Consider the following 57671-nt stretch of genomic DNA (forward strand, 5'->3'; position numbering starts at 1 on the left):
ACGAGCGCCAGCGCCATGGCTTCATTAGTGAAGCCTTCGTAAATGTTAATGTATGGATAGAGAACATACGGTAAATGAGCAGCGCCGTAACCATAGAAGGCGAACGCATACTGCAGCATCACCAGCATGAAAGCCCATCCGAAATACCGTCGTTTCCAAATAAAGTACACTGCAGTCAAGAAGCACAGGAAAGAAAGGATAAACATCCAGTACAGATTCAGCATGCCTTGATAATGCTCCGGATTCTGTCTGCTGATGCCAAGAAAGACGAGGACGCTCGAAAGAATAGTAGGTCCGCTCCAGAGCAGGGCGTAGCCGCGGACGACCTCAAGCGCGGTATGGTCTTTGGCTTTGGCTGCGTAATAAGTCAAGAACATCGCTGAAATATAAAGGACGCTGACAATGGCCAGCAGCACGACGCTCCATGAGTAGGGGCTGGAGAGCAGCTTGTTCCACAAAAAAATGACCTCCCCGTTTTGCTCCGCAATATATCCTCCCTCGGATATGGTAAGCACGGTGGATAGTGAAGCCGGAATGAGCAGGCCTGTGGCTCCGTACAGCAGCATATAGCCGTTGTTTTCCTTACTGCCGTATGTGCTGAAAGCATAATAGGAACCGCGGATACAGAGCAAAATGACGGCTATGCTGCCCGGAATCAGTAGAGCGGTTCCGTAATAATAGGCCGTTTCCGGAAAAAAGCCCACGATGCCGACGACAAAAAAGATGAGGAACACATTGGTCACTTCCCACACGGGGGACAAGTAGCGCTGGATGATTTTATGAATTTTGTTTTGCTGGCCGCTCAGCATGCTGTAATAGCTGAAGAAACCGGCGCCGAAATCGACAGAGGCTACAATCAGGTAGCCGTACAGGAACGTCCACAGGACGGTAATGCCCAGCAGCTCATAGCTCATGGACGGCGGCCTCCTTTCTCAATGCCGAGGCTGACCATTTCCTCGATGACGTCATAGTTGCGGAACAGCTTGCCCAGTACCCGGACAATCGTGAATCCGAGAACAACGTAAAGTAAACAAAATAAGATCAGCATGATATCTACATTCGCCGCGGTGGTAGCCGCTTCGGACACTTTCATATATCCCCGTAAAATCCAGGGCTGTCTGCCGAGCTCGGCGAAAAACCAACCCACCTCGATGCCGATCATGGCCAGCGGACCGGCAATCACTATCAGGAGCAGAAGCCATCGGGGCATATCAAGTCTTCGGGTACGCCATTTGCGGAATATATAGAGAAACCCGACCAGTGCAAGAAACATGCCGATAAGAATCTTGATATTAAACAAGTAATGAATAAGCAGCGGAGGTCTTTCGTCCTCAGGGAACTCATTCAAGCCGGTCACCTCGCCGCCTGGATGGCTGTGCGCCAGAATGCTCAGCCCATACGGAATGGAAAGGCCGTATTTCACTTCATTGTTCTCATCCAGTATTCCTCCCAAAATGAGCGGCGCGTGCGTTTCGGTCTCGAAGTGCCATTCGGCCGCGGCCAGCTTCTCGGGCTGGTACTTGGCGAGAAACTTACCGGACAAGTCGCCGATAGCGGCGGTGCTGAGCGCGAAGACGAAGGCGGACACCATGGTCAGCTTCAGCGCTTTTTTATAGTAGACATGATCCTGCCCCTTCAGCAGCTTGTAAGCGGCGATGGCCGCCAGAATCAATGCGCTGGCCGTATAGGAGGATGCCAGCACATGAGAAACCTTCGTGGGGGTAGCCGGGTTGAACATCGCTGCGAGCGGCTGCAGGTTTTTGATGACGCCGTCCTCCAGCGTGAAGCCCCGCGGCGTGTTCATAAAGGCATTTAATGTAGTGATGAAAAAGGCGGAGCCGGACGAGCCGATAATAATCGGGATCATGAGCAGCAGATGCGTCGTTTGCTTTTTGAACCGGTCCCAGGTGTACAAGTAAATTCCAAGAAAAATCGCCTCGACGAAGAAAGCGAACGTCTCCAGAAACAGAGGCAGCGCGATGGCCTGCCCGGCGATTTTCATGAAGCTCGGCCACAGCAGGCTAAGCTGCATACCAATGGCCGTTCCGGTGACGACCCCGACGGCCACGGTAATGACGAACCCGCGCGTCCAGCGCCGGGCGAGCAGAGTATAATGCGGATCGTTAAGCCGGATGCCGCGCCATTCCGCCAGCGCAATCATGACCGGCACGCCGACGCCGATGGTCGCGAAAATAATATGGAACGCCAGCGTCAGCTCCGTCAGCACGCGGCTGTAAAAGACCGGATCATAATTCATGAAGGTCATCTCCTTTAATATTAACCTGCACTATTTATTAAGACATGCAGGAATAACGGCATTTATGATTTAAGACCATGCTTTTCTGAGCAATGCCGCAAGCATCATTGCGCCAACAGCCAGCATCAGGATCATGAGAAGCATTTCTTGTTTTTTATGGGGCTGCATCCATTATCACCTCTGAGGAACATTAACCTTGCGGTGTGCAATTTAATCTTCACTACGCCGAAGTTTTTTCACCCGCTATGATGGAGGCGGTAACAGCCAGTCCTTGGAACGATGTAAGCTATTCAACGGAACAGGGAGGCCCGTTTTATGATAAAATGGTTGAAAGTCCTTATCGAAGGTGATTACCGCATGCCAATTATAAGAACGGAACTTCTTATTAACGCCCCGGTCGAGGTTTGCTTTGATCTGGCCAGGAGCATTGACATCCATGCCCAATCGACGGCACAAACGAAGGAGAGAGCTGTGGGCGGTGTGACCGGCGGCTTGATTGAGCTTGGACAATCCGTTACATGGGAAGCCGTCCATTTCGGGATTAAACAGAGGCTTACCGCAAAAATTACGGAAATGCAGAAGCCTCGCTATTTCGTCGATGAAATGGTGAGCGGTGCTTTTAAGCGGTTTAGACATGTCCATGAATTTATTCCAACGGATGATAAAACAAGAATGATCGATATTTTTGACTATACTTCTCCATTAGGCGTATTGGGGAAATTAGCCGACCGGCTGTTTTTGGAAAGGTATATGACAAGCTTCCTGACGAAAAGAAATAAATACATCAAGCAGCGGGCAGAACAAATGACGGACGCCGCCGGACGGCAGCGTTTATTTGTCAGTATATGATAGCGATAGAAACCGCCGGGAATACTATATATATTTGCGGTACTATTCATGCTAGAATGCTTGTATGATTACATTATGAATGCGCTTTAATTTTGTATCCATATTACCTCGCAAGTCCCTCCCGAACGAAATTATGCAAATGGGGTGAGAAGCTTGTCCATGAAAGCCCATCGTTTGCTTTTCGAGAATCTCATTGATATTAATCCGAGAACCGGAACGATCAAACTGAATGACAAAAGAATGGCGCTGGTTTCCGTTGAAGCCTTAGGGATTTTACGCCGGGACTTGATCAACACATTAAGCATGGAGCGGGCGAAAGGGTTCCTGATGCGGTATGGCTGGGCCTGCGGCTACAGGGACGGAGCGTCCATGGAGCAAATGTACGAATGGGAGTCGAAAAAAGAACTGATGCTTTCGGGTCCTGCCCTTCATACCCTGGAAGGCATCGTTACGGTGGAGCCCGATACGATTGAGCTGGATGATGACAGGCTTTATTTTACGGGGTATTGGAAAAACTCCTTTGAAGCGGACGAACATATCAGTCATTATGGACACAGCGATGAAACGGTATGCTGGATGCTGGTCGGTTATGCAAGCGGTTTCTTGACCAAAACGTTTGGTAAAGAAGTGGTAGTGCATGAAAAGCATTGCCGCGGAAAAAAGGATCCCCATTGCTATTTTGTAGCGCAAACCGTGGAGCATTGCGATGCCAAGCAGAAGGAGGACCTTCGTTATTATCATGCCGAATCGCTCTTATCGGAGCTGGATAAGGTCCATCAGGAGGTTAAACAATTAAACGAAAACATTATCCAATCGGAACAGGTCCAAAACCAGCTGACCGATCTGCTGCTTGAAGATAAGGAACTGACCGATGCGATCGAGCTTCTCGCTCATCATCTGGGCCGCAGCATTGTCATCGACCGCCACGACGAGCCGGTGGACTCGACTTTTCTGATTCCAGCACATAAGGAGGCATATCATTTATGGGTTAAGCACGGCTCTGTCGGTGAAAAGATACGCGAAACGTATCTTCACGCGTTTCCGATTCAGGCCAACAGCCTTGTTCTGGGCCGTATGGCGGTGATCGGCGACCGCAAGCTGGATAACAAAGAGCAGATGATCATTAAACGCTCGTTGATGATATGCGCTATTCTGATGTTCCACCAGCGAAAGCTGACGCAGTCCCTTTGGAAGCGCAAGGAAGACTTTTTTGAGGAAATCATCAATAACACGTACGATGAGGAAACGCTAAAACGGCGAGCCCACATTTTTGATTTCAATCCGAACGAGTCCAACCGGATCATTACCATAAAGCTCACCTCCAAGGAACAAACCGCAGATATTTTAAACTTTATTTCCTCGAAGTTTCCGAAGCTGGATATGTTTATAAAAAAGGGCTATATCATTATCATCATGCCCGAACAGGGTGCCAAATCGGTTGAACCCTTTTTAAATCGCCTCTTAAGAATCATTCATAGCAAATTTCCGGATGTCAAGACCTATATCGGTTCGGGACGTGCAGCCGAGTCGCTGAGCAAGCTGGGCAAAAGCTTCCATGACGCATGCCGTATTTGCGATTTTGTCCAGCTCTCCTATCCCATGGACAGCCGGTCCGCTACCTTTGAAGAGCTGGAGCCGATCATTTTGTTCCTCAAAGGAGCCGATCAGGAGGAGCTGCTGCTTTTTTGCCAGCAAACGATCGGCAAGCTGGTGAAGTACGATGAGGAAAATCAGGGTAACCTCGTCATGACCCTGCAATCTTACCTCGATAATAACGGAAACCTGCAGCAGACGGCCAGCGACCTTCATTTGTCGATTGCCGGTCTGCGATACCGGCTTGAGCGGATCGAATCGTTATGCGATATCGATTTGAAAACCGGCTCGGGACGGTTCCGGTGCCAGCTGTCCATTCGAATCTATTTTTCGCTGCAAATGATTAATAAGCGTTACTACGCTCATCTTACCGTGTAATATCTTTACTCCGTTAAAGCCTTTTACGAGTATGGTAAAGGGCTTTTTGGCGTGTAATTCCGCTGTTAAGCCAACTTCTGTTTTGTGCTGGTTCGAACGGAATTCTCTCTATTTTTGTGCAGTTACGAAAATTCGGGAAATCATCTACACTGAGTTTGAAGTTATTTGATGGCCATTCAAATAATCGCAGCAAGCCAATTTAGAGGAGGGTTTGGTCATGGCAATCAATCAGCAGCAGCTTACGAAGAGACCGTTTACCGGCAAAGAATACCTGGATAGCTTAAGGGATGGACGTGAAATTTGGCTTCATGGCGAGCGTGTGAAAGATGTAACTACGCATCCGGCATTCCGCAACTCCGCCCGCTCTATTGCGCGATTGTATGACGCGTTGCATGACCCGAAGCTTGCGCCTGTATTAACTACGGCAACCGATACGGGCAACGGCGGATTTACTCAGCGCTTTTTCCGTAATGACAGCACCCCCGAAGAACTGTTGGCTACCCGAAACGCCATTGCGCAATGGGCAAAGCTGACTTACGGACAAATGGGACGCTCCCCGGACTACAAAGCTGCATTTCTCGCGACGCTCGGCGCCAATCCGGATTATTATGCGCCTTATGCGGATAATGCAAGACGGTGGTATAAGGAAGCCCAAGAAAGAAACTGGTTCTTTAACCATGCGATTATCAATCCTCCGGTAGACCGGAACAAGCCGATTGATCAGGTTGGAGACGTATTTGTTCACGCGGTAGGGGAAACGGATAAGGGCATTATTGTAAGCGGTGCCAAGATGGTCGCTACCGGCTCTGCTCTGACGCATTATAACTTCGTAGCCCATTATGGCCCGGTTCCGATTCAGAAAGAAGAATTCGCGCTCGTGTTCGTCGCTCCCATGGATACGCCGGGGGTTAAGCTGATCAGCCGTTCTTCCTACGAAATGAATGCGGCGGTGATGGGCAGCCCATTCGATTATCCGTTAAGCAGCCGTTTTGACGAAAATGATTCCGTCCTTGTATTCGATAATGCCTTGATTCCATGGGAGAACGTGCTCATCTACAAAGACATCGAGAAGGCCAACAGCTTCTTCCCCGAAAGCGGCTTCCTGCACCGTTTTACGTTCCATGGGGTGACCCGTTTGGCGGTCAAGCTTGACTTTATTTCCGGTCTGCTGCTGAAGGCGGTCAAGGTCAACGGAAGCGATACATTCCGTGGCGTCCAGGCGAATGTAGGGGAAGTGCTCGCATGGCGCAGCATGTTCTGGTCGTTGAGCGATGCGATGGCGCTGAATCCTAATCCGGGTCCCAATGGTACGGTGCTGCCGAATTTGAACTATGGTTTGGCTTATCGGGTGTTTATGGCCGAAGGCTGGCCGAAAGTGAAGGGGATTATTGAGAACGTTGTGGCCGGCAGCCTGATTGTGCAGCCATCCAGTGTTCGGGATTTTAATAATCCGGAAGTCAGAAAATATATCGATCAGTTTTATCGCGGCTCCAATGATATAGACGCTGTAGAGAAAATGAAGGTGATTAAGCTGCTGTGGGACGCCATCGGAACGGAGTACGGGGGCAGGCACGAGCTGTACGAACGCAACTACTCCGGCAACCATGAGAACATTCGTCTTGAAAATTACATTGTGGCGGGAATGTCGGGACAAGCGCAGCAATTCGAAAGCTTCGTACAGCAGTGTATGGACGACTACGATTTGAACGGCTGGACGAATCCGACTTGGGTTAATCCGGACGATGTCAGCTATTTCAAAAACTAAAATCGTTAATCTTAGGAGGAATGTGTCATGGCCAAAAACGAGCGCGTGGTTCAAATCTTCGAAGCGTTGTTGGAGAAAACCAAAGAGCTGATCGCAGAGCAGCAAATTACGCACGATGAGTACCGTGAGTTTGCAGGATGGTTTGACCGTTTGGGGCGTTCGGGTGAAATTCCGCTCTTCTTGGACGTGTTTTTTGAAACCCACGTGCTAAGAGGAATGTACGGGGACCTCCCGGGAACCGAGCCTTCCTTGCTGGGACCGTACTATATCGATAATCCGCCGATGCTGCAAAAGCCTTATGTGTTAACACAACGGGAGGACGAGAAGGGAGAGGTGCTGTATTTCTCCGGCACCGTGAAGTCGACTGACGGCAATCCGATTCCCAATACCCTTGTCGATTTGTGGCAGGCGGATGCGAATGGAGACTACTCTCACTTTGCCGAAGGCATACCGGAGTACAACCTGCGCGGCCAGTTTTATACGGATGAGCAGGGCCGCTTTGAAATCCAAACGGTGCTTCCCGCTCCCTATCAAATCCCTACGGGAGGACCGACGGGCGAGTTCTTGGGGATGATCGATTCCCATCCGTACCGGCCGGCGCACCTTCACTTCAAAATTGCGCCTGAAGGGTACGACAAGCTGATCACGCAGGTGTTTTTCGAAGGAGATCCCTGGATCGAAACCGATGTGGCGGACGGAGTCCGTTCCTCGCTGGTGACCAAGCTGACCCAGCATGACGATTCGGCCGATCTGCAGCAAAAAGGGCTGACCCAGCCTTATTTGAGGGGATCGCTCGATTTTGAACTGAGACCGGTGTAGAGGGCAAAGAGGGATGAGGCTTGTTCTGTCGTGAAGTCAACAAGCCTGAGCAGGCTTCATCCCCCGGTTTTACCGATCCTACTCAGGCCATTAATCCTATAGATGATAGGTGGTAAAACAATATGGCACAAATCACGACGTTACGGGAAGCGGTACAGAATTTGGTGCAGGACGGAGAAGCCGTTGCGCTCGAAGGCTTTACTCATTTAATCCCGCATGCGGCAGGGCACGAGCTGATTCGGCAGGGGAAGACGGATCTGACATTAATTCGCCTGACTCCCGATATCGTCTATGACCAGCTCATCGGCATGGGGCTGGCCCAAAGGCTGGTGTTTTCATGGGGCGGCAATCCGGGCGTAGGCTCTCTTCACCGGTTCCGGGATGCGGTCGAGAACCAATGGCCGCGCCCCTTGGACGTCGAGGAGCATACCCACGCCGGCATGGCCGCCCGTTATACGGCCGGAGCCTCAGGGCTGCCGTTTGGGATATTGAAGGGCTATCAAGGCACGGACCTTCTGCCTTATACCAGGAATGTTTCTCTTATTTCCTGCCCGTTCACAGGACAAAAGGTGGCGGCGGTTGCTGCGATCCGGCCGGATACGACCATCGTCCATGCGCAGCAGGCCGACCGCAGCGGGAATGTGCAGATATGGGGAATTGTCGGGATCCAGAAAGAAGCCATGTTCGCGGCGAAGAAGGTGATCGTGACTGTTGAGGAGATCGTGGACAAGATTGAACCGAGGCCGAACTCTGCGTTCATTCCTGCATCCGCCATTGATGCGGTATGCGAGGTGCCGGGCGGCTCTTACCCCTCCTATGCCTTGGGCTATACGAACCGGGACAATGACTTTTATAAAATGTGGGATGACATCAGCAAGGACCGCGGGCGGTTTTTGCATTGGGTGAACAGGCATATTCTCGGCACGAACGATTTTGAGGAATTTCTGATAAGCATGAAGGGGGAGGAAGCCTGATGGAAAATTATACGCCCGACGAAATGATGACCATCGCGGCCGCCCGCCAGCTTCGCAATGGGATTGCTTGTTTTGTCGGCATCGGGCTGCCCAGCGCGGCGGCGAATCTGGCCCGTCATATGCACGCCCCGCAATGTATGCTGATCTATGAATCCGGTACGATTGGCGCCAAGCCCCGAGTGCTTCCGCTCTCCATCGGCGACGACGAGCTGGCTGAAACGGCCGATACGGTAGTCCCTTTGCCGGAAATTTTTCAATATTGGCTGCAGGGAGGACGGGTCGATGTCGGATTTTTGGGCGGAGCGCAAATTGATAGGTACGCCAACTTGAATTCAACCGTCATCGGACCCTACGGTGAGCCTCAAGTTCGTCTGCCGGGTGCGGGCGGGGCTCCCGAAATCGCATCGATGGCCAAGGAAGTATACATCGTGATGCCGCACAAAAAGCGCGCCTTTGTGGAAAACATCGAATTCATTACATCGGCCGGTTATTTGGATGGACGTACCCCCAGGGAGGCGCTCGGCTTTTCGGGCAAGGGTCCTACCGTGGTCATCACCGACTTGTGCTTGCTTCGGCCGGATTCCATGACCAAAGAATTGACGCTGACCGAAATTTATCCCGGCGTGACGGTGGAGCAGGTACAAAACCAAACCGGATGGCAGCTCAAGGTCGCTGAGGAAATTCGGATGGTCGATCCTCCAAGCGCGGAGGAATTATCGGTGCTGCGGGAGCTGAAGGGGCGCAAGCGGGAGGCCAAGTGACGGCGCTGCGGCCTGCGGCCGGCAGCCATAGGTGAAGGAGAGATATGGCTTGAGTACAAAAATCACATCCATGACAACGGAAATCATCGATATTCCGATCAAGCGCCCGCATCAATTTTCGGCAGCGAAAATGGTGGTGAAAAGCTTTCTACTGCTGCGTGTGAATACGAATGAAGGCGTGACCGGCATCGGAGAAGGGACGACTCCGGGAATCTGGTGGAACGGGGAAAGCGTGGAGACGATGAAAACGGTCATCGATCACTACTTTGCCCCTCTGCTTGTCGGAGAAGATCCGTGCCGGATTGAGGCGCTGCTGGCCAGAATGGATAAGCAGGTGCGCGAGAACCTGTTTGCCAAGGCCACGGTGGAAATGGCTCTCTACGACATTGCCGGAAAGCTGGCGAATGTCCCTGTTTATCAGCTGCTCGGGGGATTGGTTCAAGAATCGATTCCTACACGCTGGGCCTTGGCCACAGGCCATGTGGACGAGGATGCGGAAGAAGCGGTGCAGAAAATGGATGCGGGTATCCATCAGGTATTTAAAATCAAGGCCGGTTCCATCCCGCCGGAACAGGATGCGGCCAGGACGGCGGCGGTGGCGGAAAGGCTGAAGGGAAGAACGACGGTCGGCGTCGATCCGAACGGCTGCTGGGATGAAAGAACAATCCTCAAGTGGATGGACCGGTTTCAGGAGGCTCAGCTTGATTTCCTGGAGCAGCCGCTGCCCAAATGGGATTTCGACGGGCTTGCCCGCCTGAAGGCGCTGTCGAAGGTGCCGATCATGGCCGACGAAAGCGCCGGCAGCGTGCAGGACGCTTATCAGCTGGCCAAACGCCATGCAGTCGATATTTTTTCTTTGAAAATTCATAAATCCGGCGGGATGAGCCGGGTAAAGAAAATAGCGGCCATTGCGGAAGCGGCCGGTATCCCGTGCTTTGGCGGGACCTCCCTGGAAAGCTCGATCGGTACGGCGGCGTGCTTGCAGGTGTACTGCACCCTGCCGATTTTGACGGCCGGCTGCGAGCTGTTCGGCCCTGTATGGCTGGCCGATGATATCGCAGCGGAGCCCATTGCCTACCGGGGGGACCGTATCTATGTTCCGCATAAGCCGGGTTTAGGGGTGACATTGGACGAAAACAAGGTTGCCCGTTACCGCCGAGCCGCTGGAGGTCCCTCATGAGAAAAGCCGTAATCATTTCCGCGGTTCGCACGCCTATCGGACGCCATGGGGGCATGCTGGCCTCCGTCCGTCCTGACGATTTGGCGGCTATCGCCATCCGCGCAGCGGTGGAAAAGGCGCAAATCGAACCGGACCGGATAGAAGATGTGATCATGGGCTGCGCCAACCAAGCGGGGGAGGATAATCGCAATGTGGCCCGTATGGGCCTGCTGCTCGCCGGCCTGCCGGTGACGGTTGCAGGGGCGACGGTGAACCGGCTTTGCGGTTCAGGTCTGGAGGCGATCCTGCAGGCGGCCCGAGCGATTAAAGCCGGCGAGGGCGATATCTTTGTTGCGGGCGGCGTGGAAAGCATGAGCCGGGCCCCCTGGGTTGTCCCCAAGCCGGAAACCGCCTACCCGCGGGGAAATATGGACATGTACGATACCACGCTGGGATGGAGATTGATGAACCCCCGGATGGCCGAATTGTTCCCTTTGGAAACGCTGGGGGAAACCGCTGAGAACGTGGCGCAAAGGTATGGCGTGGATCGGCAGGCGCAGGACCGTTTTGCTTACGAGAGCCAGCAAAAGTGGGCGGCAGCCCATGACAAAGGAATCTGGAAGCAGGAAATCGTCGGCGTGGAAGTGGAAGGGAAGAATGGACAAAAGACCGTAATGACCGAGGATGAGCATCCGCGTCCGGGCACGACCCTCGAGAAGCTGTCCGCGTTAAAGCCGGCGTTCCGCCAAGGAGGCACGGTCACCGCCGGCAACTCCTCCGGAATTAATGATGGAGCGGCGGCGCTGGTGATGATGTCGGAAGAGCGGGCGAAGCAGCTGGGCCTTACGCCCATAGCGGAGGTCGTTACGGGAGCGGTTGCGGGTGTAGAGCCGGGTTATATGGGAATCGGACCGGTTCCTGCCACGCGTAAAGCGCTTCAGCGTGCAGGCTGGGCAGCGGAGCAATTGGAGCTGGCGGAGATCAATGAAGCGTTCGCCTCTCAAGCCATCGCATCGGTCCGTGAGCTGGGCCTGGAGCCTTCCATTGTTAATGTGAACGGAGGGGCGATTGCTCTTGGCCACCCGCTCGGCTGCAGCGGAGCGCGGATCGTAACTACGCTGGTCCACGAAATGAGAAGGCGCGGAGCGCGTAAGGGGCTGGCCGCCATGTGTATTGGAGTGGGCCAAGGCATTGCGGCCTGCATCGAAGCAAGATAAGGGGTGGATGGGATGAGCTTGGAGCATATGCACGCTCCGCCGCTGGAGTTTCTGTTCGACCTGAGCGTTGAAGTCGAGGCTCCCTATTTTCCGGGGACAACGCCTTTGGGCACGCGCAGAATTATCCGGGTGTCGGGCGGAAGCTTCGAGGGGCCGCAGCTGAAAGGAGACGTCGTTGCCGGCGGGGACGATTGGATCACCGTTCGGCCGGACGGCTCGATTGTTCAAGACGTGCGGATCCTGCTGCGCACGATGGAAGGTGAACTGATACTCATGACTTATCGGGGGCTGCGCAACGGTCCAAGTTCCGTATTGGAACGGCTGGACCGAAACGAGCCGGTCGATCCTTCGGAATATTATTTTCGGACGGCGCCGGTGTTTGAGACGGCTTCCACAACCTATGATTGGCTCAATCGCAGGATCGCAGTGTCCACCGGCAAGCGTGTTCCTGGCAAAGCGCTGTATTCCGTATATGTGGTCTGTTGACTGGAGGAATGGCCATGAAACGCTACTCTCTAACGATAGGAAGAAAAACCTTCGAAATCGAGGATATCCCCGGGGAAAAAGGAACGATTATCGCTCTTCACGGGCTCACGGGCAATTACAAAAATATGCGTCACTATGCCAACGCTTTGTCCGGAGAGTACCGTTTTATTTCCTACGATCTGCGCGGAAGAGGGAACAGCTCGCCGGCGGATCAGGACACTTCGATCTTTAAACATGCGGACGATCTGCTGGAATTGATAGAAGCCCTGCGTATTGAACAACCGATACTGATGGGCTATTCCATGGGCGGGTACATTTCTGCGATTGCTGCCAGTCAATGCAGGCGGGTAAAAGCTCTCGTCCTGCTGGACGGCGCCGGGAATGCAGGAGTGGAACAGCGTGAGCTGATTGGTCCGTCCTTTAACAGGCTGCGTAAACGATACGCTTCCCGGCAGGCCTACGGCGAGGAGCTGCAGTCGATTTACGGCAGCCTGGGCATTGAATGGAATGCGGCGCTTGCAGAGATTGCCGAGTACGAAACCAAAGAAGAAGCGGGTGCGTATCGGCACAAATCCGAGGCGGAGCAGCTCGCCAAGGATTTCGAAAGCTTTTATTTATTCGATCCGAAAGCCGTTGGCTCCGCCATTGATTGCGATGCCTTCCTGGTCATGGCCAAAGGAAGGCTTGGAGCAAAGTCCCCTCTCTTTGGGGAGGAGGCCTACGACGAAATAAGAGAGCATATTCGGAGTATACAAACGATGACATCGGATTCCAATCATTATACGCTGGTGTTTCAAGAGCAGCCGGACGTCGTGCAGGGCATACGAAGCTTTCTTTCCCGGGCGGCGGCACAAGGGTAACGGAGGGTCCCCATGAACGTATTCCGTAATGATCAGCTTCAACTTAACGGATCTGTTGTCACCATAGGGGCGTTTGATGGGATTCATCGGGGACATCAGGCTTTAATCTCCAAGGCGATGGAGCGGTCCCGCTATCATCGTGTTCCTTGTGTCGTATACACCTTTGATCCGCCTCCCCGGGCCTTTTTTCAGAATCATATGGTATTAACGCCTTGGCCGGAGAAAGCCCGGTTCTTGGATGAGCTTGGAGTGGACTACGCCATCGTGGCGGGCTTTGATGAGTATTACGCCTCGAGGAGTACGGATGCTTTTATTCATGAGCTTAAAGAGCTGCAGCCTTTAGAGATATGGGTCGGACCCGATTTTCAATTCGGCAGGGCCAAAAGCGGCAGCACAGCGGATTTGTCGCGTCATTTTGCAACCTTTGAAGAGCCCTTCTTGCGCTGCGAAGAAGGCGAAATTATCTCCTCCAGCCGCATTCGCCGCTTGCTGCATCTTCAGCAAACGGAAGAAGCCTATTCCCTGTTAGGCAGAAAATTATAGGAAGGGCCGACACGGCATGGCGGAACCTCAAAAGAGCAGCACCTTGATCAACGGCACATGGATGCCGGTTTAACAATAATCCCAGGTAAATGGAAGAACGGTCTTGTCCCAAGAATAAATCGGACAAGGGCCGTTTTTTTGTGTGGTTATAAATAGGCATTTGAAGCAGTAACAAGAGCGGATGATTCAACATAAATTATTTTGTCAAGGGAGAACGGCCTAAGGCATGAAGGATGTTCTCATCCCGGCCGCCGTATTCCTGTAGAAATGATCTAACGGAGGGTGTAAATATGGATGAGTTTAAAAAGGATATTCAACATTTGCAGGTTGCCGAATTCAAGGCCGGTGAGGTAACGCCCTGGGACCAGCAGGCACAGTACGAGAGTGCCCGCTTGTGTATCGGCTTCGGAGTCTGCGGCGGGTTTGGCCGCTGCTTCGGACCTTGTGCCGGATTCTGTGGAGGGTTTTGTGCTGGGGTCTGCGGCGGATTTTGCGGTGGGTTTCGCTGTGGAGGATTTTGTGGAGGCTGTGCTCGCTGCGGAGGCTGCGCCCGCTGCTTCTAGCTTCCTCTTGGAAGGCGATGGTGGAAAAGAAGATGAGGCAGCGAGCCCCTGCAGCCGTATCCCGGCTGGCAGGGGCTTTTTCGACAGCATCAGGCATGAGGGACAAATAGCCGTACATAAGATGAGAGTGAAAGTGAGGGCTTTAAAAGCTGTTCGCGGTAAGGAGGAGTGAAATGACAAAGCTGAATCCTTCTATGCGTCTGAAGGTAAAAGGGGATACTTTTTTCATCCCCGATTCAAACGGCGGCGTGTATTTCCGCAATAATTCAGGCTCGTTTCGAATGGAAGGCACTGGGGTTGACCAATGGGTTTCCAAGCTGCTCCCGGTTTTGGACGGCCGGCACTCTCTGGAGGAGCTGACCGATGGATTGCCGGACGAATACCGAAACCGGGTGGTTGAAATCGCAGAAAAGCTGTATACCAACGGTTTCGTACGCGTTATGGAAGACCTTCCGCATCAATTGCCGGATCCGATTCTTCAAAAATATGCCTCTCAAATTGAATTTTTGAACAGCTTTGGCGGCTCGGGGGCGTACCGTTTTCAGACCTGCCGTCAGGCCAACGTGTTGGCGGTCGGCTCGGGCCCATGGCTGGTTTCGTTGGCGTCGGCCTTGCTCGAATCCGGGCTGCCCAGATTCCAAGTCCTGATCACGGACACGGTTCCCACCAACCGGCAGCGGTTGGCGGAGCTTGCGGCCCATGCTTGCAAAACAGATCCTGAGGTGACGGTAGAGGAGCTTTCCCTGCCGAAGGAGGGAGTAAGCTCTTGGCGGGAGATTGTGGGGCTGTTTGATTCGGTGTTGTATGTCTCTCAGGAGGGTGATCTGAAGGAGCTTCGTGCGCTTCATGCGGCATGCAGAGAGGAAAAGAAAAGATTTCTCCCTGCTGTTGGCCTGCAGCAGATGGGGCTGGCCGGTCCGCTGGTACATCCGGACTCTAATGCCTGCTGGGAATCGGCTTGGCGCCGCATCCACCAATCGGCTTTGGATAAAGCTCGGTCGCTGCCTTCCGTTTCTTCTACAGCGGGAGCGATGCTTGCCAATGTCATCGTATTTGAGTGGTTCAAAAAGGCGGCGGGCTTGGGGGAATCGGACCAAAGCAATAAAGTTTTCCTGCTGGATCAGGACACATTAGAAGGCTGCTGGCATTCGTTCATCCCCCATCCGCTGGTGGCCGGACATGCAGGGGTCCGAAGCATCAACGCTCATGAGCTGCGTTTGGACGAGAGTCCGGAAGGAGGGGATTCGAACGAGCTGCTGACTTACTTCAGCTTGTTAACCTCGGCGGAATCGGGGATTTTTCATTTGTGGGAGGAAGGGGATTTGAAGCAGCTTCCGCTTGCCCAATGCCGGGTTCAAGCCGTCGACCCGCTGTCGGAAGGACCGGCCGGGCTGCTGCCGGATCAGATATGCACGGGGCTGACACATGTAGAGGCAAGGCGGGAAGCGGGCTTGGCCGGAATGGAGGCCTATGTGTCATCCATGGCAGACGTGCTCGTACCGCATGAATGGATCGGTATCGGAGCGGGGGAAACGGTCGCGGAGGGCGTTTGCCGCGGACTGCACCGATGCTTGACCGAGGAGCTGGGGAAGCGTCAAGGGAAACAGAAACAGCCGCCTTCGGTTCGCCGGGTCATGTTGAATGCGGTGGAGGATGAACGCTGCCGATTTTACCTGCAGGCACTGACCACGATGCAGGGTGTGCCCCTGATCGGTTGGGGAGAGGAGGTATCCGGCTTCCCCGTGGCTTGGGTCGGTACAAACGGCCGCTGGTATGGCAGTGCAGGCTTGAACATGACCCTGGCGCTCAGGCAGGCGCTTCAACAGGCGCTGCTGAAAGCCCAGAACCCCAAGGCCTGCTTTACGACGCAGCCGCTGGAAGCTCCGTCCGTGCATTGGACGGATGCACAAACGCAAAGTCTTGACATCCCAGCATGTGAGGGGAGGATGCAGAGGGAGACGCTCGAGTCCGCCCTGCAAATCTTAGCCCGCAACCGCAGGCGGCCTGTCATTTTTGATCTCGCGGTGGAGCCGTTTATGAAAGAAAAATTGGCGGGCGTGTTCGGCGTGGCTTTACGAGAGGAGGAATCCCGGTGAGCGGCGCTGTCGTAATGATTGTGGGAGAAGGGCTGTTGGCGGATATGGTTTACTTTGAGCTGTCCGCTCAATACGAGGTCGTTCGTCGGGCCGATGTCAAAACGGGAATACCGAAAGCGGCGGATTTGGTTCTGGTGCTGCACGACGGATGGCATCCGCTGGCTCATTACGAAGCGGAAGAGGTGCTGCAAGAGACAGGCATCCCTTGGCTGCGCGGCTTCGTTTCCTTTGGCGAGGCCATCATTGGACCGTTGGTTCGGCCAGGCGAGCCGGGATGCTCCCAGTGTGCCGATTTTCGGTATCTGATGGCAGGGCGCGACCGCAAGGAGATGTGGGGACTGCGGCAAATGCTGGCCGGGCAAGGGGGGATGCCGCGTGATGCATGGTCGTCGCGTTCGGGGCTTTTGCAGGCGGCGTACCTGCTTGCGGCGGAGGCGGACCGGGTGCTGCAGGGCATCCGCTGCGGCTTGGAGGAAAGAGTGGCGCTGATCAATCTTCAAACGCTGAAGAGCTCACGTCACTTGTTTTTGCCTGACCCGCAGTGCGCGGTTTGCGCCCGATGGTCCGACGATTCGCCGGAAGCGGCCCGAATATCGCTTGGGCCCAGTCCTAAAATCGACGCCGACAGCTACCGCTGCCGTCCGATCGAAGACTTGAGGACATTTTTGGTCAAGGACTATTTGGATTACCGTACCGGCTTGATGAACGGGAAAATGCATGATTTGGTGTCGCCGTTTGCCGATGTGAGCGTAAATCTGCCGTTGTTCTCGCAGGACGAGGCATGCGGAGGCAGGACTCACTCCTATGCCGGCAGCGAACTGACCGGCCTGATGGAGGGCTTGGAGCGGTACTGCGGCGTGGCGCCCCGCGGTAAACGGACGGTAGTCCGCGACAGCCTCCGCCGTCTCGGGGATCAAGCGATGGATCCCGTCAAGGTCGGAGTTCACGATAAGGAGCAGTATGCGCGGCCCGGATTTCCTTTCAAGCCGTTTGATCCCGACCGGCCCATCGATTGGGTATGGGGCTATTCCTTCGGGCGAGAACGGCCGATTCTGGTTCCGGAGCTGCTTGCTTATTACAGCCTGGGGTGCGGGGAAAAATTTGTTCATGAAACGTCCAACGGATGCGCATTGGGAGGAAGTCTGGAGGAAGCCATTTTCTACGGGATCATGGAAGTGGTGGAGCGCGATTCGTTTCTTTTGACCTGGTATGCGCAGCTGCGTCTTCCCCGGCTTGATCTGTCTTCGGCCGCCGACGGGGAACTGCAGCTGATGATCGAACGTTTGCGGGCGGTAGCGGGATTTGACGTCGCTGTATTTAACGCTACGATGGAAAACGGAATCCCAAGCGTATGGGCGCTTGCGAAGAATAGAAAACCTAACGGAGTGAATCTGATCTGTGCGGCCGGGGCTCATCCGGATCCGATACGGGCGGTGAAAGGAGCGGTTCATGAGCTGTCGGGCATGATGATGACGCTGGATGAGAAATTTGAAGCGAATCGGCGGGAGACTGAGCAGATGCTCCTCGATCCGTTTCGGGTACGGCATATGGAGGACCATTCTATGCTGTACAGCCTGCCTCAAGCGGAAGAACGCCTGCGGTTTTTGCTGGATGAGGATCGTCCGCTGCGGACCTTTGAGGAAGAGTTCAAGCCGAAGGCGGGGCATGCGGATTTGACCGATGAGCTGAGGGACATTCTCCAGATCTTTCGCGGCTTGAATCTGGATGTGATCGTGGTGGATCAGACGGCGCCGGAGTTACGGCGAAACGGATTGTACTGTGTGAAGGTATTGATTCCAGGCATGCTGCCTATGACTTTCGGTCATCATCTTTCCCGTTTGACCGGGCTGGAACGGGTATTCACCGTGCCTGCGGAGCTGGGCTATGCCAAGCAGCCTCTGACGCCGGAACTGCTCAATACGCATCCGCATCCGTTTCCATAACCCGCAGCGAGGAGTGAAGAGGATGAATCTGGATGCCTTTATACACCATCTGCACTATGACACGGATCAGGCAAGACCCCCGGATTGGGAAGTGGATTGGGAGGATGCGCCGCTTCCCTATAAGCTCTACCGCGGTTTGCCTGCCGTTTGCTTATCGCCGGAAGTACCGTTGACGCTCGAAGTCAAGCAAAAGAATGTGAAGCCTGCCCTGCGTGAAATCGGTCATTTTCTTTGGTATGTATTTGGACTCACGCAGGTGTGCCAGTCCATACTGCCTTTGGATTCAACGCAGCAGATGAGCTCCATGCCGTATAAGCGCCGTTATATTCCCTCCGGCGGGGGGCTTTACCCCAATGAATTGTACGTGTATCTGAAGCTGGAGGAGCTGCCTGCCGGGGTATATCACTATGACGCGGCCCATCACCGCTTGGTGCTTCTGCGCGAAGGAGAGTTTGATTCCTATCTGGACAGAGCCTTGGGGGGCCGCTGCGATGTACCGGCATGCTTTGGTGCGGTGTTTGTTACCACCGTCTTTTGGAAGAACTTCTTTAAATACCATAACTTTGGCTACAGGCTGCAAGGGCTGGATGCGGGCGTGCTGATCGGACAGCTGCTGGAAGCGGCCAAACGCTTTGGGATTTCCACGGGGGTCTATTTCCAGTTTCTTGATCGGGCGCTCAATCATCTGCTTGGGCTGACCCAACAGGAGGAAAGCGTGATTGCAGCGATTCCTCTATCGTCTTTCCCCGAGATGGCCTGGTTTGAAAACCGCAAAAATGGCATCGTCTCCGCGGTTGAACTGTGCCGGGAGCTGCCGGTTGTTTCACATCGGCATGTTGTCAGGTCGCGGAGAGTTAGGGAATACCCGCTGCTGATCCGAATGAATGAGGCGTCCCTGCTGGAGTCGTCTCTCTCGTTTCGGCGGATCGCGGGGAAGAAGAAAGCGGCCGATGCAGGCCCGATTCGGGGGGTGATTCTCTCTTCGGCCAACCGGCTCTCGTATGACCTGGCGGCGGTGTCCAGAAAGCGCTATTCGCCGGAAATGGATTTCGTGAAGGGCATGGTACGCGAGTCCGTCTTGGCGGCGCTGCTGCAGGAGGCGGCGGAATCGTTCCTGTACCGGAACGATTTGGATGAGGACGACAAGAAATCCGAGCCCCGCGTCTGCCTGTATTGTTGTTTATCCGGTGCTGAGGGCATACCGGACGGTGCTTACCGCTATGACAGTGCCCAGCATGTGCTCAGGCAGGTGCGGCCCGGTGACCATCGGCTTCGGCTGCAGCAGGGAATGTCACTGGACAATGTGAATCTGTACCAGGTTCCGCTCTGCCTGCATGTGGCAGGGGATAGGGATCATCTTCGTACGGTATTGGGGTACAGAGGCTATCGGATTCAACAAATGGAAGCGGGCATGCTTGTCCAGCGTCTGCTGCTGGCGGCGTTCGCCTTGGGGATGGGGGGGCATCCGCTTCTCGGATATGATGCAGGATTGTGTGATGGGATCTACCGACTAGCCGGGTATGGACAAACGAGCCTGATTCAAGTCCCGGTCGGCCCTTATCGCGATCGTCCCCGATTATCGGGAGGCTTGCACGGTTAGAAGCGGCTGCAAGTACAAGGCCGCTCGAATGAAGTCTGCATTCGAGCTGCCCGTTTTTTTTGATTATGATCTCAAGCTATTAAAAGTGGACAGGCCACGGGTGATGACAGTGATGGTGATGCACCCAAGGGTGATGATGGAACCACGGATAATGATGATCGTGATGATGCCATGGATCTATCCAGGCCGGATGGCAGCCATCAAAATAGGCGTGATGATAATGAACGTAATGGGGCTGGACGTGATGGTAATAGCCGTATTGAGGTGCTTGGTAAGCATTCGCCTGCACGGGGATGTTCTCATGAGTCCGGTCGGACTCGATTACGTCTGCCGCCGGCTCTTGTATGAACGGGTTCCTGAATCATGTTGTCTCCTCCTTTGTTAACATACTCTACAATATGCAGAGATGAAAAAAAGGGCACTTGTCTATAGCCATAGGGTTCGCGAAAAGGTGATTTTTTTGCTTTCTGATAAATTCAGGTCGTCTGAACGTGCTTGCATCCGATATTTTTCCACCCTGCTCCCGAACAAACAGACAGACCTTCCAATGGGATGGTCTGTCTGTTTGAGCTGCCTCGTCTGCGCTATGCTGTTTCAGCAGGACGGGAACCGTTTATTTATTGTGTATTGCAATCGCTGCGTTTAGCTCTGTGCCTGTAGTCGTCCAATTGACGTAGGCCCCGAGAATTTCCCGGACGGTTTTCACAGGAACCATGGTTTTCTCGTTCATGATCTGCGGCATTCCTTCATTATATATCTCTTTACCGTCAATGGTATAAATGCTGGAATCGTTTTTCACTGTAATGCTTTTTTCTTGTAAAGTGACGATGGCCGATCTTGTTGCACTGTCCCACTTCACCGTTCCGCCCAAGCCTTCAACAATGTCCCGGAGAGGGACATAAAACTTATTGTTCACGACAGAAGGCGATATGTCGTTCCCATTGACATTAACATGGATGTTCAAAGATTCCAGAAAATCGGTCTTACGAATAAGGCCGTGAATTCCCTTCGTCCGGTCTACAACCTGGGATACTTCATAATCGGTTGCGGCGCTGAGATAAGCGTAAGCCACTTCGCGGCTCATGCCCAGCTTTTCGGACAAGAAGGCGATCGATTCGCGGACCGCTTCTTTCATGGCTTCATCCAGGTCGGGATCAAGTCCGATCGGAATCCAGTAATCTTCTGTTTCGGCAAAAGGCTGCTTGAACTCGCCGTTACGAGGAATGGACGGGTCCCCCTCTTTCAATACCGTTAAACGCAGGGTTCCGCGCAGGGATGCTTCCAAAGCGGTCAAAGCGACCTCGCCGTCGCCTTGTGCAAAGTGAGGGTCCCCGGTATAGAACAGCGCGCCGCTGACTTTAACAGGCAGATAGAGAGTCGAGCCTACGCCTAACTCATTAATATCGATGTTTCCGCCGGTTTCGGTCGGAGGGATCGAGCTTATTTTTTCACTGGAATCCGGGGCTACTCCCATGACACCGAGGAACGGATTGATCGGAAATCGGACCTTATGATTGTTTTCCGTAGGCAGAACCCCGTACCATCTACCATGGATCTCCTCGATTGGGGTGAAAATCGATACGTTATTATACAGTTCCGGCTGCTCGGCGCTTGCTCCTTCTTGACGCCCGTCATTTTCAGGGAATTCACCGGGCAAAGCTCCTTTGTAGTGCCGGTTGGAAATCACACCATAGGGAACTCTAGTCTGCAATGAAAGAACTTCAACCTTTAATACGTCTCCCGGCTCCGCTCCTTCGACCGCCACGGGACCCGTAACGATGTGAGGGCCGTCATTATCGAAATCATGCTCGATGGAGGAAGCGGCGATCGTTTTGGCATCCTCCAACACTTGATCCGCCGGAACACCGTGGGATCCAAAGTACTCAACCGGATTTCGTCCCTGATCTTCTACAATCCCCTCATGAGAAACGGTATCGAATGTAACCGTACTTCCGGAAGGAACGGTTAATACCGGTTTGCTGTCGCGATTAGGCAGATGCCCCCAACGAATATTTTCTACGGTTGACGGAACATAATATTGCCCTTCCACCTGATCTAAGGAAGTAGGTTGAAGAGGCATAGCGCTGGCACTGGCAGTATGAAGTGTTGGTAAAGTAAGTATAGTTGCCATGCTTAACATAATTCCTGCCCGTAAAACCTTTCTTTTCTGAAATTTCATCCTGTTTTCACTCCTATGATGTTATAATATATAACGTGATAGAATGCATTATATAAGATAGTATATGGGTTGACAATACTTTTTTAAAAAATCACGTAATAATACATTACATGAATTAGGGGGCAATAACGAAACGAGAATTTATTCGAGAGCGGAGATGAATAATTCTTCTTAAATGTTGTCAACAGTAATCATGACGAAATAAAGTTTTCCTTTGGTTGAACATTCGGGCGGCCTGATTTACGATAAAATCATAAACCTCTGCCCGTATATGATGGCAGAGGCAATGACAAATCAAAGGGGGATATCCAAGTGAATTCAGCGGCAGCGCAGCAGTCTTCGTCCGGTGGGGTTCGAGTAGCTGTACAACGGTTCGGCCGATTCTTAAGCGGCATGGTCATGCCCAATATGGGCGCTTTCATCGCATGGGGATTGATTACGGCTCTATTTATTCCGACGGGATGGATTCCTAACGAATACATGGCTAAGCTTGTAGGCCCTATGATCACTTACTTGCTTCCCGTTCTTATAGGGTATACCGGAGGACAAATGATTCACGGTTCCCGCGGCGGTGTTATCGGTGCTGTGGTAACGATGGGAGTTGTGGTGGGTGCGACTATTCCGATGTTTTTGGGGGCTATGATCGTCGGTCCGACTTCGGCATGGGTTTTGAAGCAATTTGACAAAGCCGTCGAAGGCAAAATCCGTTCCGGCTTCGAAATGCTTGTGAATAACTTTTCGGCCGGGATTATTGGTGCCGGGTTAGCTCTGGTAGCGTATACAGGAGTCGGTCCGGTTGTTCAAGTGATTAGTAATACTTTGGCGGCGGGAGTTCAATTTCTGGTCAATGCCGGATTGCTTCCGTTGGCTAACCTCCTGATCGAACCGGGTAAAGTGCTTTTCTTGAATAACGCAATCAATCATGGCGTCTTAGGTCCGATTGCTTTGGATCAAGCGGCCAAGACGGGACAATCGATCATTTTTATGCTTGAATCCAATCCCGGACCGGGGCTTGGCATTCTGCTCGCTTACTGGCTGGTAGGACGCGGTACGGCGAAGCAATCCGCTCCAGGCGCGGCGATTATCCATTTCTTCGGCGGGATCCATGAGATCTATTTCCCTTATATCCTGATGAATCCGCGGTTGATTCTGGCCGCGATTACAGGCGGTGTCGTCGGAACGTTCACCTTCACTTTATTTAATGCAGGTCTGGTGGCTGCACCGTCGCCGGGAAGTATCGTCGCTTACATTGCGATGGCGCCAAGAGGCGGTCTGTTCCCGGTATTGGCGGGTGTATTGACGGCAACGATCGCTTCCTTCCTGGTGGCGGCACTTCTGCTCAAAACGACCCGTAAGACGGAGCAGGAAGACGATTTGGAGCAAGCTGCCGAGAAAATGAAGCAAATGAAAAACGCAGGCAAAGCCGAAGCGGCAGCTGTGGTTGAAAACAAAAAATCCGAGGTTAACAAAATCGTATTTTCTTGTGACGCCGGGATGGGCTCCAGCGCGATGGGGGCTTCCATTTTAAGAAAGAAAATGAATGCAGCGGGCGTTGATGTGACGGTCATTAATACGGCCATCAGCGAGATTCCGCAGGATGCAGATATTGTCATAACGCATAAAACGCTGACGGATCGCGCGAAGGTGCAAGCGCCCGACGCCGAGCATATTTCCATCGACAACTTCCTGAAGAGTCCGGAATACGATGAGCTCGTCAAACGATTAAGCTAATTCATTGTTACTATTGTAACGCTGGCATTTCTGCCGGCGTTATCTCCATTTTGTAAAAAGGGGAGGTGGCCGTCATAAACATTTCCAACAGACAACGACAAATCCTGGAGCTGCTGCTGAACCGCAAGGATGAAATCACGGCAGGAGAAATCGCTGCTGAAATTCAAGTCAGCACGAGAACGGTTCATAGAGAGCTGTTGGAGTTGGAAAACGTTCTGGCGGCCTATCATGTCTCACTGCACAAAAAATCCGGCATCGGCATTCAAATTCAGGCTGAACCGGAGCAGCTGGAGACGTTCAAACGAAGTCTTTCCCACATGGGGAGGGTAGAATATTCGGCAGAGGAACGAAAAGCATGGATGCTTTGCTTGCTGCTTGAAGCCGATGAGCCGGTGAAGCTGTTCTCCCTCGCGCATGATTTGCAGGTTACGGTGCCGACGGTCAGCAGCGATTTGGACGACATGGAAGAATGGATCCGAAAAAACGGCCTCACCTTGGTGCGAAGAAGAGGGTACGGCGTCCTGCTCGAGGGGGCCGAAGCGAATAAACGCCATGCCATCTGCCAGCTGGCCCGAAAGCATCTGGATGATTCCGACTTGTTCGGAAAAGCCGCAACCGGACCGCTTCATCCGCTCACCGGACGGCTGCTTGCCATGGTAGGCAAGGAGCATTGGATGGATGTCGAGCAAGCGCTGTGGCAGCTGGAGGACCGGTGGCCCATCGAGCTGTCGGAGGCCGCCTATACGGATCTCCTGATCCGATTGTCCGTGGCGTTGACGCGAATCAGGCAGGGGAAAACGATCGAACCGGTCCGGGGGAAGGAATCGGATTCGGACAAAGCTGTTCAAGGCAGGACCGGGAAGAACTTAATGGTCCGTCATTTGTCCGATGCACTGCATCTTTCTTTGCCTCCGGAGGAAGCCTCTTATATAGCCGGACTGTTTGATGGGGATGGGGAGGACCGTACCAACCGTCTGCTGCCTCAAGATGATTTGAGCCTGATGGAGACCGTTCAAAGACTCATACGCCGCATAGAGGATAGGGTCGGTGCGCCGTTGAGTGAGGACCGTTCCTTGAGAGACGGCTTAATCAAGCATATCGAGCCTGCCGTACAGAGAATCAGAGAAGGCACGCATATCCGTAACCCCCTGCTCTCCCAAATCAAAAAAGATTATGATATCTTGTTTGGTTTTGTCCGGCAAGGGGTAGATGAGATTATGTCAGGATTGAAGGTACCGGATGAGGAGATCGGTTTTCTGGTCATGCATTTTGGCGCGGCTCTGGAACGTCTGAAGCAGTTTTCCCGGAATGTCAGAGCCGTTGTGGTGTGCACCAGCGGCATAGGGTCCTCAAAGCTGCTGGCAATCCGCCTGGAGAAGGAGCTTCCCCAAATCGAAATCATCGGCAATGTATCCTGGTATGAGGCAGCCAGAATACCCCCGGAGGCTTACGATTTGATCATTTCCACGGTCGATCTTCCTTTGGAGCGGGATCAATACTTCAAGCTGAGCCCTTTGCTGACCAAGGAAGAAACGGAGAAGCTGCGGCAATATGTGCAAAATATCACCTTGAAACGGGTTACTCCTGCTGCATCGGATCTCCCCCAAGGAACCCCGTCTTTAGACCGATTAAGAAGATTAAAAGCCTATTTATACGAAATGATTTCCCTTATGGATCACTTTGAAGTGTTCGAGCTGTCCAATGGTCCGGATTTGCGGCAAACGCTGCAGCAGGTTTGCGAAGAGGTCCGCAAGGATGGAGCGTTGGCAAGGCCCGAACCGATCGTCGAGCAGCTGCTCGAGAGAGAGCGTTACGGGAGCCAAGTGATTCCGGATACCCGGCTTGCCTTGTTTCATACCCGAAGCGAACATATCCGAAGACCGCTGCTGTCATTGTTCAGGCTAGGCTCGTCCGTGACCCTTGATCCCGGGCATCCTGTGCAAATTCGCGAGCTGCTGCTGATGCTCGGACCGCGGGAGCTTTCCAAGGAAAGCTTGGAGGTGCTCAGCGAGATCAGCGCGCTGCTGCTTTTGCCGGATATGATCCGGATGCTGGAGAGTGGAACTGCAGAGCAAATCAAGCAATTTATATCGAATGAGCTTGCGGGCTTTTTTGAAAATAAAATGGAAATGGAGAGAGTTATCTAATGAGTATCCTATCGAAGGACAAAGTGAAGCTGAATGCCAAAGCGCAGGATAAATTCGAGGCCATTCGCATGGCGGGACAACTGCTTGTTGATGCGGGTCACGCCTCTGCAGAATATATCGACAAAATGATTGAGAGGGAGAACACGCTGTCTACTTATATGGGCGGAGGCTTGGCTATTCCTCACGGCACCAAGGATTCCAAGGAGCTGATCCGCTCCACGGGGCTGTCGATCGTACAATTTCCTGAAGGCGTCGATTTCGGAGATGGAGAAAAAGCGCATCTGGTCGTGGGCATTGCCGCGGCAGGGGATGACCATCTGGAGATTTTAACCAATGTGGCGATGATCTGCTCGGATGACGATAACCTGGAGCGCATCCTCAAAGCATCTACGGCTGAAGAAATGATCAGCATTTTCGAAAGCGGGATGGAAGCATGAGAGCAGTCCATTTTGGAGCGGGAAACATAGGCAGAGGCTTTATCGGACTGCTGCTGTCGAGATCGGGATACGAGGTTTGCTTTGTGGATGTGAACGATACGCTGGTCTCCTTGCTTCAGCAAAGAGGGGAATATACGGTAACCTTGGCTAACGAAGCCCATGAGGCGGCGGTAGTGAAGGGCGTTACGGCGATTAACGGAAAAGATCTGGAGCGGGTAGCCGAAGCGGTTGCGAATGCGGACTTGGTCACAACGGCTGTCGGAGTTACGATTCTCAAGCATATTGCCGAAGGCATTGCCAAAGGCATTGAACAGCGCCTTTCGCGCTCCGACGCTCCTCTGCATGTCATTGCCTGCGAGAATGCGATCGGCGGAAGCACGCAGTTAAAGGAGCATGTGTATTCCCATTTGAGCGGGGAGATGCGCAGCAAAGCGGATCAATACACCGCTTTTCCGGACGCCGCGGTAGACCGGATCGTACCTATCCAGCATCATGAGGATCCGCTTCAGGTAACGGTGGAGCCGTTCTATGAGTGGGTGGTTGACCGTTCGGGCATGATCGAGGGTTTTACCGAGGTCCAAGGAGTTCATTATGTGGACGAATTGACGCCTTATATTGAACGTAAGCTCTTTACCGTCAATACGGGGCACTGCACTGCTGCCTATCTTGGATACCTGCACGGCTTTTCCACGATTCAAGAAGCGATGGCGGACCCAGGGATTACTTCACAGGTACAGCAGGCGTTGGAGGAAACCGGCGCACTTCTTGTGAAAAAGTATGGTTTCGATCCGGAGGAGCACAAGGGATATATCCATAAAATTTTGGAGCGGTTCCGCAATCCTTATTTGACAGACGAGGTCGAACGGGTGGGGCGCTCTCCTATTCGTAAGCTGTCACCGAACGACCGGCTCGTCCGTCCGGCTCTCCAGGCATTCGAGCTTGGCATGATACCGAATCATTTGGCGCTGGCTATGGCTGCCGCCCTGTTGTTTAATAACCCGGAGGATCCGGAAGCCGTGGAGCTGCAGTCATCCATTCAGGCTATGGGGCTAAGCCAGGCCGTAACCCATTATACCGGCATTCCGGAAAATCACCCGGTACATGTGCTGATTCTGAAGCATGTTCATCAACTAAAGCAGCAAGATCATTCCTAAGGGGGGGTTCATTATGCCGAATCTGTTAACGGGTATCGCCGCCTCTCCCGGCTTGGCGATTGCCAAAGCCTACCGGCTGAAGAAATCGACTTATATCCCTGTTCACAGTACCGTGACCGATCCGAAGCAGGAGGCTCAGCGCTTTCGGCAGGCCGTTGAGCAGGCAAAGCGGGAGCTGGAAGCCATACGGGAGCTGACCGAAGCGAAGCTCGGTTCCCAGAAGGCCGAAATATTCGAATCGCATTTACTTACGCTGGAAGATCCGGATTTCATAGATGTCATTCTTGATAACATCGAGCAGGAAGGAACCAATGCCGAGTACGCGCTTCATGACGTTTCCCAAGCATTTATCGAAATGCTGCTGGGAATGGACAATGAGCTTCTAAGGGAACGGGCGGCGGATGTGCGCGACATCTCCGGCCGCTTAATGAGCGGATTGCGCGGGGAAAAGTATACCACCGTTTCGGATATTGCGGAGGAGTCCATCATTATCTCCGAGGATCTTTCGCCGTCGGATACGGCACAGCTTAACCTGGATGTCGTACGGGGCTTTATTACCGAGATCGGCAGCCGTACATCCCATTCCGCGATCATGGCCCGTTCGCTGGGTATTCCTGCGATCGTCGGTGTAGGTACTGCCGCAGGGGACATTAAGGCGGGCGTTACCGTCATTATGGATGCCTCGGAAGGTCGTATCCTTGTCGACCCGAGCGAAGAGGAATTGAAGGCTTATCGTGAAAAGAAAGAACAATACGACCGCCGTCAAGCTGAATTGAGCAAGCTGAAGGATCAGCCTACGGTCTCCAAAGACGGACGTCATGTCGAGCTCGCGGCCAATATCGGCAGCGTGGAAGACCTACAGAAGGTGCTCGACAACGGCGCGGAAGGCATCGGATTGTTCCGGACGGAATTTTTATATATGGGACGGAACTCTTTTCCGAGCGAAGAAGAGCAGTTCAAGGTCTATAAATATGTGCTCGAAAAAATGGAGGGCAAGCCGGTCGTCATCCGGACCTTGGATATTGGCGGCGACAAGGAGCTTCCTTATTTGGAGCTTCCTAAGGAAAGCAATCCGTTCCTGGGCCTGCGTGCCGTTCGCCTTTGCCTTGATCGGCAGGATTTATTCCGTACGCAGCTTCGCGCGCTTCTGCGGGCAAGCCGTTACGGCCAGCTGAAGATCATGTTCCCGATGATCGCCGTTCTCGAGGAGCTGCTGGAAGCCAAACGCCTGCTTCAGGAGGAAAAAGACAAGCTCATCCAAGAAGGCGAGACGGTAGCCGACCGCATTGAAGTGGGGATGATGATTGAAGTGCCGGCAGCGGCGCTTGCGGCCGACAGCTTTGCCAAAGAGGTGGATTTTTTCAGTATCGGCACCAACGATCTGATTCAATATACCATGGCTGCGGACCGGATGAACGAAACCGTATCGTACCTGTATCAGCCGTGTCATCCTTCCATTCTCAGACTCATTCAAATGGTCATTCGCGCGGCTGAGCAAGAAGGAAGATGGGTCGGCATGTGCGGAGAGATGGCCGGCGATGAAACGGCGATACCTCTGCTGCTGGGACTGGGGCTGCATGAGTTTAGTATGAGCGCCGGCTCCATTCTGCCTGCCAGAGCCCAGATCCGTGAGCTGGCTCAGGAGGAATGGGCTGTACACGCCGAGCGTGCGCTCGCGATGAGAAGCCAGAATGAAATCAAAGATTATGTTCAAAAACAGACAAGGAGTGATTCCAAGTGACATCCCAAACCTTTACCGTGCTGAATCCTTCCGGATTTCACGCACGTCCTACGAAAATATTCGTTCAGACCGCCGGTACGTTCCCGTGCAAAGTGAATGTGATCAAAAACGGCAAAAAAGTGAACGGAAAAAGCTCGTTAAGCATGCTTACGCTGGGGATTGCCCTTAATGACGAGGTTACGCTGGAAACCGACGGAGAACAAGAAGAACAAGCGCTCAAGGAACTGGGAGAGCTGCTGGTTAAGATTTACGAGGAATAGGATGAACAAAACACAAGGACACCGCTTTGCGAGGGTGTCCTTGTTTTTTTGCTTTATAGCAGGCGGATTATTGCGTTCCGTAAGGAAATTGCGTCGAATAGCCGCTGAATTGCTGCTGGGCCTGCTGGAGCTTTTGCTGTTCTTCGGCCTCCAGCTTGTACCAGCCGTTTTGGAACATCAAATTATACAGCTCACGCGCGCTCTGATGCGTTTCGGTCAGGATTTGGAGCATGTCGTCATGAAGCTGCCGGTGGCTGGCTTCGCGGACGGCGATATTCAGGCTGTCCGTCAAGTATTTGCACGTGCTGAGACCGTCGTTCAGAAAGTCGCGGTCGTTCATATGAGGCCCTTTCACTTTGGGCAGCTGGCCTGACTGAGGATTGGCAATCTGATTCGGATTTTGGGCTTGCTGCGTTGGCATGGATTGCACCTCTCTTACTGTAATTTTTGCTGCGTCTGCTGCGGACGGGGCAAATGGGCCATGGCGGCTTGGTTGTCCGTCTGCAGGTGGGTGAGCAGCTTTTGGTAATGGCGCTGATGCATTTGTCCCGCTTGATCGAAGGCTTGCTTTAATTGCGGGTTGATCGTTTGCTGGGCGAAAAAGTGAAGCTTCTTGAACGCGTTCAGCTCCCAAGATAACGCATCCTTGAGATAAAGCAGATCCTTGGTCGTAATGACGCGGGGCGGTTCGGGGATCGGCACCTGCATCTGCTGAGCCGGAGGATTATTCATGGTCGTTGTTGTCATAAAAGGCTCCTTTCCTGATTCGGTGTATTCACCATTTAGAATGGACATTCAAGGGGCGATTATGCTGAAAATGGGTTAAATTTTGATGAATGAAAACCAATAAAGATTGTGATAAGATAATAATTTATGACAAAGGTTTACATACCGGAAAGGTGACATCATGAGCTCTATCGCATCAGAGAAACCGGCAAAGCCCGCCGGCTCCAAAGACTTCAATCTTTTTCTGCTGACCTGGCCGATTTTTTTGGAATTATTTCTTTTTATGCTGATGGGTGCCGTCGATACCTTTATGCTAAGCTCGGTTTCGGACCATGCGGTATCCGGAGTAGGGGTCGCGCACCAGTACATTTTTATCGCCATTTTGGTCCTTGAGGTGATCGGTAACGGGGCGGCGATTGTCGTCGCTCAATATATAGGCTCCCGAAAACTGGCGGACGCCGCCAAAATTTCTGCGATCGCCGTCACTTTGAACTTGCTGATCGGATTAACGCTGAGCGTAAGCTTTGTTCTCTTTGGAAACCGGCTGCTGCAGGCGGTGAATTTACAAGGGGATATTTTGAGCTACGCTCAGACCTATATCGTCATTGTAGGCGGAGGGCTGTTTCTCCAGGCCATCATCAATACGTTATCCAGCATTATCCGAACATACGGGTATACGAAGCAATCGATGCTCGTTTCTTTAGGGATGAACCTGATTCACGTAGCGGGTAACTATCTGCTGATTTTCGGCCATTGGGGATTCCCGGAGATGGGGGTTGCGGGAGCGGCGGTATCAACGGTCGTTAGCCGCGGAATCGCCGTAATCGTCTTTTTTTGGCTGCTATATCGGATCATGGAGATTAGAATTGAAGTAAGAGATTACTTCGTCCTTTCCAAAGCGTATGTTCGGAAAATACTTAAAATCGGCATTCCGTCGGCCTTTGAACAAGTCACTTATCATGCCTGCCAATCGGTATTTCTGTACTATGTTACCTTCTTGGGGGCGACGGCACTGGCTTCCAGGCAGTACGCGATGAATATTTCGATGTTTATCTTTTTGTTTAGTGCAGCCATCGGGATGGGCACGGCGATTATTACCGGCCGCTTGGTGGGCGCAGGGCGAAAGGATGAAGCTTACGATCGGGTATGGAAAAGCTTGAAGTGGGGGCTGTTCTTTACTGTATTGGTCAATATTCTGGTGATCCTGTTCCGCGAGCCTTTTATAGGGATTTTTACTCAAGATCCTGATATTCTCCGCTTAACCTCACAGGTCATTGTCCTGAGTATATTGCTCGAATCCGGGCGTACGTTTAACCTTGTGCTTATTAATTCATTGAGGGCGGCCGGAGACGCGAAATTTCCGGTGTATATGGGCTTGATCTCGATGGTGGGGATGAGCTTGCCCTTGGGTTATTTCCTCGTATTCCACTTGAAGCTTGGATTAGCCGGCGTTTGGCTGGCGATAGCGGCAGATGAATGGACACGGGGAGTTATCATGTTCTTCCGTTGGAGAAGCAGAGCGTGGGAAAAGCAGGCGCTGGTGGAGTACTCCGCGAAGCCTGAGCCTGTGCCGGCCTCCGGGACTTCATAAATGAACATAGCTGTGGGCTGACCGGATGGTCAGTCCATAAATTTTTCCAGATGGAATAAAAAGCTTGCCAGAACCCCCTTCTACGTTTTAAAATGAGAACGATTATCATTATACGATAATGATAATCGTTTTCATTTTTTTGATGAGGAGATGTCACCACGTGTTCAGTACATTCCGCCATTTGAGTTTATCCTCCCTGCTTTGCTTATCTTTGGTGGTCACGGCCTGCGGCAATACGGCTGCACCGGAGAAAGCTGGAGGACAAGAAAGTAAAGGGGAATCGGCCCATTCTTCCGTTTCCGCAGTCAACGGCGACGTCACTTCCACCGTGCTAAAAGAAGAGATCGATCGCTACCGCACATTCGTAATTGATCAATGCGGTCAATTTGTAAAAGCTACAGAAGCCTTCACGACAGCGGTCAAAGCGGGCGATCTTGAAAACGCGAAGAAACTGTATGCTCCTACCCGGATGTATTTTGAAAGAATTGAACCGATTGCCGAATCACTGGGCGATTTGGATCCTTGGATTGATGCCCGTGAGGACGATGTGCCGCAGGAGGAATGGCGCGGCTTTCACCGTCTGGAGAAGGCGCTTTGGGCAGCCAACTCGACAGCCGGCCAAGAACAAGTGGCGGATCAGCTGCTGCAGGATGTGAAGCAGCTTCGCGTGAAAGTGGAGAGCGTTGAAATCGACTCTCATATGCTTGTAACCGGAGCGGTCGAGCTGCTTAACGAAGTATCCTCAAGAAAAGTGACCGGCGAAGAAGAGCGCTATTCCCACACTGATTTATATGACTTTGCTGCCAACGTGGAAGGGGCTAACGAGATTTATAAAGTGCTCAAGCCGGTCTTGGAGCAGAAGAACGCGGCTTTAAGTCAAGAAATCGATACCCGCTTCGCAGAGCTCGACAAGGCGCTTGAGCCTTACCGAAAAGACAAAGATTTCATGCTTTATACGGAATTAAGTAAGGATCAGACAAAGAAATTAAGCCAGGCGATCGATGCTTTGGCAGAGCCCCTGTCCCAAATGGGAACGGTTCTGGAGGGATAAGCATGAGCGATTTACAGGATGGCAAGCTGTTTGATAAATCGATCTCGCGCCGGGATGTTCTTAAGCTGGCTGGAGCCGGAAGCATCGGTCTGCTTCTGGGTGCAGGCGGCATGAAGGGCTTGGCGGCGGGCAGCGGCCTTTTAGAGAAAGCATCCGCTTCCTCAGCAGCGGCCAAGAGCACCATTCCTTTTTATGGACAGCATCAAGCTGGAATCACTACCCCGATGCAGGATTTCATCTGCATGGGTGCCTTTGATTTCACCACAACCGATGTGAATGAGGTTCGAAAGCTGCTCAAGAGCTGGACGGAAGCCTCAGCCAGAATGTCGCTTGGACAAAATGCCGGCGAAGAAAGCAACAACCCCCTTCTTCCTCCGGTGGATACAGGAGAAGCGATGGGGCTTGCACCGGTCCGCACAACCATTACCTTTGGGCTTGGAGCCACGTTTTTCGACCATCGCTTTGGATTGGAGGGTAAGCGCCCGCCGGGTCTTGTGGATCTTCCTAAGTTTAAAGGCGATGAACTGCGCCCCGAATGGTCCGGTGGAGATATTATCGTTCAAGTATGCGCAGACGATCCGCAGGTTGCTTTTCACGCTATCCGCAATTTGGTTCGTATCGCCCGCGGCAAAGCGGTGCTTCGATGGCTTCAGGAAGGGTTTCAGCGTACCGGAGCTGCCGATCCGAAAGGCTCGACACCCCGCAATTTGCTTGGTTTCAAGGATGGAACAAACAATCCGAACGTACAAAATGCGGCGGATGCAAACGATGTCGTATGGATACAACCTTCCGACGGTCCGGTCTGGATGGAGGGCGGCAGCTATATGGTCGTTCGGCGCATTCGGATGCGCATCGAGGTATGGGACCGCACGACGCTTGGGGAACAGGAAGCGACCTTCGGCCGGCATCGCGATACCGGGGCCCCGCTGGGGCAGCAAAACGAATTTGACCCGCTTGATTTTGAGAAAAAGGATGAAAACGGCAAGCCGATAATCGACCCGCGTTCACACGTTGCTCTTGCGAATATGCAGGGGAAAGTAAAAATACTGCGGCGCGGTTACTCGTATTCCAATGGAATTGATGTGAAAACAGGCCAGCTGGACGCCGGATTGTTATTTATTTGTTACAACCGGGATCCGCGCAGCCAATTTATTCCGATGCAGCAAAAGCTGGCGGTCCAAGACAAGCTGAATGAATATATCGTTCATGTCGGCAGCGGCGTGTACGCATGTTTACCGGGAGCAAAGCAAGGCGGTTATATCGGAGATACTTTACTATAAATTTGGAGTGTGCACTCATGAAACGTTTTTTAGTCCTGTTATGGATAGGCTTAATCCTTCTGATGACGGCCGCTCCGGTGCTTGCAGCTGGACCAGATCGTGCGCCCGAAAGCCGTGACCAGCTGATCGCGCTTGCCAGTGATGCGCTGATCAGTGCAGGCGATAAACATTGGGAGCATGTTTCGGCTGTAGTTTCCAAACTCAAGCTGGTCTGGTCCGAAGCGGAAGGGACAGATCCGTCTGCAAAAGCGCAGGCCGTTGCCGAAGCACTGGCCAAGGCAGAGCAGGAGCTGTCTAAGGCGGAAAAGGATGAGGCTTCAGCTTATCAAGCCGTTTCCACCTTGGCGAAAACGATAGACAGCTATGTTAGCGACGGTGAGAGTAACGGAACCGGCGGCAAAGCCCAAAAGCAAATTCAAACGGTGCTTCCCATGTTAACGAAGAGCTTGTCTGCGGTTAAAGCCGGAGAATGGCTGCAGGCGAAGCAATCGTACACGGCTTTTATCAGCGGTTGGTCCAAGGTGGAAAGCTTGGTCCGTCAGGAGAATGCGAAGGCTTACAGAGATATCGAGGTCAAAATCAGCGGGGCGCGGATCGCCTTGAATACCGAACCGCAGGATGCGGCGAAAGGCACTGCTAAATTGCAGGAGCTGATGACCGCGTTGGAAAATTATTCAGCCGGAAACGTGATTTCGAGCAGCGCCGCTCCTTCAGACGACATCCAAACCGTTGCCGGGCTCCTGAAGCTTCTGGATTCGGTCGACGCCGATGTGCAGAACCGGCAGAGTGCGGCTGCTTCGGAGAAGATGGACCGGTTCATTGCTGCCTGGCCTTCGGCCGAAGGGGAAGTCAGGACACGCTCGAATCAGGCCTACCAACGCATCGAAACGATCATGGTGTCGATTCCAAGCCTGCTGCTTTCAAATCCGCCTCAATTGGAGCGGGCGAAGACCCTTATGGATGAGCTGAGAAAGGAGCTGGAGCCCTATGCGGAAGCTTCTTCTTACTCGGCTTGGGATGCGGGCGCCATCTTGTTTCGTGAAGGCTTGGAAGCCATACTCATCATCGGTGCGCTCATTTCCTTTCTTAACCGTTCGGGCAACGCCGATAAGAGCAAGTGGCTATGGTCCGGAGCGGGAGCGGGTATCGCGGCTTCGGCATTGCTCACGGTCATTTTATCGGTATGGCTGTCGCACTTGTCGATGGGCAGCTCGCGCGAGCTGATTGAGGGAATTACAGGATTAATTGCTGTCGTCTTTATGGTTACGATTGGGGCATGGCTGCACAGTAAATCCAATCTTGGCGTCTGGAACGAATTCGTTGAGAAAAGGGTTGGTGTTTCCTTAGCGAAGGGGACATTATGGTCCTTGGCAGTAACCGCGTTTTTGTCCGTGATGCGGGAGGGGGCGGAGACGTTCATCTTTTATATCGGGATGGCTCCGACGATGCAAACGGCGGACCTGCTGACGGGTGTCGGTGCAGCTGTGCTCTTACTGGCGGTCATCGGTTTTGCCATGATCAAAATGAGCTCGCGCATTCCTATACGTCCGCTTTTCATCATCGCCAGCATGCTTCTCTATTATATGGCTTTGAAATTTGTCGGAGTAAGCATACATAAGCTGCAGGTGACCGGTCAATTTTCAACACATGTATCCTGTCATTTGATCGAAGCGCCTTCGTTCGGGCTGTATGCTAACTGGGAGACGACCGCGGCACAGCTTGTTGTGCTGGCGATTATTTTAGGGAGTATTATCATAACAGTACGAAAAAGCAGATTGGTACTGGCCCGCAAACCATTGGATGCAAGTGGTTAAAAGCGATGCTCCAGGACGGATCGGGAGTGTGCTACAGCAAAAAGGGGCGCTATGATTAGCGTCCCTTTCGTGTAAATTTATTAAATGATTCCCTGCGCCAGCATAGCGTCGGCTACTTTCGTAAACCCGGCGATATTTGCCCCTACCACAAGGTTTCCGGGGTGGCCGTATTCTTCTGCTGCTTGTACGCTGCTTCTATAGATGTTTTTCATAATGGCATGAAGCTTATCATCCACCTCGTGGAAGCTCCAAGAATATCTCATGCTGTTTTGGGCCATTTCCAATGCGGATACGGCTACGCCGCCGGCATTTGCCGCTTTTGCCGGTCCAAACAGAACTTTATTCTCCAGGAAGACATCGATCGCTTCCAATGTGGAAGGCATGTTCGCACCTTCGCCTACAGCCTTGACTCCATTGGCAACCAGAAGCTTAGCGGAGGCTTCGTTAATTTCATTTTGCGTAGCGCACGGAAGCGCAATATCGCACGGGATTGTCCAAATGCCTTCGCAGCCTTCATGATATACGGCGTTTGGATGCTCCTTGACATATTCGCTGATGCGTTTTCTCTCCACTTCCTTAATCCGCTGCACGGTTTCGAATTTAATGCCCTCCGGATCATAGACATATCCGTTGGAGTCGCTGCAGGCGACGACTTTGGCACCCAATTGGGCCGCTTTTTGAATGGCATATAAGGATACGTTGCCGGAACCGGATATGACAACCGTGCTGCCTTCAAAGCCTAATCCGATGGATTTCAGCATTTCTTCCACGAAATAAACTGTACCGTATCCGGTCGCTTCGGTGCGCGTCAGGCTTCCGCCGTAGCCGATGCCTTTGCCTGTCAGTACTCCGGCTTCGTTGCCTCCGCGGATTCTTCTGTATTGACCGAACATATATCCGATTTCGCGGGCGCCAACGCCAATGTCGCCGGCGGGAACGTCTGTATCCGGACCGATATATTTAAACAGTTCCGTCATGAAGCTCTGTGTAAATCTCATGATCTCTGCGTCGGATTTTCCTTTGGGATCAAAGTCGGAACCGCCTTTTCCTCCGCCGATCGGCTGCCCTGTCAAGGAGTTCTTGAAAATTTGCTCAAATCCTAAAAACTTGATGATGCTGGCATTTACGGAAGGGTGAAATCTTAATCCGCCTTTATAAGGGCCAAGGACGCTGTTGAACTGAACCCGGAAACCGCGGTTGACTTGGACTTTTCCTTGGTCGTCGACCCAAGGCACCCTGAACGTAATGATTCGTTCGGGCTCGACAATTCTCTCCAAAATGCCCGCCTGCATGTATTTGGGGTGTTTCGCAAAAACGGGGACAAGCGAGAATAAAATTTCTTTCACCGCTTGATGGAACTCGTTTTCGTGGGGATTGCGCTTTATTACCGTTTCATAGACTTCATTCACATATGTTCTTGCTGCCAATTCATTAGGCTGTGCTGTTTCCAATGTCGCCATACTCGAACCTCCGGTATTTATTATCTATAGGTCAAATGCTATTACAACATTCAAATTATTTTTGCATATTTACATCAAGAAAACAATAGGATTTATCCGGAATGAGAGCGGTTAATAAAAGGTTAACAGATCTGACACAAATGTAACGTGTTATGGTATATATTCACCATAGATAATGGAAAAAATTTGCATGAATATATTTTTTGCATGACAAAATTAATTTATATAGGTACACTAAATAAATAAAACGGTATAGATCTCTATATAGGCTGGAGGCGTTCTATGCGGAATGTGATCTCGTTTTTGAAACCATACCGGTTCGCGATGATCATGGCATTGTTCTTAATGCTTGTCGAGTTAATGGTGGAGCTCCTGCACCCGCTGCTTATGGCAAAAATCATCAACGAAGGCATCTTGCAAAAAGAAATCTCCGTTGTTGTGCAATGGGGTGTCATCATGTCGGCTATTTCTTTGCTCGGGTTTGCAGCGGGTATTATCAATTCGTATTTTGCCGCTCATGTCAGCCAAAGCTTTGGACTCGAGCTTCGCAAAAGCATGTTTAAGAAGATTCAATCGCTTCCGTTTGCCCGTTTTCAGCAGTTTCCGACCGCTGGCTTCATTACGAGGATCACAAGCGACGTCACCCAGCTGCAAAATATCGTGTTTGCCGGTTTGCGGATTATGCTGCGGGCTCCTTTGTTTATGGTATTGGGTGTGGTCATGGCCCTGACGGTTCATTTTCAACTGGCCTTCATATTGGTTATCGTGATTCCCGTACTGGCCGGTTTTATTATCCTGATGTTGAGGAAGGGGGTTACGTTATTTCGTTTCGTTCAGGAAAGGCTGGATCGTACCAACGGAATTTTACGTGAAAATTTAATGGGCATCCGCTTGATTAAAGCATTGGTACGGGATCGTCACGAGATCAACAGATTTGCCAAGGCTAATGAGGATTTGATGAAGCGTACGGCCTCGGCTCTGCGGCTCATTGAGCTGACGATTCCGATTCTTCTTTTGGTCATGAATTCGAGTATTTTATTCATTCTTTGGTTCGGGAGTCTGCAAATCAATGCCAATCGTGCAGACCTTGGAGAGCTTGTTGCGGTTATCAATTATGCCGCGCGGATCATGGGGACCTTTTCGGTGGTGTCGATGATCATGATGAGCCTCTCCCGGGGCAAAGCTTCAGCGAGCCGGATATCCGAAGTGCTGGCGGCGCCTGCGGACGGAAGCAGCCTCCATACCCTAGAGTCCGCGAAGGCGGTGACCGAAGGGGAGCTGGTATTTGAGCGGGTGACCTTTCAATATCCGGGGACGTCCGAACCGGTGCTCAAATCGGTTTCTTTTACTGCACGGCCGGGTGAAACGACCGCTGTTCTAGGGGCAACCGGTTCGGGGAAGACGTCCTTATTCCAGCTTATACCGCGATTATACGAGGTGAGCGGGGGCGCTGTTTTGATTGACGGCGCCGATATCCGGACCATGAAGCCCGAAGCCTTGCGTAAGGAGATCGGCTTGGTTCCCCAGGAGGCCGTCCTGTTTACGGGAACCGTCAAGGACAACATTCTGTGGGGAAAAGAGGAGGCTTCGATGGCAGAGGTCGTTGCGGCAGCTCAGTCGGCTCAAATCCACGAAACCATTATGAAGCTTCCGCAGCAGTATGAGACTATCGTAGGGCAGAAAGGCGTTAATTTATCCGGAGGGCAAAAGCAGCGTCTTTCGATTGCCAGGGCCCTGATTCGCAAGCCGAAGCTGCTTTTACTGGATGATAGCACGAGCGCGCTGGATGTCAGGACAGAGGCCAGCCTGCTGGCCGCTTTGAGAAGCTTTCCGTGCACGAAGCTGATCATTACTCAAAAAATCAGCACGGCGGTGCGGGCCGATCAAATTCTGCTTCTGGATGAGGGATGCCTGCTGGCTGCAGGAAGCCATGAGGCTTTACTGCATCAGTCGGAGCTTTACCGTCAGATCGTCCGGTCTCAATTCAGGGAGGAGGACGCGGCCAATGTTTAAACCATCCGTAACATTTCATCCGGCAGGAGGAAAAGGACCTGCTGTTCACCCGACCCGCGAACCGGCAAACAGGGAAAAGCCTTCCGTCCAAAACGGGCGTCGCACTCTCAAAAAGATATGGGGATATCTCTCTGTTCATCGCGGGCTTCTCGTGCTTATTTTCACTATGGTTATATTAAGCTCTCTGCTCGGTCTTCTCGGGCCTTATTTGCTTGGAGTAACAATCGATACCTATATGGGAACCGGCCAGAGCAAAGGCTTGGCTGCGCTTATCCTGCTCTTGGCCGGAGTCTATGTGCTCCAATCGGGTTCGACCTGGCTGCAAAACTATTGGATGATCGGCGTGGCCCAGCAAACCGTATATGAGATGCGGTCGGATCTGTTTCATCATCTGCATAAGCTTCCGGTGTCCTTCTTTTCCAAGCGGCAGCATGGCGATATCATGAGCAGGCTCACCAATGATATGGACAATGTGAGTCAGACGCTTAACAGCTCGTTTATCCAATTGGTTTCCAGTGTGCTTACTTTTATCGGAATGATCAGCTTGATGATCTGGCTCAGCCTGCCGCTGACCCTGATTACGCTGTCGATGATCCCCGGCCCGCTCAAAGCCGACCTTTTCCGTCAAAAGGCTTTTGCTTTCTGCTGGACTTTTACATAAACGGCTACGGTTTCCATGTTGGAAATTATCGTGAGTCAGCCTCCATCAACCTATCTAATTTGCAAGTAAATGGGTGATTGTAAAAGAATGTTCATGGTTTAACCGTTTTCTTAAAGGTTTTACGACTAGAGGTATGTGGCTAAATTGTGTATAATTTTGATTTGTGAACATCGGCCCCGACTTTTCTGAGAGTGAAAAGTCAATCATCTTACATTATAGGAGGAACTATCTTTGAATTTCCAACAACTGAATAGATCGTGGTTTTCCAATACCCGTGCCGACATTCTTTCCGGAATAACAGTCGCCTTGGCCTTGATTCCCGAAGCCATCGCGTTCTCGATCATCGCCGGTGTGGATCCCATGGTCGGCTTGTACGCATCGTTTTGTATCGCCGTCATCATTTCGTTCGTAGGCGGTCGACCTGGCATGATCTCGGCCGCAACCGGCGCGATGGCATTGCTTATGGTCACTTTGGTCAAAGAGCACGGCGTGGAATATTTATTTGCTGCAACGATATTGACCGGAATGATCCAATATGGCATGGGTCTGCTTAAGCTGGGGCGCTTCATTACGTTTGTTCCCCATTCCGTGATGACCGGCTTCGTCAATGCTCTGGCGATACTGATTTTCATGGCGCAGCTTCCTCACTTTGTGGGCGAAGGCTGGCTGATGTATGCACTCGTTGCTTTGACTCTGGTCATTATTTACACGCTCCCGCGTTTAACGAAAGCCTTCCCTTCGGCCCTAGCCGCCATTATCATCGTTTCTTCTCTTGTCATCGGCTTTGGGATGAATGTAAAAACCGTCGGAGACATGGGTCAAATCACGAGCTCTTTCCCGGTATTCCACCTGCCTCAAGTGATATTCTCTCTTGAAACGCTGTGGATTATCCTTCCTTACTCTTTATCTCTGGCATTGGTCGGTATTCTGGAATCCCTGCTTACCGCCACCATCGTTGACGAGATGACAGACACGAAGAGCGACAAAAATAAGGAAGTCAAAGGTCAGGGAATCGCAAATTTCGTTACTGGATTTTTTGGCGGGATGGCGGGATGCGCCATGATCGGCCAGTCCGTCATCAACGTGAAGTCCGGCGGACGCACCCGTCTGTCGACCTTCGTAGCCGGAGTTTTCTTATTGTTCCTGATTCTCGTTCTGGGAGATATCGTGAAGCAGATCCCGATGGCCGCTTTGGTGGGCGTTATGATTATGGTATCGGTCGGCACCTTTGATTGGCAGTCGTTAACGGGACTCAAGAGGATCCCTCTCGGCGATGCCGCGGTAATGATTGTCACGGTAGCCATCGTCGTTGCTACCCACGATCTGTCCAAAGGCGTTATGGCAGGCGTTGTGCTGAGCGCAGTGATCTTTGCCTGGAAAATGGCCAAGATCAGAACGCAAGAAGAAGTACAGCAGGATGGAACCAAGCTGTACCGCATTTCCGGCCAACTCTTTTTCGGTACGATGACTCATTTTATAGATCAATTTCATTATTCCCAAGATCCCGACACGATTGTCATTGATTTCACCCAATCCCATGTATGGGACCATTCGGCGGTAACCGCCATTTCCAAGGTGATTTCCAAGTATCAAAGCTTAAACAAACAGGTGAACATCATCGGGCTCAATGAAGAAAGCAAAGTCCTGATTGAAAAAGTAGGCTTAGGCGCACCAAGCGGACACTAAAGCTGTACGCAGGCCTGCCGACAAATCCAGCTCACTCCTCCGTTAGAGGAGTGAGTTTTTTAAAAGAAAAGGGAGGATACACTTATGCCGCACATTATCGTTAGAGGCGTCCCCGTGGAGCAAATGCGCTTGATCAGCAAAGCGCTGGTTGAGGATTTGGCTGTCGTTTGCGAATGCGGGACAGATAATTTTATGATCGAGTGCATTCAGACGATATCCGTATTCGACGGGAATATCGTTGATTCTTATCCGTTCATCGAGGTGGCCTGGTTTGAACGGGGTCAGGATATTCGAGACCGCGCAGCGCAAACGCTAACGGCGCATGTCCGCTCAATGGGGATCCCTGAGCTGGAAATCGCCTTTATTGCCTACCGGGAGGATAGTTATTATATCAACGGAGAACGTTGTGACAAGGTATAAGCATAATTTGCGCCTTAAACCGGTACGGATAGAAGAGATGCTTGAACCGGAAGGCTGTTGCCTTTCTTTGCGTCAACAATTCACATCCTTTCCACAGGAGGTCGGGCGGCATATTTAAATACGTGATGGATGACGAAGTGGAATTAAAGCTGTTGGAGCCCGGCGACGCCGAAGCTCTATATCGGCTTATACATGCCAACCGCAGCTATCTGCGGGAATGGATGGCCTGGGTCGACACAACGAAAAGCTCCCACGACACCCGAGCCTTCATTGAATCCGCCCGAATCCGTTGGGCCAAGGGAGAAGGCATGACTACAGGGATCCTATTTCAAAATGAGCTGTGCGGAACGATCGATCATCATGCGCTCTGCCTGTTGAACCGCCGCACGTCCATCGGATATTGGCTTGCCGAATCCCACCAAGGCCTGGGAATCATGACCCGCGCCTGCCGCGCGATGGTCTCCTACGCCTTTGAGGGACTTGGACTGCACCGGGTGGAGATCCGAGCCGGAGTTAACAACCGGAAAAGCCGAGCCATACCGGAAAGGCTGGGATTCACCTTCGAAGGAGTCGCCCGCGGGGGACAGCGGTTATATGACCGCTATATCGACCTTGCCGTTTACGGAATCCTATCGCATGAATGGGATCCGGCTTCCGCAGCGGGAGGAATAACATGAAATGGATTACTCTTTGCTTTTGATTACAATCGTTACAGCATCATCGAACTTGCCATAAAATACATAGGAGTTCAAAGACTCTGCCACGGCACGCAGAGGCACGAAGGTCGAACCGTTCACGATTTGGGCAGGTACATCGAACGTTACCGTTTCGCCGTTGATGGTCAACCTCTTCTCCCCGATTTTCAGAACCAGCTTGTTGGTATCATCCGTTGCCGTTACGGTTTGCGTCAATCCATCCCATGCTACCTTTACGCCCATAGCTTCGAATATCGCACGCAGCGGAACCAGCGTGCTTCCATCTTTAACAAAAGAATCCACTTCGGATTTCACCGGGCTGCCATCGACATAGATATTAATGCTGCCTTTGGCCTGGGTCGGAGGGTGCTCCAACGTAATTTCCATTTCATAGCTCGTATCGACTGTGGAAACATCGCCTTTCAGCGCATCGTCAAACGGAAGATCAATCCGCTGCGTTTGGCCCGGATGCAAGTTCAGTTCCATCATGGCCGGGTCTTTCTCCCATACACTATCCGCAATGAATGTGCCATTTTTATCATAGATCTTGATATTCAGCTTATCTACCTGAGTTACTACGGAGGAACCGACATTAATAAACATTCCATGTACCAGCAAAGTGGTATTGCTCTCATACTTTGCCGAGTAGGAACAGAATAAAAGTTCACCTTGACCCTGAATGGAATCGCAGTCCTGTGGAACCGTTGCTGCTGTGCCTACGCCCGCAAATGAGAACATCAGTACGAAACTTAATAATACCGGCATCCATTTTTTTACCATCATTTAACCCCTTTTCCTCACAATTTTAACAGATTCATTATAGGTCATAGGAATTAGTACTACAATTACTTTTAAGGAAATTTTATACAAATAGCACTTGCCGATTTTTTTCTTTATTTGTTCGAATACAGCCGGGTTAATCCTGCAAATTCCAACGGTCCGATATTCGATAGTGGAAGGAGGTGAACCATGAACCGATACGAGCCTAAACGAATTATTTCGTTCTTAATCCCGCGCTGGTGGGTTTTCATAGCATTGCCGATTTGTCTTTTATTCCCTCTTAAAGCGGAAGCCGGCCTGCTGGAGGCGGCGGTGCCTTCCTCCATAGAAGGTGCTGTCAACAGTCTGGTTCCTTCCGTCAAGATGGAACTGCCGCAGGAAAAAAACGATCCGGAGTCTTCCGGGCGGAACCCCGACTTGGCAGACGAAAAAATCGATAAACAAAACGGCACGTCTGAATCGGCAGCGGAAGCGTCGTTCTTGACGGCTCCGGATCCCGGTGCAGCTTCAGCCCGAATCAACTTACCTCATATAAACGTCGGGACGCCGGTGATCAAAACCTCTATGTCCAAAGCGGCGGTCGGCATGCAAGCCGGCCATCTTCAAGCGACATTGCCTGTTGTTCAAATCGAAGCGCCCAACATAGAGATACCTGATTTGGCCGCCGCAGTCCCCATACCGGAAGTTAAGCTGCCTCCTGTAAGCGTCGGGACGCCGGCGGTGAAAGTCGCGGTACCCGGCCTTGTCGTGAAGATAGCTCCGGAACCGGCGGCTCCCGTCGATGAAGACAAAACGCCGGCAGCCAAGGAGATCAGCGTCCCTGCGGCCCCGAACGGTAGTCTTCTCCCGGACGAGGGCAGGGATGAGGGCAATGGGACACCACAGCCTAATCAGAAGAGCAAGAATGGACCCTTTGGGAAAACACCTGCCGTCCAATCCATTCCGCCCGTGACGTCCTCCAAGCCCGAAGCGGATATAGGCCAGTCCATCAAGCAAAAATCAGTAGAGGGGCAGATCTCCTGTCCTTCTGAGCATGAACACATGGATCCCGCCCCTTTCCAGAGGGAAACCGCTATACTGTGGCCGAACTCGTCTCTTGTTCCCAATCCCCCTTCTTCGTCCGGGGGAAATATTCAAGAATCAAGCGGAGCCTCCGGCAAAGTCATGGTTCGTTTCGGGAATGAAACGTTGATCCTGATCGCCGCAGCGAAGTACGATCATATTCGAAAGAGCCTGCTGGGCTCGGATCAATGGTCCCAACCCCCTCCCGGCATGCCCCCTGAACAAGCCTTCTTCTCATAGACACACAAACTAGAGAAGGAGTGTACTTCAGGATGAAAGATACCAAACAATGGGTAAAGATAGCAATTATAGCAGCAGGCATTGCAGCAACCATCTTAGTGGCGTATCAGATCAATTCCCCGATCGGATGATCATAAACTGGATCGGATACCGGGCATACGAACACTTCCAGCCTTTTGGCCAATGCAATGGAATCCTATAGCCCGTTGTTTTTCACTATAGATCACAGCAAAAAGGCAACCTGAACGGGTTGTCTTTTTGCTGCGCCGATGCCTGAGATGGCAGGAAAAAAGGGCCAATCGAAATCGCTTATGATCCTTGCTATAATAATCATATCCATCCTGAAACCGGATAGGCAAGGAGGCTGCACAGTGGCATTCGGGATCACCAGAGAAGAACTGACTCAATGGAAAGAAGCTGTAGACAGGGGAGAAATCGCTTTTATCACCCACTTTTGGCTGGAGCCGCGTTTCCCGGACATTCATACGGTAACCAAAGTGGGCTGCTCGAATCTGGAGCGCTTATCGGAATGGTGTACAGCCAACGGGTTAGATCCCCGATATATTCATAACCGTAATCCTTTTCCCCACTTTGATCTGATCGGCTCGAAGCAAGTAGAGATTTTGCAAAAAGAACGCTTGTGGGATCAATTGGAGCGTTTCAGATTGCTTTAAATGGTATCCGTCCAAGCTCTACATGCGCAGCAAGCCCATCCCCCCGTTTCCTTCCCTGAATTCATATATCGTACTAAAGAAATTCCCGATTCATATACTTTACTGACGTCCGGGTAGCGGCACGGTAAAGTCAACGAACGGGAGGGAAAGTATGGATCACCAGACGGTCATCGGCAAGAGTATCCCCAGGAAAGAATCGTTTGATAAGGTAACGGGAGCGGCCAAATACACCGGAGATCGCGCGGAAGCCGGAATGCTTCACGCCGCAATGGTGACCAGTCCCTACGCCCATGCCGCCATCGTACACATCGATACGTCCCAAGCCTGGCAGATCAGAGGCGTACGTGCCATTTTGACAGGAGAAGCCTGCGATGTGCTGACGGGCGAGGAAATCCGGGACCGGCCCATTATCGCCCGAGACAAGGTCAGATTTTTCGGCGAAACCGTCGCGGTTGTCGTAGCGGACAGCGAAGCTTGCGCGCTTCAAGCCGTCTATTCCATCAAAGTGCAGTACACCCCCCTGCCGGTGGTGAATTCCCCCACGGAAGCCATGCATCCGGAAGCCCCTTTAATCCACGAAAAGCTCGGGGAATATGACAAAGCTCCCGGCGTGATCTCGCGTCCCGGCACCAATCTCGCAAGCATCATTCAAGTCCGCAAGGGTGATATGGAGAAAGGCTGGCTTGCCAGCGAAACGATCATCGAAAACAGCGTGGCCTTCGGCCCGTCCGATCATGCCGCGATGGAAACGCGATGCGCCACCGCAGAAATAAGACCGGACGGCCATATTATCATCGAAACCTCCTCCCAAGCTCCTTTCGCGGTCAAAAAGTACATGGGGCTCTATTTCCGCATCAATCAGGGCAAAATTATCGTCAAAACGCCTTTCGTCGGCGGAGGCTATGGCGGAAAAGCCATCGTCCAGCTTGAGCTTATCGCCTATCTCTCTTCCAGGGCGGTCGGGGGCCGAAAGGTCAAAATCGTCAACAGCCGAGAGGAGGATATGGTGACCTCCCCCGTGCATATCGGCCTTGAGGCCACAGTCAAGCTGGGTTGCTCGCGGGAAGGAAAAATTACAGCCGCAGAGATCATCTACCGGTTTGACGGCGGCGCTTACTGCGACAAATCAAGCGATATCGCCAGAGCGACGGCGGCGGATTGTACGGGACCCTATGCCATCGACAACCTGTATTGCGATTGTTTGACCGTCTACACCAATCATCCTTACCCCTCCGCTTACCGCGGTTACGGCCATGCGGAGCTTACGTTTGCCATGGAGCGGGCCATGGACGCCTTGGCCGATAAGCTGCGGATGGATCCTTTGGCGCTTCGCTTGAAAAATATCGTGGCCCCGGGCGATACCAGCCCGACGCGCAATGTTCTGAATTCCAGCAATCTCGGAAATCTGCAGCAATGCATGCAAAGACTGCGGATACTGAGCGAATGGGACGACTGGACCGTCAGGCAGGTTGGCGCTCATCAAGTCCGGGCCAAAGGAATCAGCTGCGGCTGGAAAAATTCCTCGCTGGATCCGGATGCTAGCTCGGGAGCCATTATTACTTTCAATCCCGACGGCAGCGTAAATTTGGAAAGCGGCGTCGTGGAGATCGGTACGGGAACCAAAACGGTGCTTGCACAGATGCTCGCCGAACGGCTTAAGATGGCTCCGGACCACATTCATGTCCGCTTTCCCATCCATACCCAGATTACCCCCGAGCATTGGAAAACCGTTGCAAGCCGCGGAACCTTTATGGGCGGACGCGCGGTTTTGAAGGCGGCGGACGATGCCATCCGCCAGCTGCTGGATATTGCCGGATGCGTGCTCAGGGTCGACCCGGTGGACCTAGAGCTCGGACAGGGGATTATTTTTGTAAAAGCCGATCCATCCGTTCGAATCGCGGTTAAAGACATCTGTTACGGTTACAAGTACCCTAACGGGAATGCGATCGGAGGACAAGTGATCGGGAGAGGCCATGATATCCAAAGACAGATCACCTACCTTAATCCGGAAACGGGAGAAGGCAATCCCGGACCGGAATGGAATGTGGCGGCTCAGGCCGTGGAGGTTGAGCTGGATACCCGGGATTATACCTACCGGTTGATCAAGGCGGTCTCGGTGATTGATGCCGGAAAAGTGCTGAATCCAAAGGCCGCTAAAGGGCAGGTCATGGGAGCGATGTGTATGGGCCTGGGCTTTGGCAGCCGGGAAACCTTCCACATCGACAGCCAGGGGATCATCGATAACCCTTCGCTTCGCAATTACCATCTGATCCGCTATGGAGAACAGCCGGAATATGTCGTCGAATTTGTTGAGAACCCTTGCTTGGAAGCGCCTTTCGGGGCGCGGGGGCTGGGTGAGCACGGGTTAATCGGGATGCCGGCAGCACTTGCAAGCGCGCTCTCCAGAGCCGCCGGAGTTCCGCTTAACCGGCTACCCCTTTTCCCGGAGCTTGTGTGGAAAACGGTTATGGAGGCGCAGCATGAACCCGTATAATTTCGAATATCATCAGCCGGCCACAGTGTTTGAAGCCGTTCGCCTGTTTCAGAGTCTCGCTCTTCAGGGCAAAGAACCGCTTTATTATTCCGGCGGAACGGAAATCATCACGTTGGGCAGAATCCATCTGCTCCAGACCCGTGCCGTGATTGATATCAAACGCATTCCCGAATGCACTGTGCTTGCCTTCCATGATCAAAAGCTGGTTCTCGGATCGGCGTTAAGCCTGTCTCAGCTGCATGACTCTCATGCCTTTCCCCTGCTGGGGGAAACCGCAGCCGGCGTAGCCGACCGGACCTCACGGAACAAAATTACGCTGGGCGGAAACATTTGCAGCGAACTGATGTACAGGGAAGCCGTGCTGCCCTTGTTATTGACCGACAGCGAAGTTCGGATTGCCGGTCCCGCAGGGTGGAAGCAGGCTTCCATCCATCAGGTATTTAGTGGGCAGCTGCAGCTGGAAAAGGGAGAGCTCCTGGTACAGTCGATCACCGATTCAAGCTATATTCCTATGCCATATGCAGCCGTGAAAAAGCGGAAGGTATCCGCTATCGGTTATCCGTTGGTTACCGCAGCCGCCATTCGGACGAACGCTGCGATTCGGGTGGCCTTCAGCGGTGTATGCGCATTCCCTTTTCGGTCGCCGGCGATCGAAGCCGTAATAAACCGGATGGAGCTTCCGCTTCCGCTTAGAATCGAGCAGGCCGTCGCCCATTTGCCTGCTCCCATACTCGACGATATCATCGGGTCGGCGGCTTACAGGGAATGGGTCCTGAAAACCACGCTGATGGATATCATCCGCTCCTTGGGAGGAGAATAGCATGCAAAATATCGATGCTTATAAGGTCATGGTGGAGCTTCATGTAAATCAGGAGCCAAAAGAGGTTGTCGTCAGACCGGCGGACACGCTTTTGGATGCGCTGAGGGAAGGCCTGGGTCTGACCGGCGCCAAGCCCGGCTGTCTTAATGGCGACTGCGGTACCTGTACGGTTGCAGTCGACGGCTTGCCGTTGAAATCCTGCCTCATGCTTGCCGTGGAGGCTGCGGGAAAACAGGTGACCACGATTGAAGGGCTCACGGACACTCCCATTCAGCATGCTTTTGCCGGCCATGAAGCCTTTCAATGCGGCTACTGCACGCCGGGGTTCATTATGAATTGTCATGCCTTGATTCAAACCCATCCCAACGCAAGCGATGACATCATCCGCGATTGGCTGCAGTCCAATATTTGCCGGTGTACGGGATATCGGGAAATCAAGGAGGCCGTCACCTCGGTACTGCGCGGAGAAACCGCGGCAAAAGGAAACGCCCCTCCATAATCAAGAGGGGCGTTTCCCTTTCGGCAGCCATCTTACCGGCAGAGCTCGTTTGCAGGCGATTGATGCTAAGCATCAAGTTACCGGCTCATTTTGAAACTGGCTGTGAAACAGTCCGTAATAATAGCCCTTTTCCTTCAGCAGCGAATCGTGGGTGCCTTTCTCCATGATCCTGCCGTCATCGATCACTAGGATTTGATCCGCTTTCCGGATCGTATTCAACCGGTGGGCGATGACCACATTCGTTCTGCCTTTCATTAAACGGGATAAGGCCTCCTGGATTTTGAGCTCCGTGATCGTATCGATGCTGCTGGTCGCCTCATCCAATATCAATATGGAAGGATCGGCCAAAATGGTCCTTGCGATGGAAAGCAGCTGCTTCTGGCCCTGACTGATCCCGCTTCCGTCGTGGCTCAGCACCGTATCGTATTTTTCCGGCAGCTTTATGATAAACGAGTGGGCATTGGCCAGCCTGGCGGCCTGCTCCACCTCCCGGTCGTCCGCCTCCAGCTTCCCGTAGCGGATATTGTCCCGGATCGTACCTTGAAAAAGAAACGGGTCCTGAAGCACAAAGCCCATATGCCTGCGAAGGCTCGAACGCTTGATCCTTCGGATATCATAACCGTCAATGAAAATATGGCCCCGGTCCGCATCATAAAACCGGGTCAACAGCTGCACAATCGTCGATTTCCCCGCTCCCGTCGGACCGACTAACGCCGCCGTTTCCCCCGGTGCAATATGAAAGCTCATCTCTTTTAACATTTGAACATCTTTATTGTAAGAAAAAGTCACGCCTGCAAACGCAATGTCTCCCCGCAGCATCGTCAGAGGCACGGCCTCCTTCTCGCCCTTCTCTTCCTCCTCCTCTTCCAACACTTCAAACACTCTCTCGGCCCCGGCCACCGCAGACAGAAACGTGTTCCATTGATTGGCCAAATCGTTCAGCGGCCGTGTAAACTGTCTGGCATATTCGGCAAACGTAACGATCACCCCAATCGAGACCAGATCGTGCAGCGCCAGAAGCCCTCCCGCTCCGGCAATCACGGCAAAGCTCAGGTTATTTAACACGTTCATCAGCTTCGGGATAAAACCCGAATAGGTTTGAGCCCAATAGCCGGAAGCCTTTAATTTCTCCGCCTTCTCATTAAATTCCAAAATGACCTTCTCTTCCCGCGAGAAGGTCTTGACGAGGCTTTGACCGGAAAGCGTCTCCTCGACATAACCGTTCAGCTCCCCCAGATTGCGCTGCTGTTCTTTAAAATATTTGCCCGTACGCGCCGTAATCCACTTCATGCCAAGAACCATGTTAGCGAACATTGCGCAATTGGCCTTCGATCGGTGCAATTTGGGGGCTATACCGGACAATCTGATGTGCAGGATACGCCGAATCCGCATAATCATTAAGGCGTGAACGGTAAAGAGCCCCCGGCTCTTTTCAGGCAGAGGGGGGCTTTCCCATTTATACGGTTAAATGGCCTCTTTCGCGAACCTTAATCCGTCTCTCGCTTCATTTAAATAAAGGAGAGCGGTCTTGTCATCCCATTCGAATACATCCCTCATGAAATGGACGGTGGGCTCCAGCCAGCGCTCTGCGCTCTTATGGTCAAAGTTGACGGCCCCCGTGCGGCGGCTGAGGAAATCCAGAGGGCGGGTAACCATTTCTTCCTCCATGCCGTAGAAGAGAGAAGCCAATGCGTCGATCTCCAATCCGTAAAACGCAGACGCTTCACGCAGGGAGTCAAATTTGGCATACACCGCAGGCACATTGCTGCCGTAACGCCGGACAAGGACAGCCGCCTGCTTCTCGGACAGGCCCTGCCGGACGCCATACTGCTTCCACTTGGCAGAAAACGCATCAAAGCCTTCCGGAAAATCGCCGCCGGACAGCTTGATCTGATCGGTGCTGCAGCCCGGATACGTGCGGCCGTACTCTTGGCCCAGCTGCTCCGTCACCAGGTCAACGATCCGTTCGGCCATTTTGCGGTATCCGGTCAGCTTGCCTCCCGCAATGGTGATGAGGCCCGAGGGCGAGAGGAAGATTTCGTCCTTGCGCGACAGCTCGGACGGCGATTTGCCGTCTTCATGGATGAGCGGACGCAGACCTGCCCAGCTGGCTTCAACATCCGCTTCCGTAAGCCCGATGGAAGGAAACATGTAATTTGCCGCGTCGAGTATATAAGTCAAATCCGCCCTTGTCATTCGCGGATGCTCCAGGCTGCCTTCGTAATTCGTGTCCGTCGTTCCGATATAGGTTTTGCCGTCCCGTGTTACCGCAAACACCATCCGGCCGTCGGGTGTATCGAAATAAATGGTCTGCCTTAGCGGGAATCGGCTTTGATCGACGACGATATGCACCCCTTTGGTTAAGTGCAGCCGCTTGCCCTGCTTGGATTGGTCCAGCTCGCGCAGCTCGTCGACCCACGGACCTGCTGCGTTGACGATTTTGCTTGCCCGAATCTCGAAGGTGCGCCCTGAATTCCGGTCTTCCGCCTTCACACCGGCAATCCTGCCGTTCTCATACAAAAATTGCGTTGCTTTTGTGTAATTCACGGCCTTGACCCCGCGGCTCACAGCCGCCTTCATAATCTCGATGGTTAACCGCGCATCATCGGTACGGTATTCGACATAGTAGCCGCCCGCGAGCAGCTTATCCTGCCACAGCAGCGGTTCTTTGGCGATGGTTTCGCTTTTGGACAGCATTTTGCGGCGCTCCTCCCGCTTGACTCCGGCAAGCCAATCGTATACGTAAAGACCGACGGATGTGGCCAGCTTGCCGTACGTGCCTCCCTTAATAATCGGCATCAGCATCCACTCCGGGATGACGACATGCCGGGCGTTTTCATAGACGATGGCGCGTTCGCGTCCGACTTCCCGCACCAGCTTGACCTCGCCTTGCTTCAAATATCTCAATCCTCCGTGAACGAGCTTGGTAGACCGGCTGCTGGTGCCCGCCGCGAAATCCTGCATTTCGATCAGAGCGACCTTGAGTCCGCGCACCGCGCCGTCCAGCGCAATGCCTGCCCCCGTAATCCCGCCGCCGATCACCAGCATATCGTAAGCTTCCCCTGCCAGCTCACGCTGAATGTCATCCCGTTTTAAGCTGGAAAATGCTTGTGTCATGGTGTGCTCCTCTCTTGGAGACAGATATGCAAAAAAAGAAAAAGACGCACAACGGCATCATTGAATTTCATCAATGAAGGGTTGTGGTCTTTTTCCTCGTCTCCGACCCAGTGGTTATTATATTGCCCTCATCATACCCCTTTTTTTCATAGGTTGCAAGAGGCTTATGCGTTTTTTATTGAATAGGGAATTTATAACGACTTCTTTTCTAGGATAAAGTGCCCCATCTTTTCCTTCTCTTACTAACGGACAGCAGTTCGCTATTCCCGGTAAAGCGTCCATTCTTGCAGGGCCGGCGGACACCGGAGCCCGAATGGCGCCCGATTACTCATAAATTTCGGTAAATAGCGGCTTGGATACGGTTTCCAATAAAGGACAAAGCTCACTGTTGACGTGGTTGAGGTCATCCGCAATGGAGCAATAGGCAGCAGGAAACAGCAAGCAGGGCTATGTTCCTCTGGAACATCTTTACAGAAGCCGTAATTTCTTGTATCGTATGCTGCAAAAGAGATCGAAGGACTCGGCAGTTGAAGAAGCAAAATCAGGTTTATTTTACAGGAAAGGGAGCGATAGCTTTGTACGTCATGGCTCTTGATCAAGGTACAACGAGCTCTAGAGCGATTTTGTTCGATAAAGCGGGGCAAATCGTTGCCGATGCACAAAAGGAATTTCGGCAAATCTATCCCAAGCCCGGCTGGGTGGAGCATGACCCGGAGGAAATATGGGACGTCCAGCTGGAGGTCATGCGTAAAGCCTTGGCACAGGCCGGGATCGAGCCTCGGCAGGTGGCCTCCATCGGGATTACGAACCAGAGGGAAACTACGGTCGTATGGGATCGCCGTACAGGCCGGCCGGTGTATCATGCCATTGTGTGGCAGAGCCGGCAGACCAGCGATATTTGTCATGAGCTGCAGCAGCAGGGGGTTGAAGATCTCGTAAGGAGCAGGACCGGACTATTGATCGATGCTTATTTTTCGGGCACGAAGCTGAAGTGGATTCTGGATCACGTCGATGGCGCGCGTGACCGGGCGCAGCGGGGGGAGCTCGCATTTGGCACCATCGATACATGGCTCGCTTGGAAGCTGAGCGGAGGAAAGCTGCATGTGACCGATTACTCGAACGCCTCGCGGACGCTCATGTTCAATATTCATACGCTGAAGTGGGACGACGAGCTGCTGAACATGCTGCAGGTTCCGCGCTCCATGCTGCCGGATGTCCGCTCCTCGAGCGAGGTTTACGGATACACGGAGGAGAGCCTGCTGGGCGGCAGTATTCCGATTGCAGGCATTGCCGGCGATCAGCATGCCGCTTTATTCGGTCAAGCCTGCTTCGATGAGGGAACAGTTAAAAATACGTACGGCACCGGCTGCTTCATGCTCATGAATACCGGTGATAAAGCGGTTACATCCACGCATGGTCTGCTAACGACGATCGCCTGGGGGTTGGACGGCAAGGTGGAGTATGCTTTGGAAGGAAGCATATTCATTGCCGGCGCGGCGATTCAGTGGCTGAGGGACGGACTCAAGCTGATCCGTTCCGCCTCCGAATCGGCGAAGAGAGCGGCATCGGTTTCCGGGACGGAAGGCGTTTATTTCGTTCCCGCCTTTGTCGGGCTCGGTGCGCCTTATTGGGATATGGAAGCCCGCGGAGCCGTTTTCGGGCTTACCCGGGGAACGACGGATAACCATTTGATCCGTGCGGCGGTTGAATCGCTGGCGTATCAAACGCGGGATGTGCTGGAGGCGATGGAGGCCGATTCAGGCATAAAGGTACGGAAGCTTGCGGTTGACGGCGGCGCTGCGGCGAATAACTTTTTGATTCAATTTCAAGCCGATTTGCTCGGTACGAAGGTGGAGCGTCCGACGGTCAATGAAACTACGGCGTTGGGAGCGGCTTACTTAGCAGGTCTAGCCGTCGGCTATTGGCAGGGTAAAGAGGACATCGTACATAACCGGGTCGTTGAGCGGACATTTACGGCTGCTTTGGAAGAGGAACACCGGGATCGCCTGTATGCGGGCTGGAAGAGAGCCGTACATGCGACCATGCGTTACAAAGAAGGCGAATAAGGCTGAAAGGAGATACCATTATGAAAGTCGTCATAAACCAGACGATCGTACCTGCGATCCGCAATATGAAAGATTTTGACCAGCTTTTAAAGACGGATTACGATTTTCTCGTCCTTCTGAACGCCCATATCACCCAGGTGAAGCCGCTTGTGCGCCGCGCCGCCGAGCAGGGGAAGAGGATGTTTCTTCATGCCGATCTCATCGAAGGCCTGAAGTCGGATGAGTACGCAACCGAATTTTTGGCGCAGGAAATCAGGCCTGCAGGCATCATTTCCACACGCAACAACGTGGTGCTCACCGCAAAGAAAAAAGGACTTATCGCCATTCAACGCCTATTTATGCTCGATACGCTGGCGCTGGAAAACAGCTATGTCCAGCTGGAAAAAACGAAGCCCGATTATGTCGAGGTGCTTCCCGGAATTATGCCGCATATCATCAGGGAGTTTTTGGAGGAAACGAAAATTCCCGTGCTGGCCGGCGGCCTGATCCGTACCGAGGAGGATGTGCGGCTGGCGCTTGAAGCGGGAGCGACGGCGGTTACGACATCGAGAAAATCATTATGGCAGAAACAAGAAAACGGAGGCAATTAAGGGGGAAGCTCCATATTTTTTTGAAAAAAGTCGTTGCTTTATGTAAAATTTTGCTTTATACTTTGTGTTAAGTTAATAAAGCGGTTACATGAATTGGAGAAGACCATCAAACTGCACGTATCGGTTTTTTTGATACGTGAATTTGATGGTCTTCTTTTTTATTCTCTTAGAGGGGGTTGTCCGATGGAGAAACAGGCACAGCGCAGAGACGTAAGGGTTAACCATTCCCCTATCGCAAAGCGGAAAGCGGTGTCCAATTTTTTGTCAGGGATGCTGTATTTGGGACCGATGCTATTTCTCATGATCGTCTTCATTTTTTATCCTATTTTGAAAACGCTCTATTACAGTTTTTATTCAACCAATCCGCGAGGCGTTCCGGTATTGTTCGTCGGTTTGGACAATTACATTGGCCTGCTGACCTCAGACAGCTTTTTGACCAGTATGAAAGCGACGTTTCTTTACGTGTTGTATACGGTGCCTATTGGAGTGGCGTTGGCTTTGTTCCTGGCTGTGATTGCAAGCGAAAAACTGAGGGGTATCGAATTTTTTCGGGTCATATTTTCGTCGACCGTCGGTATTTCCGTCGCTGCAGGCTCCACGATTTGGCTCTTTATCTTCCATCCCAGCATCGGATTGCTTAATCGTGTGCTGGGTTATGCCGGAATTTCGCCGGTTGCCTGGCTGACAGACCCGGACTGGGCACTCATTTCCGTATCGATTACCTCGATTTGGATGGGGATCGGCTTTAACTTCATCATCCTTCTCGGCGGATTGCAGAGTATACCGGAAGATATTTACGAGAGTGCGACGATTGACGGCGCCGGTTATTGGACCAAATTGTTTCGTATCACGCTGCCGATGCTGTCGCCAAGCTTGTTTTTCGTCATTATTGTCACGGTCATCCACTCGTTTCAATCGTTTGGACAGATCGACATCTTGACGCAAGGCGGTCCGGCGGAATCGACGAACCTGATCGTATACTCGATTTTCCAGAATGCGTTTATTCATTATAAGTTTGGGGTAGCGAGCGCTCAGGCGATCATTTTGTTTATCGTCGTGCTTGCGATAACCGTGATTCAATTCAAAGTGGGCGAAAAGAAGGTGCATTACCAATGACAAGGACCGTGGCCAGTAAGCTACTCTTTTATGTTATTCTGACAATCATGGCCGTACTGCTGTTTTTGCCCGTCGTCTATGCGATTTCCGCCAGCTTGATGAGTACGCACGAATTGATGACAGGCCAGCTCCTTCCGAGCGTGCTTCATTTCAGCAATTATACGACAGCACTGGCCAGTGTGCCGCTGCTGAAGTTTATGTTTAACAGCCTGGTCGTTTCCACTGCGGTCATGCTTGGACAGCTTGTTGTCTGCAGCTTGGCTGCTTACGCCGTCGTATTTATCGATTTCAAGGGCAGAAACATTGTATTTTTTCTGCTGATCTCGACAATGATGATCCCTTGGGAAGCGACGATTATTCCAAACTACTTAACCGTCCTCAATTTGAAGTGGGTCAATACGTATTACGGTTTGACGGTACCGCATTTTGCCATCGCCTTCGGGGTATTTCTGCTGCGCCAGCATTTTATGACGATCCCCAGAGAGCTGTCAGAATCGGCTCAAATCGAGGGCTGCGGCCGATTCCGCTTCTTTCTGACGTTCGTCCTTCCTCTGTCGCGCTCGATGTTAAGCGCCTTAGGCGTTTATGGCTTCCTAACGACATGGAACATGTATCTGTGGCCCCTATTAACGACAACCAATGACCGTGTGCGTACGGTCCAAATCGGCATCAAGATGATGCAGGCGCAGGAGACGAGCACGAACTGGCCCGTTGTCATGGCTGGCGTCATGATTGTATTAATCCCGACGTTGCTTTTCTTGTTCCTGAGCATGAAGCAGCTCAAAAGAGGCTTAATGGCAGGAGCATTAAAAGGATAGATTATCATGAAAAGGGGATAGAAAACGATGAAATTCAAATCATTATGGCTCAGCTTCTTGTCGCTTGCGATTGTATTTTCCCTTATAGGCTGCACTCCGGAGGCAACGACATCCGAAGGCCGTAAAACCGGTGACGGTAAAATCAAGGTTACGTTCTGGCATGCCATGAACGGAACCCCAGGCGATCTCATTAAGAGTATGGTGGACAAATATAATGCGAGTCAGTCGAATTATTTTGTAGAAGCTTCTTACCAGGGGACTTATGAAGAAGCGTTGACCAAGCTGAAGGCGGTAGGCGGGACGACGGAAGCGCCTACGATTATGCAGGCTCAGGAAATCGCCACCAAATACATGATTGATAGCGGCTTCGTACAGCCCGTTCAGGACTTTATTGATAAAGACAATTATGACCTATCCAAGCTTGAAGAAAATATTTTGGGTTACTATCAAGTGAACGGCAAGCTGTATTCCATGCCGTTTAACACT

The 57671-nt window shown here is 52.2% G+C and carries 49 protein-coding genes and 1 pseudogene (2 of these 50 cut by a window edge); 41 read left to right on the forward strand and 9 right to left on the reverse strand.

The window, feature by feature from the left end; all coding sequences use genetic code 11:
* Both ACZYR9_RS05455 and ACZYR9_RS05460 read right to left on the reverse strand, forming a co-directional pair.
* Window positions 1–914 carry the 5' portion of a cytochrome d ubiquinol oxidase subunit II gene (locus ACZYR9_RS05455; RefSeq protein WP_488977457.1) on the reverse strand. It extends 112 nt beyond the left edge of the window, so only the first 914 of its 1026 coding nucleotides appear in the window; its start codon is at window positions 912–914; the stop codon falls past the left edge of the window.
* A complete protein-coding gene (locus tag ACZYR9_RS05460; RefSeq protein ID WP_488977458.1) occupies window positions 911–2257 on the reverse strand; it encodes a cytochrome ubiquinol oxidase subunit I in 1347 nt (448 codons plus the stop codon). The genes ACZYR9_RS05455 and ACZYR9_RS05460 overlap by 4 nt, the downstream gene beginning before the upstream one ends.
* Window positions 2258–2614: 357 nt before the next feature.
* Between ACZYR9_RS05460 and ACZYR9_RS05465 the strand changes: the two genes are divergently transcribed.
* The 16 genes from ACZYR9_RS05465 to ACZYR9_RS05540 all read left to right on the forward strand — a co-directional run bounded on the left by ACZYR9_RS05465 (window position 2615) and on the right by ACZYR9_RS05540 (window position 20248).
* On the forward strand, window positions 2615–3106 hold the full coding sequence (locus ACZYR9_RS05465) for an SRPBCC family protein (RefSeq protein ID WP_488977594.1): 492 nt from the start codon (window positions 2615–2617) through the stop codon (window positions 3104–3106).
* Window positions 3107–3265: 159 nt separating this feature from the next.
* Window positions 3266–5077, forward strand: coding sequence for a XylR N-terminal domain-containing protein (locus ACZYR9_RS05470; RefSeq protein ID WP_488977459.1), 1812 nt, complete (start codon window positions 3266–3268; stop codon window positions 5075–5077).
* Window positions 5078–5294: 217 nt separating this feature from the next.
* Window positions 5295–6842, forward strand: coding sequence for a 4-hydroxyphenylacetate 3-hydroxylase N-terminal domain-containing protein (locus ACZYR9_RS05475; protein ID WP_488977460.1), 1548 nt, complete (start codon window positions 5295–5297; stop codon window positions 6840–6842).
* Window positions 6843–6869: 27 nt separating this feature from the next.
* Window positions 6870–7661: a dioxygenase family protein gene (locus ACZYR9_RS05480; protein WP_488977461.1), complete on the forward strand. Its 792-nt coding sequence runs from the start codon at window positions 6870–6872 to the stop codon at window positions 7659–7661.
* Window positions 7662–7783: 122 nt separating this feature from the next.
* On the forward strand, window positions 7784–8635 hold the full coding sequence (locus tag ACZYR9_RS05485) for a CoA transferase subunit A (RefSeq protein WP_488977462.1): 852 nt from the start codon (window positions 7784–7786) through the stop codon (window positions 8633–8635).
* On the forward strand, window positions 8635–9396 hold the full coding sequence (locus ACZYR9_RS05490; RefSeq protein ID WP_488977463.1) for a CoA-transferase subunit beta: 762 nt from the start codon (window positions 8635–8637) through the stop codon (window positions 9394–9396). Before ACZYR9_RS05485 ends, ACZYR9_RS05490 begins: the two co-directional genes overlap by 1 nt.
* Before the next feature lie 49 nt (window positions 9397–9445).
* Window positions 9446–10576: a muconate/chloromuconate family cycloisomerase gene (locus ACZYR9_RS05495; protein WP_488977464.1), complete on the forward strand. Its 1131-nt coding sequence runs from the start codon at window positions 9446–9448 to the stop codon at window positions 10574–10576.
* A complete protein-coding gene (locus tag ACZYR9_RS05500) occupies window positions 10573–11772 on the forward strand; it encodes a thiolase family protein (protein WP_488977465.1) in 1200 nt (399 codons plus the stop codon). Before ACZYR9_RS05495 ends, ACZYR9_RS05500 begins: the two co-directional genes overlap by 4 nt.
* Before the next feature lie 12 nt (window positions 11773–11784).
* Entirely contained in the window at window positions 11785–12258 is a 474-nt protein-coding gene (locus tag ACZYR9_RS05505; protein WP_488977466.1) for a DUF3237 domain-containing protein, read from the forward strand.
* Window positions 12259–12272: 14 nt separating this feature from the next.
* Window positions 12273–13118, forward strand: a complete 846-nt coding sequence (locus ACZYR9_RS05510) for an alpha/beta fold hydrolase (RefSeq protein ID WP_488977467.1) — start codon at window positions 12273–12275, stop codon at window positions 13116–13118.
* Window positions 13119–13130: 12 nt separating this feature from the next.
* Entirely contained in the window at window positions 13131–13661 is a 531-nt protein-coding gene (locus tag ACZYR9_RS05515; protein ID WP_488977468.1) for an FAD synthetase, read from the forward strand.
* Between the two features lie 290 nt (window positions 13662–13951).
* Window positions 13952–14224, forward strand: a complete 273-nt coding sequence (locus tag ACZYR9_RS05520) for a heterocycloanthracin/sonorensin family bacteriocin (RefSeq protein ID WP_488977469.1) — start codon at window positions 13952–13954, stop codon at window positions 14222–14224.
* A gap of 173 nt (window positions 14225–14397) precedes the next feature.
* Window positions 14398–16320, forward strand: a complete 1923-nt coding sequence (locus ACZYR9_RS05525; protein WP_488977470.1) for a putative thiazole-containing bacteriocin maturation protein — start codon at window positions 14398–14400, stop codon at window positions 16318–16320.
* A gap of 14 nt (window positions 16321–16334) precedes the next feature.
* Window positions 16335–18263 carry a TOMM precursor leader peptide-binding protein gene (locus tag ACZYR9_RS05530; protein WP_488977595.1) on the forward strand — a complete coding sequence of 643 codons (1929 nt, stop codon included), beginning with the start codon at window positions 16335–16337 and terminating at the stop codon, window positions 18261–18263.
* A 22-nt stretch (window positions 18264–18285) separates the two neighbouring features.
* On the forward strand, window positions 18286–19863 hold the full coding sequence (locus ACZYR9_RS05535; RefSeq protein ID WP_488977471.1) for a SagB family peptide dehydrogenase: 1578 nt from the start codon (window positions 18286–18288) through the stop codon (window positions 19861–19863).
* Window positions 19864–19891: 28 nt separating this feature from the next.
* Window positions 19892–20248, forward strand: a complete 357-nt coding sequence (locus ACZYR9_RS05540; protein ID WP_488977472.1) for a hypothetical protein — start codon at window positions 19892–19894, stop codon at window positions 20246–20248.
* Window positions 20249–20476: 228 nt separating this feature from the next.
* On the opposite strand, the gene ACZYR9_RS05545 is transcribed toward ACZYR9_RS05540, so the two are convergent.
* Window positions 20477–22042 carry an acetamidase/formamidase family protein gene (locus ACZYR9_RS05545; RefSeq protein ID WP_488977473.1) on the reverse strand — a complete coding sequence of 522 codons (1566 nt, stop codon included), beginning with the start codon at window positions 22040–22042 and terminating at the stop codon, window positions 20477–20479.
* Between the two features lie 312 nt (window positions 22043–22354).
* Here ACZYR9_RS05545 and ACZYR9_RS05550 point away from each other — a divergent pair, with 312 nt between their 5' ends.
* The 6 genes from ACZYR9_RS05550 (at window position 22355) to ACZYR9_RS05575 (ending at window position 29512) form a co-directional block, all read left to right on the forward strand.
* On the forward strand, window positions 22355–23773 hold the full coding sequence (locus ACZYR9_RS05550; protein WP_488977474.1) for a PTS mannitol transporter subunit IIBC: 1419 nt from the start codon (window positions 22355–22357) through the stop codon (window positions 23771–23773).
* A gap of 65 nt (window positions 23774–23838) precedes the next feature.
* Complete coding sequence (locus ACZYR9_RS05555) at window positions 23839–25920, forward strand: BglG family transcription antiterminator (RefSeq protein WP_488977475.1); 2082 nt, start codon at window positions 23839–23841, stop codon at window positions 25918–25920.
* Window positions 25920–26357: a PTS mannitol transporter subunit IIA gene (locus tag ACZYR9_RS05560; protein ID WP_488977476.1), complete on the forward strand. Its 438-nt coding sequence runs from the start codon at window positions 25920–25922 to the stop codon at window positions 26355–26357. The genes ACZYR9_RS05555 and ACZYR9_RS05560 overlap by 1 nt, the downstream gene beginning before the upstream one ends.
* On the forward strand, window positions 26354–27511 hold the full coding sequence (locus tag ACZYR9_RS05565) for a mannitol-1-phosphate 5-dehydrogenase (RefSeq protein WP_488977477.1): 1158 nt from the start codon (window positions 26354–26356) through the stop codon (window positions 27509–27511). Before ACZYR9_RS05560 ends, ACZYR9_RS05565 begins: the two co-directional genes overlap by 4 nt.
* 13 nt (window positions 27512–27524) lie before the next feature.
* Window positions 27525–29252: a phosphoenolpyruvate--protein phosphotransferase gene (ptsP, locus tag ACZYR9_RS05570; protein ID WP_488977478.1), complete on the forward strand. Its 1728-nt coding sequence runs from the start codon at window positions 27525–27527 to the stop codon at window positions 29250–29252.
* Window positions 29249–29512: an HPr family phosphocarrier protein gene (locus ACZYR9_RS05575; protein WP_488977479.1), complete on the forward strand. Its 264-nt coding sequence runs from the start codon at window positions 29249–29251 to the stop codon at window positions 29510–29512. Before ptsP ends, ACZYR9_RS05575 begins: the two co-directional genes overlap by 4 nt.
* A 67-nt stretch (window positions 29513–29579) precedes the next feature.
* On the opposite strand, the gene ACZYR9_RS05580 is transcribed toward ACZYR9_RS05575, so the two are convergent.
* Window positions 29580–29933 (reverse strand): spore coat protein, encoded by a 354-nt coding sequence (locus ACZYR9_RS05580; RefSeq protein ID WP_488977480.1) that lies wholly within the window; start codon window positions 29931–29933, stop codon window positions 29580–29582.
* Window positions 29934–29947: 14 nt separating this feature from the next.
* Window positions 29948–30259 (reverse strand): ferritin-like domain-containing protein, encoded by a 312-nt coding sequence (locus ACZYR9_RS05585; protein ID WP_488977481.1) that lies wholly within the window; start codon window positions 30257–30259, stop codon window positions 29948–29950.
* Window positions 30260–30419: 160 nt separating this feature from the next.
* Here ACZYR9_RS05585 and ACZYR9_RS05590 point away from each other — a divergent pair, with 160 nt between their 5' ends.
* From ACZYR9_RS05590 to ACZYR9_RS05605, 4 genes are all read left to right on the forward strand, one after another.
* Entirely contained in the window at window positions 30420–31829 is a 1410-nt protein-coding gene (locus ACZYR9_RS05590; protein ID WP_488977482.1) for an MATE family efflux transporter, read from the forward strand.
* Window positions 31830–31989: 160 nt separating this feature from the next.
* A complete protein-coding gene (gene efeO / locus ACZYR9_RS05595; RefSeq protein ID WP_488977483.1) occupies window positions 31990–32880 on the forward strand; it encodes an iron uptake system protein EfeO in 891 nt (296 codons plus the stop codon).
* Between the two features lie 2 nt (window positions 32881–32882).
* Window positions 32883–34160 carry an iron uptake transporter deferrochelatase/peroxidase subunit gene (efeB, locus tag ACZYR9_RS05600; RefSeq protein WP_488977484.1) on the forward strand — a complete coding sequence of 426 codons (1278 nt, stop codon included), beginning with the start codon at window positions 32883–32885 and terminating at the stop codon, window positions 34158–34160.
* A gap of 17 nt (window positions 34161–34177) precedes the next feature.
* Window positions 34178–35974, forward strand: a complete 1797-nt coding sequence (locus tag ACZYR9_RS05605) for an FTR1 family iron permease (protein WP_488977485.1) — start codon at window positions 34178–34180, stop codon at window positions 35972–35974.
* A gap of 80 nt (window positions 35975–36054) precedes the next feature.
* Here the strand turns inward: ACZYR9_RS05605 and gdhA are convergent, their stop codons facing one another.
* The gene (gene gdhA, locus ACZYR9_RS05610) at window positions 36055–37434 is read right to left on the reverse strand and encodes an NADP-specific glutamate dehydrogenase (protein WP_488977486.1); all 1380 of its coding nucleotides are present in this window, start codon (window positions 37432–37434) and stop codon (window positions 36055–36057) included.
* Between the two features lie 282 nt (window positions 37435–37716).
* On the opposite strand from gdhA, the gene ACZYR9_RS05615 reads away from it, so the two are divergent.
* From ACZYR9_RS05615 to ACZYR9_RS05635, 5 genes are all read left to right on the forward strand, one after another.
* Window positions 37717–39447: an ABC transporter ATP-binding protein gene (locus ACZYR9_RS05615; protein ID WP_488977487.1), complete on the forward strand. Its 1731-nt coding sequence runs from the start codon at window positions 37717–37719 to the stop codon at window positions 39445–39447.
* Entirely contained in the window at window positions 39440–40108 is a 669-nt protein-coding gene (locus tag ACZYR9_RS05620; protein ID WP_488977488.1) for an ABC transporter transmembrane domain-containing protein, read from the forward strand. Before ACZYR9_RS05615 ends, ACZYR9_RS05620 begins: the two co-directional genes overlap by 8 nt.
* Window positions 40109–40339: 231 nt before the next feature.
* Window positions 40340–41794 carry a SulP family inorganic anion transporter gene (locus ACZYR9_RS05625; RefSeq protein WP_488977489.1) on the forward strand — a complete coding sequence of 485 codons (1455 nt, stop codon included), beginning with the start codon at window positions 40340–40342 and terminating at the stop codon, window positions 41792–41794.
* A gap of 84 nt (window positions 41795–41878) precedes the next feature.
* Window positions 41879–42214 carry a DUF1904 family protein gene (locus ACZYR9_RS05630; RefSeq protein ID WP_488977490.1) on the forward strand — a complete coding sequence of 112 codons (336 nt, stop codon included), beginning with the start codon at window positions 41879–41881 and terminating at the stop codon, window positions 42212–42214.
* A 125-nt stretch (window positions 42215–42339) separates the two neighbouring features.
* A complete protein-coding gene (locus tag ACZYR9_RS05635; RefSeq protein ID WP_488977596.1) occupies window positions 42340–42891 on the forward strand; it encodes a GNAT family N-acetyltransferase in 552 nt (183 codons plus the stop codon).
* Window positions 42892–42897: 6 nt separating this feature from the next.
* Here the strand turns inward: ACZYR9_RS05635 and ACZYR9_RS05640 are convergent, their stop codons facing one another.
* Window positions 42898–43692, reverse strand: coding sequence for a copper amine oxidase N-terminal domain-containing protein (locus tag ACZYR9_RS05640; RefSeq protein ID WP_488977491.1), 795 nt, complete (start codon window positions 43690–43692; stop codon window positions 42898–42900).
* Between the two features lie 186 nt (window positions 43693–43878).
* On the opposite strand from ACZYR9_RS05640, the gene ACZYR9_RS05645 reads away from it, so the two are divergent.
* The 5 genes from ACZYR9_RS05645 to ACZYR9_RS05665 all read left to right on the forward strand — a co-directional run bounded on the left by ACZYR9_RS05645 (window position 43879) and on the right by ACZYR9_RS05665 (window position 49478).
* A complete protein-coding gene (locus tag ACZYR9_RS05645) occupies window positions 43879–44991 on the forward strand; it encodes a hypothetical protein (RefSeq protein ID WP_488977492.1) in 1113 nt (370 codons plus the stop codon).
* A 371-nt stretch (window positions 44992–45362) separates the two neighbouring features.
* Entirely contained in the window at window positions 45363–45665 is a 303-nt protein-coding gene (locus ACZYR9_RS05650; protein ID WP_488977493.1) for a hypothetical protein, read from the forward strand.
* A 151-nt stretch (window positions 45666–45816) separates the two neighbouring features.
* A complete protein-coding gene (locus ACZYR9_RS05655) occupies window positions 45817–48159 on the forward strand; it encodes a xanthine dehydrogenase family protein molybdopterin-binding subunit (RefSeq protein ID WP_488977494.1) in 2343 nt (780 codons plus the stop codon).
* On the forward strand, window positions 48146–48979 hold the full coding sequence (locus ACZYR9_RS05660; protein ID WP_488977495.1) for an FAD binding domain-containing protein: 834 nt from the start codon (window positions 48146–48148) through the stop codon (window positions 48977–48979). The genes ACZYR9_RS05655 and ACZYR9_RS05660 overlap by 14 nt, the downstream gene beginning before the upstream one ends.
* 1 nt (window position 48980) lies before the next feature.
* Window positions 48981–49478 carry a (2Fe-2S)-binding protein gene (locus ACZYR9_RS05665; RefSeq protein ID WP_488977496.1) on the forward strand — a complete coding sequence of 166 codons (498 nt, stop codon included), beginning with the start codon at window positions 48981–48983 and terminating at the stop codon, window positions 49476–49478.
* 72 nt (window positions 49479–49550) lie between these two features.
* Here ACZYR9_RS05665 and ACZYR9_RS05670 read toward each other — a convergent pair.
* Window positions 49551–50780, reverse strand: a pseudogene (locus ACZYR9_RS05670) (ABC transporter ATP-binding protein); the annotation flags it as partial.
* A gap of 162 nt (window positions 50781–50942) precedes the next feature.
* On the reverse strand, window positions 50943–52595 hold the full coding sequence (locus tag ACZYR9_RS05675) for a glycerol-3-phosphate dehydrogenase/oxidase (RefSeq protein ID WP_488977497.1): 1653 nt from the start codon (window positions 52593–52595) through the stop codon (window positions 50943–50945).
* Window positions 52596–53179: 584 nt separating this feature from the next.
* Here ACZYR9_RS05675 and glpK point away from each other — a divergent pair.
* The 5 genes from glpK to ACZYR9_RS05700 all read left to right on the forward strand — a co-directional run.
* Window positions 53180–54661 (forward strand): glycerol kinase GlpK, encoded by a 1482-nt coding sequence (gene glpK, locus ACZYR9_RS05680; RefSeq protein WP_488977597.1) that lies wholly within the window; start codon window positions 53180–53182, stop codon window positions 54659–54661.
* Window positions 54662–54681: 20 nt separating this feature from the next.
* Window positions 54682–55251 (forward strand): glycerol-3-phosphate responsive antiterminator, encoded by a 570-nt coding sequence (locus ACZYR9_RS05685; protein WP_488977498.1) that lies wholly within the window; start codon window positions 54682–54684, stop codon window positions 55249–55251.
* Between the two features lie 183 nt (window positions 55252–55434).
* A complete protein-coding gene (locus ACZYR9_RS05690) occupies window positions 55435–56367 on the forward strand; it encodes a carbohydrate ABC transporter permease (RefSeq protein WP_488977499.1) in 933 nt (310 codons plus the stop codon).
* Window positions 56364–57185: a carbohydrate ABC transporter permease gene (locus tag ACZYR9_RS05695; protein ID WP_488977500.1), complete on the forward strand. Its 822-nt coding sequence runs from the start codon at window positions 56364–56366 to the stop codon at window positions 57183–57185. The genes ACZYR9_RS05690 and ACZYR9_RS05695 overlap by 4 nt, the downstream gene beginning before the upstream one ends.
* Before the next feature lie 27 nt (window positions 57186–57212).
* Window positions 57213–57671: the 5' end (the start) of an ABC transporter substrate-binding protein gene (locus tag ACZYR9_RS05700; protein WP_488977501.1), read on the forward strand. The gene runs 873 nt beyond the window's last position; only the first 459 of its 1332 coding nucleotides appear in the window; it begins with the start codon at window positions 57213–57215; the stop codon falls past the right edge of the window.

The sequence above is a fragment of the Paenibacillus sp. F024 genome, from assembly GCF_057814255.1.

Bases quoted from the DNA above. Each gene is read 5' to 3' on its own strand.
- ACZYR9_RS05580 (WP_488977480.1), bottom strand. From the start codon at position 29,933: ATGCCAACGCAGCAAGCCCAAAATCCGAATCAGATTGCCAATCCTCAG.
- ACZYR9_RS05515 (WP_488977468.1), top strand. From the start codon at position 13,131: ATGAACGTATTCCGTAATGATCAGCTTCAACTTAACGGATCTGTTGTC.
- ACZYR9_RS05590 (WP_488977482.1), top strand. From the start codon at position 30,420: ATGAGCTCTATCGCATCAGAGAAACCGGCAAAGCCCGCCGGCTCCAAA.
- ACZYR9_RS05695 (WP_488977500.1), top strand. From the start codon at position 56,364: ATGACAAGGACCGTGGCCAGTAAGCTACTCTTTTATGTTATTCTGACA.
- ACZYR9_RS05490 (WP_488977463.1), top strand. From the start codon at position 8,635: ATGGAAAATTATACGCCCGACGAAATGATGACCATCGCGGCCGCCCGC.
- ACZYR9_RS05615 (WP_488977487.1), top strand. From the start codon at position 37,717: ATGCGGAATGTGATCTCGTTTTTGAAACCATACCGGTTCGCGATGATC.
- ACZYR9_RS05630 (WP_488977490.1), top strand. From the start codon at position 41,879: ATGCCGCACATTATCGTTAGAGGCGTCCCCGTGGAGCAAATGCGCTTG.
- ACZYR9_RS05525 (WP_488977470.1), top strand. From the start codon at position 14,398: ATGACAAAGCTGAATCCTTCTATGCGTCTGAAGGTAAAAGGGGATACT.
- ACZYR9_RS05560 (WP_488977476.1), top strand. From the start codon at position 25,920: ATGAGTATCCTATCGAAGGACAAAGTGAAGCTGAATGCCAAAGCGCAG.
- gdhA (WP_488977486.1), bottom strand. From the start codon at position 37,434: ATGGCGACATTGGAAACAGCACAGCCTAATGAATTGGCAGCAAGAACA.
- ACZYR9_RS05605 (WP_488977485.1), top strand. From the start codon at position 34,178: ATGAAACGTTTTTTAGTCCTGTTATGGATAGGCTTAATCCTTCTGATG.
- ACZYR9_RS05565 (WP_488977477.1), top strand. From the start codon at position 26,354: ATGAGAGCAGTCCATTTTGGAGCGGGAAACATAGGCAGAGGCTTTATC.
- glpK (WP_488977597.1), top strand. From the start codon at position 53,180: ATGGCTCTTGATCAAGGTACAACGAGCTCTAGAGCGATTTTGTTCGAT.
- ACZYR9_RS05655 (WP_488977494.1), top strand. From the start codon at position 45,817: ATGGATCACCAGACGGTCATCGGCAAGAGTATCCCCAGGAAAGAATCG.
- ACZYR9_RS05635 (WP_488977596.1), top strand. From the start codon at position 42,340: ATGGATGACGAAGTGGAATTAAAGCTGTTGGAGCCCGGCGACGCCGAA.
- ACZYR9_RS05470 (WP_488977459.1), top strand. From the start codon at position 3,266: ATGAAAGCCCATCGTTTGCTTTTCGAGAATCTCATTGATATTAATCCG.
- ACZYR9_RS05690 (WP_488977499.1), top strand. From the start codon at position 55,435: ATGGAGAAACAGGCACAGCGCAGAGACGTAAGGGTTAACCATTCCCCT.
- ACZYR9_RS05675 (WP_488977497.1), bottom strand. From the start codon at position 52,595: ATGACACAAGCATTTTCCAGCTTAAAACGGGATGACATTCAGCGTGAG.
- ACZYR9_RS05530 (WP_488977595.1), top strand. From the start codon at position 16,335: ATGATTGTGGGAGAAGGGCTGTTGGCGGATATGGTTTACTTTGAGCTG.
- ACZYR9_RS05665 (WP_488977496.1), top strand. From the start codon at position 48,981: ATGCAAAATATCGATGCTTATAAGGTCATGGTGGAGCTTCATGTAAAT.
- ACZYR9_RS05480 (WP_488977461.1), top strand. From the start codon at position 6,870: ATGGCCAAAAACGAGCGCGTGGTTCAAATCTTCGAAGCGTTGTTGGAG.
- ACZYR9_RS05545 (WP_488977473.1), bottom strand. From the start codon at position 22,042: ATGAAATTTCAGAAAAGAAAGGTTTTACGGGCAGGAATTATGTTAAGC.
- ACZYR9_RS05465 (WP_488977594.1), top strand. From the start codon at position 2,615: ATGCCAATTATAAGAACGGAACTTCTTATTAACGCCCCGGTCGAGGTT.
- ACZYR9_RS05475 (WP_488977460.1), top strand. From the start codon at position 5,295: ATGGCAATCAATCAGCAGCAGCTTACGAAGAGACCGTTTACCGGCAAA.
- ACZYR9_RS05520 (WP_488977469.1), top strand. From the start codon at position 13,952: ATGGATGAGTTTAAAAAGGATATTCAACATTTGCAGGTTGCCGAATTC.
- ACZYR9_RS05485 (WP_488977462.1), top strand. From the start codon at position 7,784: ATGGCACAAATCACGACGTTACGGGAAGCGGTACAGAATTTGGTGCAG.
- ACZYR9_RS05640 (WP_488977491.1), bottom strand. From the start codon at position 43,692: ATGATGGTAAAAAAATGGATGCCGGTATTATTAAGTTTCGTACTGATG.
- ACZYR9_RS05505 (WP_488977466.1), top strand. From the start codon at position 11,785: ATGAGCTTGGAGCATATGCACGCTCCGCCGCTGGAGTTTCTGTTCGAC.
- ACZYR9_RS05660 (WP_488977495.1), top strand. From the start codon at position 48,146: ATGAACCCGTATAATTTCGAATATCATCAGCCGGCCACAGTGTTTGAA.
- ACZYR9_RS05645 (WP_488977492.1), top strand. From the start codon at position 43,879: ATGAACCGATACGAGCCTAAACGAATTATTTCGTTCTTAATCCCGCGC.
- ACZYR9_RS05460 (WP_488977458.1), bottom strand. From the start codon at position 2,257: ATGAATTATGATCCGGTCTTTTACAGCCGCGTGCTGACGGAGCTGACG.
- efeB (WP_488977484.1), top strand. From the start codon at position 32,883: ATGAGCGATTTACAGGATGGCAAGCTGTTTGATAAATCGATCTCGCGC.
- ACZYR9_RS05540 (WP_488977472.1), top strand. From the start codon at position 19,892: ATGAAGTCTGCATTCGAGCTGCCCGTTTTTTTTGATTATGATCTCAAG.
- ACZYR9_RS05535 (WP_488977471.1), top strand. From the start codon at position 18,286: ATGAATCTGGATGCCTTTATACACCATCTGCACTATGACACGGATCAG.
- ACZYR9_RS05510 (WP_488977467.1), top strand. From the start codon at position 12,273: ATGAAACGCTACTCTCTAACGATAGGAAGAAAAACCTTCGAAATCGAG.
- ACZYR9_RS05585 (WP_488977481.1), bottom strand. From the start codon at position 30,259: ATGACAACAACGACCATGAATAATCCTCCGGCTCAGCAGATGCAGGTG.
- ptsP (WP_488977478.1), top strand. From the start codon at position 27,525: ATGCCGAATCTGTTAACGGGTATCGCCGCCTCTCCCGGCTTGGCGATT.
- ACZYR9_RS05500 (WP_488977465.1), top strand. From the start codon at position 10,573: ATGAGAAAAGCCGTAATCATTTCCGCGGTTCGCACGCCTATCGGACGC.
- ACZYR9_RS05620 (WP_488977488.1), top strand. From the start codon at position 39,440: ATGTTTAAACCATCCGTAACATTTCATCCGGCAGGAGGAAAAGGACCT.
- ACZYR9_RS05685 (WP_488977498.1), top strand. From the start codon at position 54,682: ATGAAAGTCGTCATAAACCAGACGATCGTACCTGCGATCCGCAATATG.